General features: G+C 56.6%; 49 protein-coding genes and 4 tRNA genes (2 of these 53 cut by a window edge). 27 read left to right on the top strand and 26 right to left on the bottom strand.

Annotated features, from left to right (window positions below):
- A protein-coding gene (locus CA54_RS03845; RefSeq protein ID WP_197532185.1) for a S9 family peptidase crosses the window boundary here: on the bottom strand, positions 1 to 408 show its 5' end (the start). The gene continues 1,773 nt to the left of window position 1, outside the view; only the first 408 of its 2,181 coding nucleotides appear in the window; it begins with the start codon at positions 406 to 408; its stop codon lies beyond the left edge, outside the window.
- Positions 409 to 726: 318 nt separating this feature from the next.
- On the opposite strand from CA54_RS03845, the gene CA54_RS03840 reads away from it, so the two are divergent.
- Positions 727 to 1,755: a WD40 repeat domain-containing protein gene (locus tag CA54_RS03840; RefSeq protein ID WP_197532184.1), complete on the top strand. Its 1,029-nt coding sequence runs from the start codon at positions 727 to 729 to the stop codon at positions 1,753 to 1,755.
- A 286-nt stretch (positions 1,756 to 2,041) separates the two neighbouring features.
- Here the strand turns inward: CA54_RS03840 and CA54_RS03835 are convergent, their stop codons facing one another.
- The 8 genes from CA54_RS03835 to CA54_RS03800 form a co-directional block, all read right to left on the bottom strand.
- Entirely contained in the window at positions 2,042 to 2,515 is a 474-nt protein-coding gene (locus tag CA54_RS03835; RefSeq protein ID WP_146372264.1) for a peptidylprolyl isomerase, read from the bottom strand.
- Positions 2,516 to 2,816: 301 nt separating this feature from the next.
- Positions 2,817 to 3,443, bottom strand: coding sequence for a peptidylprolyl isomerase (locus CA54_RS03830; protein WP_315851692.1), 627 nt, complete (start codon positions 3,441 to 3,443; stop codon positions 2,817 to 2,819).
- A 235-nt stretch (positions 3,444 to 3,678) separates the two neighbouring features.
- On the bottom strand, positions 3,679 to 4,113 hold the full coding sequence (locus tag CA54_RS03825; protein WP_146369532.1) for a ComEA family DNA-binding protein: 435 nt from the start codon (positions 4,111 to 4,113) through the stop codon (positions 3,679 to 3,681).
- Between the two features lie 4 nt (positions 4,114 to 4,117).
- Positions 4,118 to 5,797, bottom strand: a complete 1,680-nt coding sequence (locus CA54_RS03820) for an ArnT family glycosyltransferase (RefSeq protein ID WP_146369531.1) — start codon at positions 5,795 to 5,797, stop codon at positions 4,118 to 4,120.
- 274 nt (positions 5,798 to 6,071) lie between these two features.
- Positions 6,072 to 6,869 carry a ferritin-like domain-containing protein gene (locus tag CA54_RS03815; protein WP_146369530.1) on the bottom strand — a complete coding sequence of 266 codons (798 nt, stop codon included), beginning with the start codon at positions 6,867 to 6,869 and terminating at the stop codon, positions 6,072 to 6,074.
- Positions 6,870 to 7,131: 262 nt separating this feature from the next.
- A complete protein-coding gene (rimI, locus tag CA54_RS03810) occupies positions 7,132 to 7,638 on the bottom strand; it encodes a ribosomal protein S18-alanine N-acetyltransferase (RefSeq protein WP_145429386.1) in 507 nt (168 codons plus the stop codon).
- Between the two features lie 576 nt (positions 7,639 to 8,214).
- Positions 8,215 to 10,041 carry a UbiD family decarboxylase gene (locus CA54_RS03805; protein WP_146369529.1) on the bottom strand — a complete coding sequence of 609 codons (1,827 nt, stop codon included), beginning with the start codon at positions 10,039 to 10,041 and terminating at the stop codon, positions 8,215 to 8,217.
- A 64-nt stretch (positions 10,042 to 10,105) separates the two neighbouring features.
- Positions 10,106 to 10,693 (bottom strand): 5-formyltetrahydrofolate cyclo-ligase, encoded by a 588-nt coding sequence (locus CA54_RS03800; protein WP_231962954.1) that lies wholly within the window; start codon positions 10,691 to 10,693, stop codon positions 10,106 to 10,108.
- An 89-nt stretch (positions 10,694 to 10,782) separates the two neighbouring features.
- Between CA54_RS03800 and CA54_RS03795 the strand changes: the two genes are divergently transcribed.
- Complete coding sequence (locus CA54_RS03795) at positions 10,783 to 12,072, top strand: Gfo/Idh/MocA family protein (RefSeq protein ID WP_146369527.1); 1,290 nt, start codon at positions 10,783 to 10,785, stop codon at positions 12,070 to 12,072.
- Between the two features lie 996 nt (positions 12,073 to 13,068).
- Here CA54_RS03795 and CA54_RS03790 read toward each other — a convergent pair.
- Complete coding sequence (locus tag CA54_RS03790) at positions 13,069 to 13,563, bottom strand: hypothetical protein (protein WP_146369526.1); 495 nt, start codon at positions 13,561 to 13,563, stop codon at positions 13,069 to 13,071.
- 163 nt (positions 13,564 to 13,726) lie between these two features.
- Here CA54_RS03790 and CA54_RS03785 point away from each other — a divergent pair, with 163 nt between their 5' ends.
- From CA54_RS03785 to CA54_RS03765, 5 genes are all read left to right on the top strand, one after another.
- The gene (locus CA54_RS03785) at positions 13,727 to 14,170 is read left to right on the top strand and encodes a HEAT repeat domain-containing protein (protein WP_146369525.1); all 444 of its coding nucleotides are present in this window, start codon (positions 13,727 to 13,729) and stop codon (positions 14,168 to 14,170) included.
- Positions 14,171 to 14,598: 428 nt separating this feature from the next.
- Entirely contained in the window at positions 14,599 to 16,461 is a 1,863-nt protein-coding gene (mutL, locus tag CA54_RS03780; RefSeq protein WP_146369524.1) for a DNA mismatch repair endonuclease MutL, read from the top strand.
- Positions 16,462 to 16,696: 235 nt separating this feature from the next.
- Positions 16,697 to 18,211 (top strand): shikimate dehydrogenase, encoded by a 1,515-nt coding sequence (aroE, locus tag CA54_RS03775; protein WP_146369523.1) that lies wholly within the window; start codon positions 16,697 to 16,699, stop codon positions 18,209 to 18,211.
- 192 nt (positions 18,212 to 18,403) lie between these two features.
- Positions 18,404 to 18,937: a shikimate kinase gene (locus CA54_RS03770; protein WP_146369522.1), complete on the top strand. Its 534-nt coding sequence runs from the start codon at positions 18,404 to 18,406 to the stop codon at positions 18,935 to 18,937.
- A 4-nt stretch (positions 18,938 to 18,941) separates the two neighbouring features.
- A complete protein-coding gene (locus tag CA54_RS03765; RefSeq protein WP_231963107.1) occupies positions 18,942 to 20,165 on the top strand; it encodes a prepilin peptidase in 1,224 nt (407 codons plus the stop codon).
- Positions 20,166 to 20,310: 145 nt separating this feature from the next.
- Here CA54_RS03765 and CA54_RS03760 read toward each other — a convergent pair whose 3' ends face one another.
- From CA54_RS03760 to CA54_RS03745, 4 genes are all read right to left on the bottom strand, one after another.
- Positions 20,311 to 21,549: an ABC transporter permease gene (locus CA54_RS03760; RefSeq protein ID WP_146369520.1), complete on the bottom strand. Its 1,239-nt coding sequence runs from the start codon at positions 21,547 to 21,549 to the stop codon at positions 20,311 to 20,313.
- Positions 21,546 to 22,499, bottom strand: coding sequence for an ABC transporter permease (locus CA54_RS03755; protein WP_146369519.1), 954 nt, complete (start codon positions 22,497 to 22,499; stop codon positions 21,546 to 21,548). The genes CA54_RS03760 and CA54_RS03755 overlap by 4 nt, the downstream gene beginning before the upstream one ends.
- 62 nt (positions 22,500 to 22,561) lie before the next feature.
- Complete coding sequence (locus CA54_RS03750; protein ID WP_146369518.1) at positions 22,562 to 24,400, bottom strand: ABC transporter substrate-binding protein; 1,839 nt, start codon at positions 24,398 to 24,400, stop codon at positions 22,562 to 22,564.
- A gap of 119 nt (positions 24,401 to 24,519) precedes the next feature.
- Positions 24,520 to 25,599, bottom strand: a complete 1,080-nt coding sequence (locus CA54_RS03745) for a TolB family protein (protein WP_146369517.1) — start codon at positions 25,597 to 25,599, stop codon at positions 24,520 to 24,522.
- Positions 25,600 to 25,738: 139 nt separating this feature from the next.
- On the opposite strand from CA54_RS03745, the gene CA54_RS03740 reads away from it, so the two are divergent.
- On the top strand, positions 25,739 to 26,272 hold the full coding sequence (locus tag CA54_RS03740; protein WP_146369516.1) for a GrpB family protein: 534 nt from the start codon (positions 25,739 to 25,741) through the stop codon (positions 26,270 to 26,272).
- A gap of 12 nt (positions 26,273 to 26,284) precedes the next feature.
- Here the strand turns inward: CA54_RS03740 and CA54_RS03735 are convergent, their stop codons facing one another.
- Positions 26,285 to 27,109 carry a MerR family transcriptional regulator gene (locus tag CA54_RS03735; protein ID WP_197532182.1) on the bottom strand — a complete coding sequence of 275 codons (825 nt, stop codon included), beginning with the start codon at positions 27,107 to 27,109 and terminating at the stop codon, positions 26,285 to 26,287.
- A gap of 524 nt (positions 27,110 to 27,633) precedes the next feature.
- On the opposite strand from CA54_RS03735, the gene CA54_RS03730 reads away from it, so the two are divergent.
- The 18 genes from CA54_RS03730 (at position 27,634) to CA54_RS03650 (ending at position 45,957) form a co-directional block, all read left to right on the top strand.
- A complete protein-coding gene (locus CA54_RS03730) occupies positions 27,634 to 28,701 on the top strand; it encodes an isocitrate/isopropylmalate dehydrogenase family protein (protein ID WP_146369514.1) in 1,068 nt (355 codons plus the stop codon).
- A gap of 220 nt (positions 28,702 to 28,921) precedes the next feature.
- The gene (locus CA54_RS03725) at positions 28,922 to 30,097 is read left to right on the top strand and encodes a hypothetical protein (RefSeq protein ID WP_146369513.1); all 1,176 of its coding nucleotides are present in this window, start codon (positions 28,922 to 28,924) and stop codon (positions 30,095 to 30,097) included.
- Between the two features lie 240 nt (positions 30,098 to 30,337).
- On the top strand, positions 30,338 to 30,820 hold the full coding sequence (locus tag CA54_RS03720; protein ID WP_146369512.1) for a hypothetical protein: 483 nt from the start codon (positions 30,338 to 30,340) through the stop codon (positions 30,818 to 30,820).
- A 328-nt stretch (positions 30,821 to 31,148) separates the two neighbouring features.
- Positions 31,149 to 32,345, top strand: coding sequence for a phage major capsid protein (locus CA54_RS03715; protein ID WP_146369511.1), 1,197 nt, complete (start codon positions 31,149 to 31,151; stop codon positions 32,343 to 32,345).
- 228 nt (positions 32,346 to 32,573) lie between these two features.
- Positions 32,574 to 33,095, top strand: coding sequence for a hypothetical protein (locus CA54_RS03710; RefSeq protein WP_146369510.1), 522 nt, complete (start codon positions 32,574 to 32,576; stop codon positions 33,093 to 33,095).
- Between the two features lie 484 nt (positions 33,096 to 33,579).
- A complete protein-coding gene (locus tag CA54_RS03705; RefSeq protein WP_146369509.1) occupies positions 33,580 to 33,831 on the top strand; it encodes a hypothetical protein in 252 nt (83 codons plus the stop codon).
- Positions 33,832 to 34,055: 224 nt separating this feature from the next.
- Positions 34,056 to 34,418 carry a hypothetical protein gene (locus CA54_RS03700; RefSeq protein ID WP_146369508.1) on the top strand — a complete coding sequence of 121 codons (363 nt, stop codon included), beginning with the start codon at positions 34,056 to 34,058 and terminating at the stop codon, positions 34,416 to 34,418.
- A 222-nt stretch (positions 34,419 to 34,640) separates the two neighbouring features.
- Positions 34,641 to 35,120, top strand: a complete 480-nt coding sequence (locus CA54_RS03695; protein WP_146369507.1) for a hypothetical protein — start codon at positions 34,641 to 34,643, stop codon at positions 35,118 to 35,120.
- Positions 35,117 to 35,569, top strand: coding sequence for a hypothetical protein (locus CA54_RS03690; protein WP_146369506.1), 453 nt, complete (start codon positions 35,117 to 35,119; stop codon positions 35,567 to 35,569). Before CA54_RS03695 ends, CA54_RS03690 begins: the two co-directional genes overlap by 4 nt.
- A 235-nt stretch (positions 35,570 to 35,804) precedes the next feature.
- Positions 35,805 to 36,314 (top strand): hypothetical protein, encoded by a 510-nt coding sequence (locus CA54_RS03685; protein ID WP_146369505.1) that lies wholly within the window; start codon positions 35,805 to 35,807, stop codon positions 36,312 to 36,314.
- Positions 36,315 to 36,532: 218 nt separating this feature from the next.
- Positions 36,533 to 37,231 (top strand): hypothetical protein, encoded by a 699-nt coding sequence (locus CA54_RS03680; RefSeq protein ID WP_146369504.1) that lies wholly within the window; start codon positions 36,533 to 36,535, stop codon positions 37,229 to 37,231.
- 197 nt (positions 37,232 to 37,428) lie between these two features.
- Complete coding sequence (locus tag CA54_RS03675; RefSeq protein WP_146369503.1) at positions 37,429 to 37,881, top strand: hypothetical protein; 453 nt, start codon at positions 37,429 to 37,431, stop codon at positions 37,879 to 37,881.
- Between the two features lie 198 nt (positions 37,882 to 38,079).
- Complete coding sequence (locus CA54_RS03670; protein WP_146369502.1) at positions 38,080 to 40,089, top strand: hypothetical protein; 2,010 nt, start codon at positions 38,080 to 38,082, stop codon at positions 40,087 to 40,089.
- Between the two features lie 77 nt (positions 40,090 to 40,166).
- A complete protein-coding gene (locus CA54_RS29130) occupies positions 40,167 to 41,303 on the top strand; it encodes a hypothetical protein (protein WP_197532181.1) in 1,137 nt (378 codons plus the stop codon).
- A 13-nt stretch (positions 41,304 to 41,316) separates the two neighbouring features.
- Positions 41,317 to 42,018, top strand: coding sequence for a glycosyltransferase (locus CA54_RS03665; protein ID WP_197532180.1), 702 nt, complete (start codon positions 41,317 to 41,319; stop codon positions 42,016 to 42,018).
- Between the two features lie 53 nt (positions 42,019 to 42,071).
- On the top strand, positions 42,072 to 43,034 hold the full coding sequence (locus tag CA54_RS03660) for a glycosyltransferase (protein WP_146369500.1): 963 nt from the start codon (positions 42,072 to 42,074) through the stop codon (positions 43,032 to 43,034).
- Between the two features lie 57 nt (positions 43,035 to 43,091).
- On the top strand, positions 43,092 to 43,796 hold the full coding sequence (locus tag CA54_RS03655) for a CPBP family intramembrane glutamic endopeptidase (protein WP_146369499.1): 705 nt from the start codon (positions 43,092 to 43,094) through the stop codon (positions 43,794 to 43,796).
- Positions 43,797 to 44,235: 439 nt separating this feature from the next.
- On the top strand, positions 44,236 to 45,957 hold the full coding sequence (locus tag CA54_RS03650) for an ArnT family glycosyltransferase (RefSeq protein ID WP_146369498.1): 1,722 nt from the start codon (positions 44,236 to 44,238) through the stop codon (positions 45,955 to 45,957).
- 12 nt (positions 45,958 to 45,969) lie between these two features.
- Here CA54_RS03650 and CA54_RS03645 read toward each other — a convergent pair whose 3' ends face one another.
- The 11 genes from CA54_RS03645 to CA54_RS03610 form a co-directional block, all read right to left on the bottom strand.
- Entirely contained in the window at positions 45,970 to 47,379 is a 1,410-nt protein-coding gene (locus CA54_RS03645) for a hypothetical protein (RefSeq protein ID WP_146369497.1), read from the bottom strand.
- Positions 47,380 to 47,417: 38 nt separating this feature from the next.
- On the bottom strand, positions 47,418 to 48,833 hold the full coding sequence (locus CA54_RS03640) for a sulfatase family protein (protein ID WP_146369496.1): 1,416 nt from the start codon (positions 48,831 to 48,833) through the stop codon (positions 47,418 to 47,420).
- 157 nt (positions 48,834 to 48,990) lie between these two features.
- Entirely contained in the window at positions 48,991 to 50,628 is a 1,638-nt protein-coding gene (locus CA54_RS03635) for a TROVE domain-containing protein (protein ID WP_146372262.1), read from the bottom strand.
- Between the two features lie 573 nt (positions 50,629 to 51,201).
- A tRNA-Cys gene (locus tag CA54_RS29125) sits at positions 51,202 to 51,274 on the bottom strand.
- Between the two features lie 331 nt (positions 51,275 to 51,605).
- Positions 51,606 to 51,678, bottom strand: a tRNA-Arg gene (locus CA54_RS29120).
- A 65-nt stretch (positions 51,679 to 51,743) separates the two neighbouring features.
- Positions 51,744 to 51,834: transfer RNA gene (locus tag CA54_RS29115), tRNA-Ser, on the bottom strand.
- A gap of 11 nt (positions 51,835 to 51,845) precedes the next feature.
- A tRNA-Leu gene (locus CA54_RS03630) sits at positions 51,846 to 51,921 on the bottom strand.
- A 147-nt stretch (positions 51,922 to 52,068) separates the two neighbouring features.
- A complete protein-coding gene (locus CA54_RS03625) occupies positions 52,069 to 53,274 on the bottom strand; it encodes a hypothetical protein (RefSeq protein ID WP_146369495.1) in 1,206 nt (401 codons plus the stop codon).
- Positions 53,275 to 53,390: 116 nt separating this feature from the next.
- Positions 53,391 to 53,756 carry a hypothetical protein gene (locus tag CA54_RS03620; RefSeq protein ID WP_146369494.1) on the bottom strand — a complete coding sequence of 122 codons (366 nt, stop codon included), beginning with the start codon at positions 53,754 to 53,756 and terminating at the stop codon, positions 53,391 to 53,393.
- Between the two features lie 184 nt (positions 53,757 to 53,940).
- Complete coding sequence (gene ettA / locus CA54_RS03615) at positions 53,941 to 55,611, bottom strand: energy-dependent translational throttle protein EttA (protein ID WP_146369493.1); 1,671 nt, start codon at positions 55,609 to 55,611, stop codon at positions 53,941 to 53,943.
- Positions 55,612 to 55,735: 124 nt separating this feature from the next.
- On the bottom strand, positions 55,736 to 56,263 hold the full coding sequence (locus CA54_RS03610; RefSeq protein ID WP_231962951.1) for a putative molybdenum carrier protein: 528 nt from the start codon (positions 56,261 to 56,263) through the stop codon (positions 55,736 to 55,738).
- Positions 56,264 to 56,627: 364 nt separating this feature from the next.
- Between CA54_RS03610 and CA54_RS03605 the strand changes: the two genes are divergently transcribed.
- Positions 56,628 to 57,671, top strand: the 5' portion of a protein-coding gene (locus CA54_RS03605) for a hypothetical protein (RefSeq protein WP_146369492.1). It continues 378 nt past the right edge of the window; the window shows 1,044 of its 1,422 coding nt (coding positions 1–1,044); its start codon is at positions 56,628 to 56,630; its stop codon lies off the right edge, out of view.

The raw sequence follows: 57,671 nt of genomic DNA, 5'->3' as shown, positions 1-57,671 counted from the left end.
GGTTCCGGCTGCGTCTGTCAATCGGCAGGCGAAGCTACCGTCCAGTTTGGCGAAGTAGAGACGGTCCGCATGCGGGATCAATACAGCATCGTAGGCGGGGTTGAATTGCAGGTGCGCTTTATTCGCCAATTTGCGGGCAGTTGGTTCATCAATATCGGAGAGTGATTGCAATCCTTGCGCCAGTTGTGTGGGGTCGAACAACGGGGAGGTGTCGCCGGTCTTTGCGTGGACTTTGGTGTATTGTCCTTTGTGCGTTTGTAGCAGGTGCGCGCCGTTGGGGAGCCATTGAAAGCGGGGGGCGGGATGGCGGAATGGATGCAGTGTCGCGTGCGGACCGTAAGCGGTGTCGAAGGTGATCGGTTTCTTGGCGGGGGTTTCGTCCGCAGCGGTCCCCTGGTGTATTGCCACGCAGGCTATAAAGATCCAGAGGAGACGAGATCGGCGCATGTTGTTGAACTTCAGTGAATTGTGTTTGTGAACAGGGACGTCGCCGGAAGTCTTTGATTTTCGTTTCCCGACAGTCGATGCGTCAAGTGGAGCGGAATTGCCGTTTGTGGTGCGGTTGAGTATTGTGAGCGGATCGAAGTGTATGTTTGACTTATATTTCAAAACCCGGTTGCGCTTGTTCTGGAAACGTTCAGAACAGTATCAGTGAGACGCGTCAGAGGGTTTTGAAACTACTTGTTAGAAAATTTTCCACAACGACATTACTCAGGACACATGACCATGAGTAAGGCGAATCTTTTTTTCTCGGTCTGCATGGCCGGTTTCATCATTTTTGGCAGCGAAGTGGCCTATGCGCAGCGTTCGCCGTTGCAGCAACCTGCGGCCACTGAAAATCCGCAGCAGAGTTGGGGCGGTTTTGAGGAATGGACGACGGCGGTGGCATTTGCGCCGGATGGCAAATCGCTGGCCGTTGGGACGTATGAAAAACTCGAAATTGTGGATCTGGCTGAGGAGGGCAAACGAAGGTCGATCGACTTGAACACCGGTTTCGTGCATGCGTTGGCTTATGCGCCCGATGGAAAACTGATTGCGGCGGGGAGTTATCAATCGGTCACGGTGATTGATTCGGCGACAGGCGAGTCGCGCGTTTTTAAAGGGCAGCGGGGCTATGTGCTGGGCGTGGCGTTTTCGCCCGACGGCCAGTGGTTGGCGACGGCAGCGGAAGACGAATCAGTGCGGATTTGGTCCGTGGCGGATGGCGCGGAGCGACTGACGTTTAGCGAACATCGTTTGCCGGCGACATCAATTGCCGTGTCGCCTGACGGCACATTGGTTGCTTCGACCGATGGCGATGCGGAGCAACCGCGAAAAAAAGGGACCGCCTCTATTTGGGATGCGACAACGGGCGAGGTCCGCTCCACGTTGAACGGCCATGCACGCGGGATCAACGGCATTGTTTTTTCGCCGGATGGAAAGCAGGTCGTAACGGGAGGGACTGATGAAACCGTCCGCGTTTGGGAAACGTCGACCGGCAAACCGCTCAAAATGCTGGAAGGGCATTCGCGGCCGGTGAATGCACTGGCCTTTTCTCCGGACGGTAAAATGCTAGCGACTGCCGGCGGGGGACGGTTCAAAGGTAAGAACAATATTCTGTTATGGGATACGGCGACCTGGAAAATCCTCAAGACGATCGAAGCGCACGACGCCCGCGTCACGGACGTGGCCTTTTCGCCCGACGGCACCCAGATTGTCACGACCAGCTACGACAAGTCGGTGCGGTTGTGGAAGGTGCCGGGTAGTAGGCAGTAGGCAGTAGGCAGTAGGCAGTAGGCAGTAGGCAGTAGGCAGTAGGCAGTAAAAAAGTGGCCGGTGGTTAGTGGCCGGTGGCCAGAATCGGGTTTGCTTGTGGCGTTGATCTGGCTATTCCGGTATACAATCTCAATCCGGATGATCACTCCGGGGATTGTTGGGAGCACTTCGCCCGGTTGATCGGGCGTCTCGCGCAGCGGTATTAGGCCCGTCTTTGCAGCGGGTGTCCGCTAGGCGGCCCCGCTATTCCCCCCCGTTTTAAGGGGGGCTCGATGTCTCAGATGGGCTATTGGGCGTTGCTGGGGTTTTCGGTGACTGTGATGCGTTTGATTTTGTCACCTTTTTTAATGGAATTGACGACGTCTTGGCCTTTGATGACGCTTCCGAAAACGGTGTGTTTGCCATTCAGGTGGGGGGTTGATGTGTGCGTGATGTAGAACTGTGATCCGTTTGTGTTGGGGCCGGAATTGGCCATGGCGAGGATGCCCGGTCCGTCATGAGTCAGGGCGGGATGGAATTCGTCGTCGAACTCGTAGCCCGGTCCGCCTGTGCCTTTGCCGTCGGGACAGCCCCCTTGAATCATGAAGTTGGGGATCACGCGGTGAAACACCAGTCCGTTATAAAAACCGTCCTGGGAAAGTCGTGTGAAGTTATCGACGGTGTTGGGAGTCTTGTCGGCGTGTAGCGCGAGTTTGATCGTTCCTCGGGTGGTTTCCATGACGGCCGTATGTGTCCCGATGGGAGCGGCTGCTTGTCGCATTTCACTGGCCGGTCCGAGATCGGCAGATTCGAGCGAAGCGTCTCGCGTTGCTGACGAACAGCCAGTGCAGTTGATGATCCCTGCGCAAACCAGCAGTGCGCCCACTAAGCGCGTGTGTACCTTGATCGTCCGCATCATAACCCGAGTCCTTTCAGGGTTTTTTGCCTGTGCCGACGGCCCACCATGCGCCGTCGGTCTCTCCTGGGAGGGCGGAGTTTAGCACAAGCGGCGAAATGGGTTAAGACGTCTTGAAACGGGCCGAAATCGCGTGTTTTTACGGGAAAACTGCAGGTGAGGCGGATTATTGCTCAGCCGGTTTCTCTGTCTCTGTTTCGGTTTCAGGGGCCGCGGTTTCCGGGGCCGCCGGTTCCTCAGAGGGGTTTCGATCGATCGTGATTGATTCGATGATATCCCCATTGCGGATGGAGTTGACGATGACCTGGCCTTCGATCACGTGTCCAAAAACGGAGTGTTTGCCGTCGAGATGCGGGGTGGCGTTGTGGGTGATGAAGAATTGGGAGCCGTTGGTGGTGGGGCCGGCGTTGGCCATGGAGATAATGCCGGCGCTGTCATGTTTTAAGTCGGGGTGGAATTCATCTTTGAAGCGGTATCCCGGCCCGCCGCTTCCGTCGCCTTTGGGATCTCCCCCTTGGATCATGAAATTGGGGATCACGCGGTGGAATTTCAGTCCGTCATAGAATTTGTCTTCGGCGAGCGTTACAAAATTTCCGACGGTCATCGGAACTTTGTCGCCATCAAGCCACAAGCGAATGGTACCGCGATTGGTCACGATTTCGGCGATGACCGGTTTGTCGACTTTAGTGGGTTCAATAATCGGTTCTCCCTCAGTCGCAGTCGCTCCACATCCGACGCTTGTGAGAAATAACGTGGAAAGCAGCATCGCGCGGCGAGTGAGGGTTGGATTCATGGGATGAACCTTCATGGAAGAGTTTCAGATGATAACTGACGCCCGTTGAGCGTCTGGGTGATAATGCTGATAATCCGGATCTTAGCAGAGTGCCTGGGCGGCGTTAAGGCATTGCGCGGGGCAGCTCAAATACTTGAATGAGTTCCTAGGCACTGGCGAAGCCAGTGGCACCCGAATTTGCCAGTTTGACTTTGCGCAACCGGCTTTTGAAACTGGTTCAAAGCGGCTTCGGTGCTTATTTGTCGTTGGCTGCGGGGGTGATGTATAGCCATTCTCGGATCGCGTCGAGTTTCTTAGCGCCGATCCCGTTGACGCGACGGATGTCGTCGACGGTGGCGAAGGGGCCGTGTTGGTTGCGGTCGGCGACGATTCGCCGCGCCAGCACTTCGCCGATGCCTTCCAGTTGTGCCCATTGCACCCAGGGGGCGTTGTTGATATCGAGGCGGAAGTCATATTCTCGTGCCTGCAAACGTTTGATTTCAACCGGTTTTTGCCCCCAGCCGCTGAGCTTGGTCCAATAGACAAAGGACAAGAGCGCTAGCGCGGCGAGCATGACGGCGACGAAGACTTGATCGCTACGGTGCAGGCCGAGGATTGAGCGGCTGCCACGGGAATCAACAGTCGATTTGTCGGTGTTGTCCATTTGTGAATCTGCGGAGGGATCTGGCATGATGCTAGCGCAAGACCTCCGGCCGACTGGTGATTGATGGATCGGGTGGGGTGCCGTTTTCGCCGCCGATCTGCGGCTGTGCTTTCGGTTCAGAACTCTGATCGATTCGTGAGGGGTGGACGAACGCGGTGAATTCAGACTGGCGTAAATCCTGCAGTGGGATCTCCGTTAATCCGCAGCGGTGCGCGCGTGCGCGGTGAGCTGGGCGGACGGGGCGTACCAAAATGAGCAGATCCGGGTGGGTGAATTTTTTCTGAATCGTATTGTAGAGAATGTTGGGCATTTTTCCGATTGTGTGAAATCCGACGCGTCCAGACTTGCGATCGGTTTCGACTTTTTCAAATGGGCCGAAGGTCGTGCATAGGTGTTTTCCCAAAGTCGCTTCTGCCACGCGCCCTTTGTGGCGGCTGGTGAGTGCTTCGAACCAAAATAACAGAGACACCGTGAGCACGAATCCCGCGGTGACGACGAGCTTTTGATTGTGACTGATCGTCGTCGGCAGGGCGATGGACTGGATGAACAGAATTAAAAAAATGGCTCCCGACGCCTGAATGGGCAATGTAATGATTAACACGGACAGGAAATACCGTCCATTGATGTTCTGGTGTTGAACGAGCATGACAAACACGGCGATCAGGATGGCCGCTGCGATCATGAGCAACGGCGCATAGGTGCGCGACAGCAACATGCGGTGGCATTGCGTCAGGCCCACAATGAACAAGACCAGATTGAAATATTCAAAACTTTCGCTGAACTGGTTGAGGAATTCAAACCAAATCGCCTTTTCATCGTCGCGGTTGTCGATTTTTCTCGGGGTACTAGACGAGTTGTCGTTTCCAGCGGTGGAGTGGGACGGTAGTGGGCGGGACTGCGTTGCGGCCGTCATTGTTTTGGCTTGGGGACTGTTCGCAGGCGACGCTTGTGATTGCATCCATGCGACAATTTTTGGGACCCGATCAAATCGTCCCCATTGCCAGTGGGGGTATCCGGCGAGCAGTGTGAGGTTCATGGCGAACATGCAAAGGGGGATCATGACCAAAACGATCACGATGCGTTGGGTTTGGCGCAGTCGGGAAACAGTTGCAGGAGCTAGGCTGAGCAACCAGAAGCAGGCCAACGGGATCAAGGTCCAACCTTCGGTACGCGTGAGGATGGCGCCAGCCGTGGCGAGGCCGGCGGCGATGGGAGTCGCAATGTTGTCGCGGGATGTCGCGCAGCGCAGCAGTAAATAACTCGCCAATATAAAGCAAAACCAGTAGGTCGATTCGCGAATCGGTTCGACGGAGAGTTTGACTAACTCCGGATGCATGGCGAACAGCAGGACGGCTATGGTGGCCCAACGGTCATTGAATAGTCGGCGGACCAACCCAAACAGTGGAAACACGGTGAGACCGGAGATCAAAATGCCCCAGATCTTGAAGTTCCAGGGAAATGCGAGCCCCGTACTTTCTAGTCCCCATAAGATAAACGGGAAGATATTGAGGTTCAGATAGTTCAGAGCTGCATCCGTCTGACCTTGTTTCCACATCTCGACGACCGACAGATAAAAGTATCCATCGTCACAGATTGACGAGATTTGCCAGGCCAGCAATAGACGGGGAATGACGGTCAGCAGCACCAAGAGGGCCAGGATCAGCCCCAGCTTTCTTTGCGTGAAGGGCTTCCCTATGAAGAATTCGGGCATACCTTCGAGATTTCGGAGGAAAGGCTCTTTGCCTGTTTGATTCCACGAGGCGATTTGCAAAGAATTCTCCAACGGCAATCGGGCGAACTCGGATCTCGATTCCGAAGAGTTGAACCGACGCGGTTCGGCAAATGGACGTCGCAGTTGGTTCGGCGAGTTTATAGCAAAGGCAGGGGGAAGGAGGAAGGCGAAGATTTTGGTGGAAGGAGAGGAACAGTTCCTGCACCTGCCATTTTTTACTGCCTACCGCCTACTGCCTACTATCGTAGAGCGACTAGCGCAAGTCATCACGACCGGCGTGTTGGATCTGGTCGATGAATTCGTCCGTCAGGCCGGCGTCGAGTCGGGGTTGGCGTTGGAAGGCTTTGCCTTTGGCTTTTTCGGGGCGGAGCGGCCAGTGAAGGTGGTCAATATAGGCGTCCCAGTCGGTTTGGTCGGCTGGTTTCATGGCGCGTAGCCAATGGATGCCAAAGGCGACATGGCCGATTTCGTCTTGGTGAATCGCGCGCATGATTCCGGCGCCTTTTTTATCGCCGGCGGAATCGTAGGCTTGCTCGAATTCGATGGTGTGATCGAGATTACCCGCCTCGAAGGTGAGGGGCAAACCGGCGAGGTAGTCGAGTGGGCTTTGGAAATCCTGAGCTTTGAGCCAGAAATATCCGTTCACCGGGAGGTCTCCGAACGTCATGCCGAATTCTTCGAGTCGCTGGGCATGCATGCGGGTGTGGCGTTGTTCATCTGCCATGATGGGCAGCATGCCGTGGCGAAATTCGGTCGGGGCATCGGGAAAGGCGCATAACGTAAATGCCATGACCTCCAGTGCCTGGAGTTCGTGGTTAGCCATGATATGGTGGGCGACGGCGCGTTTGGCGGGATCTCGAAACGCGGTCGGCGCGGGCATGGCGGGCGCTTCTTTACGGCCGGCGAATTTCAGGTTGGCCGGGCGGGCGGGCAACGGAAAACGCTGCGGAGGGCCGGGGATCCGATCCGTCGCAGGGCCGTCCAGCGGCCGGAGTTTTTCGGCCAGGCTGTCGGACTGCAGAATTCTTTCGGCAAAGTCGCGTATTTCCATGAGTTCGTGGGCAGCGGGTTGAGTTGGTTGCCGGCGGTGAAATAACCAGTGTAGCAACCAGAATCTCAAGAACCAGGGGATGGTCGAGAGAGTTCGGTGCCTTTGAATGGTGAGGCGCAAAAAAAACACGCCTGGTGAGAGGCGTGTTTTAACGTAACGTCATTGTGATGAATGCCGAGGGCACGATTGCGTATCGGCATGGGGGCGTGAAAACGCTTGTAAGTGCGTTTTTAAACCCCGTGATCACATCGTGAAACCTGCGTTAGGATTCTTCGTGGAGTCCGTCGGCGAGTTTTTCGTATTTGGCGATGCGATTGTGCGGTGCGAAGTTGTACATGGCGTCCTCGGGGTCGAGGCGGTACTTCATCACGTAGGCATCTTCGGCAGAGTCTTCGTAGTGGTCGCGGAGCACACCCACGGCGACGAAATCGCTGTTTTGGAAGAAGAGCTGCGCGGGCAAATTTGTCTCGCGGACTTCCAGAGTGATTTCCTTGCGTCGTTGTTGCGACAGCTTGCTGACGAGCTTTTCGATCATCTGTCCGCCGATGGCTTGGCGGCGAAAATCTTCAGCGACAGCGAAGTTGAGAATGTGCAATCGCGTTTTGTGCAATTCGTAGATCATGAAACCGACGACTTGCCCGTCGACTTCGGCGACCATACCAATGCAATTCCTCTGACGTAAGCAGCAGAGGAAATCTTCTTCGGTCCAATGATACTCGAAGCTTTCGCGTTCGATTCGCAGGACTTCGGCCATATCTCGCCGAATCATCCAACGGATTTGGACTTTGACGCTGACGCTTTTAATGCCTTGTCTGTGGTATTGTCCGGAATCGGAATTCACGGCGGCCTCCTTGCCTTTACTGAGGCTTCAAATCCGGCGTATCTGCGAACCGCTTCGTTGCGATCGTTTTCGAAACACAAACACGCGTTTGACCTCCAACCACGACGGAAACCAGCTGATCCGTTTTGCTGGCACGGAAACAATTACCCGCTTGGGGCAACTGAACCCGCAACACGATAGTATCGTGTTCAGTCCGAGAATGGAATTCCCAGCGGGCCGTTCCTGCCATGCGCAGGAAAATGGCCAGCGTATGCTGGTTCAACTAAACTCAGATTTTTGGGGGAGAACTGGTAACCGAAGTGTGAAAGCGCGATTTCTATCACAACTGCCGAAACAGGAAAAGACAAATCTGCGGAGATTATTTGTGGCCGTGATTGGTGACTTGCAAACGTCATCAATCCGTCTGACTGGTTGTGTTATCTCAGAAGCAAATAGGCCGGTATCGTAGTTACATGCAAGTCTGCAACCGCCGTTTTCCTATTGTCGCGTGGTTGCGCTGGGCAGTTAGAGAATTCCGCTTAAGGGACCCCCGGAAGCGGCAAACGCGTCAACGCGTGCGGTGATGTTTGGATCTTCAATCAGCGGCGGCGCGTGGTGTGGTTTGCGGCGGGCGTCGATGACCAAACTGCCGTGGCAGCCCCAATGTTTATCTTGGACATAACTGCCAATTCCATCGATGTCGACCGCTGGGTTGGAGCGTGTGAATGTGACCCATAGAAAATTGTTGAGTGTTCGAGCGGTGAATTCGCTGTCGTCGGCGATCACGATGAGCGGAAATTGATTGATGGGGGCGTCGGCGGAAAAATGATTACAGAAAGCGGCGACGGCCTCGCGGGATTGGAATGTGGGGCCGGTGATTGCCAGGACGCCAGGCAGGCAGAGGCGCGGATTGGTGAAGCCGTCGGGGAGGTTCAATTCGTGGGGGATTTCGGTGGGCAGTTTGTGGATCGGTTCACCGGCAGCGGCCATAACAACTTTGGAGCCGCGATTCAGGCCGCTGCCGGAATAATCGAGCGTGTCGATCGTGGTTTGAGTTTGGAAATGCAAATCGCGCCGCCAATCGATACGACTGAGTAGGTGCGTAAAGACAGCGGGGATGTCGTTGACGTCCAGTTGCGGGGCATCGTTTTCAGCAACGATCAAGAGGTATTTTGCCAACGACATTTGCCCTTGCCCGAGAATGGCGTTGGCTTGGGTAAGGATTTCCTGCGGAGCACTGTCGCCGCCCCAGGGGACGTACCGTTCGCTGCCGATGGCCAACAGCAAGGGGTGCACACCGGCGGCGTCGACGGCGTTTACGGCGCGGACTCCGGGTAGGACGGTGGGGATCATGGGGCCGGTGATTTCGTGGATCAGTGCGCCGAATAGCGTATCTTCTTGCGGGGGGCGTCCCACCACGGTGAATGGCCAGATGGCGCCGTCGCGGTGATAGACTTTTTCGACACAGAAGACGGGGAACTCGTGCGCTAAACTGTAGTATCCCAGGTGGTCCCCAAAGGGGCCTTCGGGGAGGGTACGCTCGGGGATGATGTAGCCGCTGATGCAAAAATCGATTTCGGCGGGGATCGGCAACGGTTGTGCGCCGTGCACCATGCGCACGCGTCGGCCGCCTAACGCGCCGGCGAAGTACAGTTCGGGGAGGCCTTCGGGAAGGGGCATTACAGCGGCGACGCTCATCGCGGGAGGGCCACCGACGAGGATATTCGCCCGCAGTTTTTCGCCCCGACGAATCGCAGCGGCGTGATGGACGCCAATGCCGCGATGGATTTGATAGTGCAGTCCGATTTCGGCGTTGGGTTGGTATTGGCCGCCAGAGAGTTGCACGCGGTACATGCCCAGGTTGGATTTAGCGATGCCGGGCGTGTCGGGGTGTTCGGTGTAGACTTGCGGCAAGGTAATAAACGCGCCGCCATCATCGGGCCAGGATTTGAGTTGCGGAAGTTGATCGATACTGGTGGTGTGCTCGAGTATGGGACCGCGACGGACTTTGCGGGGGAGCATGCTGAGTGCGGTCGGGCTGGCGCGGAAGGACTTCCACGGGTGCCGGGCAGCGGTAGAGGGGTCGGCTTTAATGCGGACAAGTTGTGAAACCGCATCGAGCGTGTCGCGAAAGATATACCGTACGCGGTCCATGCTGCCGAACAGGTTGCTGACCATGGGAAACGGGCTGCCGGTGACGTTGGCATAGTAAATAGCGGGACCGTCGGCGGCGAAGACGCGGCGCTGGATTTCAGCTGCTTCTAAGTTGGGGTCAACCGGTTCCTCGATACGGATCATCCGCCCGGTGGCGAGCAGATCATCGGTGCAGGCTTTGAGTGTGCGGTAACCCATGTTCGAAGGCTTGGTGTCTTTGCGTGATAATTTGTTGGTGTTGATGGCGAGGCAGAGATTTTGGTTAGGCTTCTGGATAAATCCTAGACTCGGTGATGATCTTGTCCATGAAGACGTCGTGCGATTCGGTGGGGATTTTTCGGAAAATTTGGCAGTCGAACGCTAGTGCAATCAGTGGCGTTTTGCTTTTTGCGGTTTGCAGCAGTTTATCATAATACCCCTTGCCGTGGCCGCAGCGGGCGCCGTGAATATCGAATGCGACTCCGGGCACGAGAATGATGTCGAGTTGATCGGTCGCGGCGCTGCGGTCGGGCTGTGTGCGGAGTTCGCTGTGCGGTTCGGGGATGCCGTAGGCTCCGGGGGTGAGCTCGTCACGGTTTTTTAGGTGAAACAATTGCAGTTCACCGTCGTGGCAATAGGGGATGACGACTTGTTTGTCGGTCTCTAATGCAGCGTTGATGAGGTCGGCGGTAGCGACTTCTTCGCGGACACTGACATACAGCATCACGGTGTGGGCGGATTGGTATTCGGGGAGGGTATGGAGGTGATCGGTGATCTGTTGGCTGCGTGCGTGGCGGTTGTCGAGTGCTTGGCGCGCATCGCGGGCTTGCTGGCGAATCTGTGGTTTGGTGATTGGTGTTGGTGCGGACAAGATTTGTATCCGTTGTAGTGGTCGGGTAGGATGCAGAGACGAGCGTTGTTGGTATCCGGTGTATTTCCGTCCGTCAATGGAGGTCCGTCATGTCTGCGATGAATCGACGCGGTTTTTTGGGAACGACATTGGTGGCGGCGGGGACGTTCGCGTCTGCCGCACCGGTCAAGGCAGCGGCGAATGATACGGTGGGCGTGGCGGTGTTGGGAGCGGGCCGGGGAGCGAACTTGGCGGCGCATTTTGCCGCGTTGCCCGACAGCCAGGTGGTGGCGATTTGCGAAGTGGATGCAGCGCGGGGGCAGAAATTGGCGGAGCGGGTGCAGGCGATTTCCGGGAAGCGTCCGCCGGTGGTGGCTGATTTTCGCACTTTGCTCGACCAGAAGGATGTGGATGCGTTGGCCGTGGCGACACCCGATCATTGGCATGCGCCGGCAACGATCCTGGGGTGTGCGGCGGGAAAAGATGTGTATGTCGAGAAACCGGCATCTCATAACGTCGCTGAAGGACGGATGGCTGTGAACGCGGCTCGCAAGTTTGATCGGATCGTGCAGCACGGTACAAATTTACGCGCGGCTCCGCACTATGAAGAAGCTTGGGAGCTATTAAGACAAGGGGTGATCGGCAAGGTCTTGATGGTCAAGGCGATCAATAATCAACGGCGGGGACGATTGGCGCAGCGGCAGGACGAAGCAACGCCGGCGGGGGTGGATTACAACATGTGGTTGGGGCCGGCTGAGAAGCGGGCGTTCAATCGCAATCGCTTTCACAGCAGTTGGCATTGGAATTGGGAGTACGGCACGGGAGATATTGGTAACGATGGCGTGCACCAAATCGACTTAGGACGCTGGGCTTTGGGTTTGAAGGCTCCGAAGTCCGTTTCGGCGATGGGGGCCAAGCTGGGTTCGAAAGGGGATGCGCAGGAGACGCCCGACACGATGGTGGTGACGTGGGAATATGATGACCTGTTGTTTGTGTATGAACAGCGGGACTTCACACCGTATCGCATGCAAGGACATCGATTGGACAACGACAACATCTTTTTCGGCGACCAAGGGTACTTGATGATCGACCGCGACGGTTATCGCGTGTTTCATAAGAGAGGGGAGCGGGGACCGGTCGGGGGAGAGAAGTGGGTTGATTCGCCGCGGCATTTTCAGAACTTCATCGATTGCGTGAAAAGCCGAGACCGGAACGAATTGATTGCGGATATTGAAGAAGGGCACTATTCGGCGTTGCTCTGCCATTTGGGGAATGCTTCGTTTCGCACAGGACGTCGATTGCAATTTGACGGCGAAGCTGAGCGATTTGTCGACGATGAGGAGGCGAATCGGTATTTGACGCGCGATTACCGGCAGGGCTTTGAATTGCCGGTTTTCTGACCGGGCCTTTAAGCGGTCGTTTTCGTGAGCTGATCCCCGTCTTGGCGCTTTGGGGCGGGCGGATTTAGTTTTTGTGCCCCCATTTCCGACGTGACAGGTGCGCCCCGTTGGTTGTCGGCGTGAAGCTGCGCCGGTTGGTCCGGTTATATCGCCGAATGGGGCGACACGGGTTTGTTGGTTCCGGCTATTGCGGTAGGAATTGCGAAAAAAACTCGGTAAATATCGCAACGAAATTGTGCCGTAGAACCGGGAGTGCATACCTAGCCGGACAATGTGGCAAGTCCGGCAGCGGTGAAGGCAATTTCCCCAAGTTATCGCAAACGGGGGTCCGAGACTGATCTTCTCGGCGCTCAGGTCGGGGTGGGTTTCGTGTTCGGAATAACCGGAACAATCGGCGGGTCTCGAGTCGGTCTGCTGTGCCGGAGAGTCACGCAAATCGCGTTACAGCGATTATCCGCCGCGCACCGATACAATGGGTGAAGCCGTAAAGGAATCTGGCATGCCGTCCGCCGAATTGGGGCGACAGCAATTGCGTTGATGGTCATGGGAGATCCATGAAACCAGGACGCGGTGAAAGGATTCTGAGCGGATAGAACAGTCTGTACCAACTGTTCTCCGAAGGGGGAACTTGCGCGTCGAGATTTGACTGCGGGTGGAATACCTCCATTTTGCATCTGATATCTCGCATTACTCCTTCCCGGACGTGCATCGACCCACGAAATCCAAACGATCCGCAGACCACGCGGATATCGACAACGAGCTACGATTTTTTTGAGAGATCGAAAGGAAGCTAAACCTCATGAAATGGCTGAATCTTATAGGCGCATTGGTGTTAGCGCTGGGCATGAACGGAACGGCTCAGGCTGGTTTGTTCGGCGGACACCATGGTAGCAGCGATTGTTGCGGCGCCGCGAAGAGCTGTGATTGTGCGTTGGCCTGTCCGCGCATTTGTTGTAAACCCGTTATCTGTCGTCCGACCTGTCACAAGGTCTACAATTACCAACGTTCGTGCTGCAAGCCGACTTGCTGCGACACTTGTGCTCCCACTGATTGTTGCGCCCCCAAGGCGTGCTGTGCTCCTGCCGGTAACGGCTGTGCCCCCGCTGCCGACGCGTGCTGCGCTCCGGCTGGCAATGGTTGTGCCCCCGCCGGCAACGCGTGCTGCGCTCCGGCTGGCAACGCTTGCTGTGCCCCGGCCGGCAATAGCTGCTGTGCTCCGGCTGCGAACAGCTGCTGTGGCCCGGCGTCCTGCTGTGCCCCGATGCCGTGCTGCCAACCTCGCGTTGTTTGCGTTCCCAAGTGCTGCCCCAAGCCGTGCTGGAATCCTTGCAAATGCTGCGAGCAACTGTGCGACAACAAATGCTGTGACAACGCTTGCTGCGACAATGCTGGTTGTGCCCCCGCTGGCAACGCCTGCTGTGCTCCGGCTGGCAACGCATGCTGTGCTCCGGCCGGAAATAGCTGCTGTGCTCCTTCCTCCTGCTGCGACACCGGTTGCGGTGGTGGATGCTGCTGCGAGCAAATCTGCTGCGACGATGATCCGTGCGAAATCGCACACTACATCTACGAGTCGCAAACGGAATGCTACGCCAGAAAGCGTGCCCGTGCGATCAAGAAGCTGAGGAAGTTTAAGTGCGTCTGCAATCCGGAAATCATGTGTGCTTTGGTTGTCGGTCTGAATGACTGTGACGAACGCGTCCGGAGAGCTTCCGCCGATGGCATCCGCCATCAAGTGAAGAAGTTCCCTTGCTGCTGCTGCAAGAACGTGGTTTGTGCCTTGGCCAGTGCCCTGGGCGACTGCGACCGGCGTGTTCGCCGCGCTGCGGAAAAAGCCTTGGAAGAATGTGGCTACGAAGTTGACGATTGCTGCAACTGCGGAACCAGCTGTGGCCAAACGTGCTGCAACAGCTGTGCTCCGGCTGCCTGTGGTGCCGCTGGTGCTGCCCCCGCCGCTCCGGCTCCGGCCGACGCGAATGAAGAAGCCGCTCCGGCTCCGGCTCCTCCGGCCGAACCGGAAGCGTACTTCCCCTCGCGGATTCCTCAGCGTCAGTCGCAAAAATCGCATCGCGGTTTGGGCAACTTGTTTGGCCTGAAGTAAGCGATGGGTTTGGTTACGACGAAGTGATTAAGCGACTCATCTCCGTTCATTAGGAAACGGGTCGAACGCAGGCGGCTCTGGGCATTTTGCCGAGGGCCGCCTGTTCGTATTTACAGGTCGCCATTTTTTTAGGAGAACTCCTACACCATAACGGTGGGGAAGTTGATGCTTACCGCGTCCCGGCTGCAGATTGTTGTCCGATCACACGGGGCGATTCAGGAGTCACTGTTCGGCTAGCGATTGGTGACGTTGATCCTGGTGATGTGGTGGTGAGCGTGGGAGGTTTCGATGGTAACGGGGGGGCGAAGTCGGTAAGATCGCGTCGCGTGCGTTGGTGCTTAACGAAGCTTGAGGCGACAGTCTTGGGGATTCGTTGCGGCACTGCTTTTTTCTTACCGATTGAATTTTGCTTACCGAATTCTGATTTCATGTCTCGCATTCAACAATTGACTCCGGCGGTGGTGAACAAAATTGCCGCTGGTGAGGTAATCGAGCGGCCGGCGAGCGTGGTCAAGGAAATGCTGGAGAATTCCGTCGATGCGTTGGCGACGCGGATCGAAGTGGAAGTGGCTGCCGGCGGCAGTGAGCTGATTCGGATTACCGATGATGGCGAAGGGATTCATCCCGACGATGCGTTGCTGACGATTAGCAGCCATGCGACGAGCAAGATTCGCTCCGCTGAAGATCTCTTCAGCGTGCATACGATGGGCTTTCGAGGGGAGGCACTGGCGTCGATTGCCGAAGTGAGCCAATTTTCATTGCGAAGCCGACAGGCGGAAAATCCGCGGGGCTTTGAATTGGAGGTGAACGGGGGGCAATTGAGCGAACCGAAACCGTGCGGCTGCCCGGTGGGAACGACGATTGAAGTTCGCAATCTGTTTTGTAATACACCGGTTCGTCGCAAATTCTTAAAAACGCCGGCGACGGAAATGGGGCATATCACTGAACAATTCACGCGGATCGCGCTGGCGAATTCGCGGTTGCATTTGTCGCTACGACACAATCGCAAAGTAATTTATGACTTGCCGGCGACGGAAAAGATGATCGACCGGTTGGAATTGTTCTATGGGGCGGAGTTGGCCGAGAAGTTGATTTGGGTTGAATCGGAGCAGGAGGGAGTGCGACTGTGGGGTTATGTGGCGCATCCCAGCCAAAACAAATCGACCGCTAAGGGGCAGTATTTGTTTCTCAACGGCCGTTGGATTCAGGACCGTTCGCTCAATCATGCGTTGCGGGAAGCGTATCGCGGGTTGTTGATGGTGGGGCGATATCCAATTACGTTTTTATTCATGGAAGTTCCGGCGGAGTCGGTGGATGTAAACGTGCATCCGACGAAATCGGAAGTTCGTTTTCGTGACAGTCAAATTCTGTATCGGCAGTTGTTGTCGACGCTGCGGAAGAAGTTTTTGAGCGTTGATCTCGACGGTCGCTTGAATGTGGAGGGTGAGGGGCCGCGCGAGGAGGCACCGGCGCCGACACCGGAAATTCGGGCGGAGGCGCAGCGGGACCTTGTAGCTTGGGCGGGGGAACAGGTTGCTGCGTGGAAGCCGACAAAGTCAGAAGGGACTTGGGAGCTGGCGCCGCGTTCGATTCCGCTGTCGGCGGCTGAGATTGAGGGACGGGAGACGGGTGCATCCGAAACGCCAACTGCGGATTTTCCGGCGGGGGAGATGCAGACGCGGCGGGATGCGGCGCATAACGATTTCCATGCGGGTGAGCGCCCGCGGGCGATGCAGGTGCACGATTGTTATCTGGTGGTCGAAACCGAGGAGGGGATTGCGGTGATCGATCAGCATGCGCTGCATGAGCGGATCATGTATGAGCATTTGCGGGGGCGGGTGTTGGCCGATGATGTGGAATCACAGCGATTGTTGCTCCCGGAAACCATCGAATTGAGTGCGGGAGAGGCGGGGTTGTTGTTGGAAAATGCAGAGTTGTTGGGGCAATTCGGGCTGGGGATTGAGGGATTCGGCGGCGGGACGGTGTTGTTAACGCGGTATCCGGTCATGCTATCGCGGGCGAATTTGCGACAATTGATTTTGGATGTGGTCGATCAACTGTCGGGATCGGGTGAAAAACCGACGCGGCGGGATTTGATTGACGAGTTGTTGCATATGATGTCCTGCAAGGCAGCGATCAAAGCGGGGCATCGGTTGAGTCCCGAGGAAATCGACAGTCTGTTGGAGCAGCGGCATCTGGTGGATGATGCGCATCATTGTCCGCACGGTCGGCCGACGGCCTTGGTTTTGTCGCGTGCACAGCTGGATCGGCAATTTGGCCGTTTGGGCTAGTCGCGTGCGGGGTAAACCGTATCAAATGTTGATGATCAGCCCGCGGTCATAGTGCGGCGGCTGCGAAAATGGGTTACACTCGAATGTTGGAGACGATGATTTGGCGGCCTACCGGTTTTGGTGAATTGCTGCCGATTCGGAATCTGAATTGGGCGTAACGTTGGTTCGGTGCCATGGTGTGCACGGCATGGGGATCTACGCTCGCGACGATAAACACCCTGTAAATTAACGACTTATGATTTGCGTTAGTATTGGCAGAACCCGTCACAAGATGATGCAGGCCGAGTACCGCACCCTGGCGGAGCGTGGGGCGGAGTTGGTGGAGTTGCGGCTGGATTGGCTAGGGCGACTGCCAGATTTGAATCGGCTGTTGCAGGATCGTCCTTGCCCGGTGGTAATCACTTGCCGCCGCAGCGAAGACCAGGGGCGCTGGCGGGGAACGGAAGAGCAGCGGCGGACGATACTGCGAAACGCCATCGCCGACGGAGTGGATTACGTCGATCTGGAAGAGGATATTGCGGGGAGCATCCCGCGATATGGTTCGACCAAGCGGATCGTCAGCCACCACGATTTTGAGGAAACGCCACAGGATCTGTGGGATATCCATCGTCGGCTCTGCAGCCACGATCCGGATGTCGTGAAGTTAGTCACGATGGCGAATTCGCAGCAGGATAATATCCGAATGTTGCAGGTCGTGCAGGCCGCCAAGGTTCCTACGATTGGTTTTTGCATGGGGGAATTGGGGCTGACCAGCCGGATTTTGACTGGGAAATATGGCGCCCCGTTTACGTATGCGACATTCAATAGCGGCCGTGCTATGGCGCCGGGTCAATTGTCGTTTTCAGATATGAAGAAGGTTTATCATTACGACGAGATCGACGAGGCGACGGAGATTTACGGTGTCTTGGGGGATCCGATTGCGCATAGTTTGAGTCCGTTGATTCACAATCGGGCATTTCGCACAGCGGGTCTGAACAAGGCGTATTTGCCGTTTCATGTGCTGCCCTCGGTGTTTAAGCAAACCTTGGAAGATTTCCAATGGTTGGACATCAAAGGTTATAGCGTGACCTTGCCGCACAAGGTGGCGGCGATTGACGTGTCGGACGCTTGTGAACAATCGGTCGAGGAGATCGGGGCGGCCAATACGTTGTATCAGGATCCGGAATCGGGATGGGTGGCGGCGAATACGGATTACGATGCAGCGTTGACGACGATTTGTTTGGGATTGGATCCCAAATTCGATCCAGCGACCGACAGTTACGAAAAACTGATGTCGGGCCGACGGATTTTGATCCTGGGGGCCGGTGGCGTGGCGCGGGCGATTGCCGCGGGATTGAGCGAGGCGAAGGCAGACGTGACGATTACCAATCGTACGCAACAACGGGCGGTTGAATTGGCAGCGGAATTCGGTTGCCGCGAAGTCCAATGGGAAAACCGTGGCAGTGGCTTTATTGACATCTTGGTGAACTGTACGGCGGTCGGTATGCATCCCGATGTGGATAAGTCGCCGTTTCAACAAAGTTGGCTGCGGGACGGCATGCTGGTTTTTGATACGATTTATACGCCTGAGCGGACGATGTTAATAAAAGAGGCGCGCGAGCATTTGTGCAAAACAGTGACGGGGGTGGAAATGTTTGTGCGGCAAGCAGCGGCGCAGTATGAACGCTTCACCAATACGGCGGCTCCATTGGAGTTGATGCGGGAAACATTGCGGCACAAAATCTCTCCCGCCCAATACGACGGCGAGTGATTGTGTGTCGTTCGCGGCACGGATTTTGATTCGCGATGCTGATTCGCGAACTGACAAGTCGTTTCAATCCCCACCGGCGCGTCCCGCTACTTCTGATACGCAAGTTCCAGAATCGTCGCAGCCGGGTTTTTAAACTGGTTCTAGCTCCGCGGAGTTCTCCGCGACGGTGTAGTCGGGTAAGACGCTGTTTCTATGGTGATCACCTTTATTGGATATCGCGGTTGCGGGAAATCGACTGTGGCGGCGTTGTTGTCGGCGCGGCTGGGTTGGGCGTGCGTTGATGCGGATGATGCGATTGAAAGCCGCGCGGGATGCTCGATCAGCGAAATTTTTGCGGAGCAGGGTGAGCCGGTGTTTCGTGAGTTGGAACGGACGGTCATTGCGGAATTGCTTGGCAGGGAGCAATTGATACTAGCGGCGGGGGGCGGGGCGATTTTGGCGGAAGCAACGCGTGTCGGGATGCGCGACGCAGGTCCCGTGGTTTGGTTGCAGGCGCCGGTTGCGGATTTGAGTCGACGGATTTCCGATGATGGCAGCACGGCACTGCGCCGTCCGCAGTTGACCGATGCGGGGGTGACGGCTGAGGTTGAAAGCGTATTGACTGCTCGTGAACCGTTGTATCGCGATGCGGCGACGATTGTGATCGATACGGCAGGGCGGACAGTTGCGGAAGTGGCTGCGGCTGTTTACTTCGCTTTGCCCGATGAAGTAACGAGGGATCAATAGCGTGATGGACCACCTTTTCGATCTTGCACTGCGCCTAGTCCTCGTGTTTGCCGTGGGGGTGTTGATTGGGCGGTTTCTCAATCTGTGTATCGTCCGCTTTCCGTGCGATGACAGTTTTGTTGGGCAATTGAAACTGTTGTTCCGGCGTCCGCGTGCCTGCGATGGCTGCGGGCTACCGCGCCGTTGGTGGCAATGCTTGCCTTTGACGAGTCTCTTCTCGAAAACGGCGCGCTGTGGAGGTTGCCGGCGACGGATTCCGCGGCGATTTGCGGTTGTCGAGTTATTGACGGGTGGGTTGTTGGCGGTGCTGTACGCTTTCGAGGTCCAACCTCAGGTGGGATTGTCCGAGACGCAGTTGCATCTGCGGTTTCTGTATCATGCGGTGATGATCTGTGCCTTGATTGTGGCGACGTTTATTGATTTTGATTTGAAGATCATCCCCGATGGATCGACGTTGCCGGCGATGGCGGTGGGGGTACTGGGCGGGTGGTTGTTGCCTTATGTGTTTCTAACGGAAGTGTGGTATCAGCAACCGCATTTGGCGTTCTTTGAACAGTTGGCGCAGGGGGAATGGTCGTGGTTGGCCGCTTTTCAGGGGCGACCGGAGTGGATTGAACGTTGGCCGCATTTACATGGCTTGGTTGTCAGTTTGTTTGGGTTGGTGGTGGGCGGCGGGATTGTGTGGTCGGTGCGTATCTTGGGTGAGCGGGTGTTGGGCCGGGAGGCGATCGGGTTTGGCGATGTGATTTTATTGGCGATGATCGGCAGCTTTTTGGGGTGGCAGGCGGCTGCGATCGTGTTTTTTCTGGCGCCTTTGTTTGCATTGATCACAGTGGTGCCGTCGTGGATTTTTTTGCGGAATCGCGAAATTCCATTTGGACCGTATTTGAGTCTGGCCGCTGTGGTGGTCGTGCTGTTTTGGCAGCAGATCTGGGCGAACACGGACCAGATCTTTTCCTTGGGCGTCTTTTTACCGGTTGTTGGTTTGGTGATGCTGTGCGCGTTGGCATCGCTGTTAGGGATGTGGCTGGGGATCAAACGTCTGTTCGGCTTTGAAGCGGAGGAAGAGTTCTTTGAGGAATGGACCTCGGGGGACCAGTTGTCTTTTCTGGCGAGCGAAGTGATTGATCCGGATCAGGGGCAATGGCGGCGCAATGCGTGGCCGGGTGGAGATGCGGGGCGGGGGCGGTTGCAGTCTCGGCGGTGGGGTGGTGGCGGGGGGTGGTAGTGGTTTGGTTGGTGGCTGGGGGTGGGGAGACCTTCGGTCGGGGGGAGTGCGGGGTCGGGAGACCCGCGCACAACTAACTTTTCTCGGGCCTGTGGCCTCACGCCTCGCTTCCTACCGCCTACGGTCTATAACCGACAGTCTGGCCTCACTGGTGTCGGGGGTCGAAGGCGTCTTGTAGGGCGTCGGAGACTATGTTGAAGGCGAGGACTAGGCCGAACATGAAGGCGGTGGCTGCGCCGATTTGCCAGAAGAAGCTGTTGATGACTTCCGATCCGGACTGACTGATCATGATGCCCCAGCTTGGTCCGCGTTTGACGCCCAGTCCTAGAAAACTGAGGATGACTTCGGACTTGATCGCGCCGATGAAGAGCAGTGAAAAGTTGATCAGAAGTAAGTGAGCTGTGTTGGGGATGATGTGCCGCAGCATGATGTAGACTCGCCCGCAACCCATGGCTGTGGCCGCCTGGACGTATTCCAGCTCTTTGATCTTTAGCGTCTCGCCTCGTAATACGCGGCAGGGACCGATCCAAAAGGTGAGTCCGAAGGCGACATAGACGGGAATCAGCGTGCCGTCCCAGGTGGTGCCGGTGAACATATAGGCCAACAGCACCAAGAGGACGAGGTTGGGGATCGAGGAAAAGGTGGTGTAAAGCCAGATCACCAGATGGTCGACCCAGCCGCCGAAAAATCCGGCAGCGACTCCCAGGAAACCGCCAAATAAGACGGCGAACAGAGCGGTGACGATGCCGATTTGCATGGCGACTTTGATGGAGTAGATCGCCCGCAACATGATGGAGCGTCCTTGGCGGTCGGTTCCCAAAAGCATTTCAAAGCTGCGCCAAGCCCCCTGCCAGCCAGTGGGTGGCGGGTAGAGTTGATTGACGATTTGCTCTAATTCGGCCAGTTTAGATAACTGCTCGGGCGCTTCGTTGAGGTTAGCACTGGTGGCCAAAGTGTCGAAGGTCTTCCAACCTTGATCGACCAGGGTTTTCAATTCCGGCTGGGGCAGGTCGGCGACTTTGAGGGTGCCGAAATCGATTTCAGCAAGGGCAGTTTGTGGATCGGGGTTCTTGAGCGCGCGGTCGACGATTTCTAACAGTTGCTCGCAGTGTTGCAAGCGTTTTTCCGGTTCCGGCTGGAGAAAGAATCCGGGCATGTTTTTGGTGCCGACCCGGCCTTCGGTTTGCTCCAAATTGATGAACCCGTAATTTTTCGGAGGTGTGTAGTCTTTATCCTGCCAGCTGCGGAAATCGAAATACATTTCCGGTACCAGGATCACGACCGCGATTGCCAGATAAGCGGAAATGACGAGCAGCGCCAGGATCGATGACCGGCTGCGGAAGAATTTTCGGGCGGCCCGGGATTCTTTCCAATTCAAAATCATGAGAGGCGAATCCTCGGATCAACCAGGGCGTAGAGCACATCGGTGAGAATGATGGTGAAGATGAATAGAGCGGCGAAGACAGCGGTGAAGGCTTGGATCACCGGGAAGTCTTTGGCATTGACGGCCATGATCAGCGCCCGCCCCATGCCGGGAATCCCGAAGTACATTTCGAGTACGATTGAGCCGGTGATTAAAAAGGGGAGGGTGATCATCACCTGGGTGACGATGGGGATCATGGCGTTTTTGAGCATGTGCACGAACATGACTTTGCGTTTGGTGACCCCTTTGGCGCGGGCGGTTTTGATGTAATCGCGGCCGGTTTCCTCGACCATCACTGCGCGGTAGAAGCGTGTGTCGTAGCCCATGGCGACGATGACCGAGATCAACACGGGAAGCAGGCAGTAATGCGCCCAGTACTGGAGTCCCGGCTCGTAGCCTTGAATGGCGAAGAGTTCATGTCCGGTCTTTTTGTAGATCAAATAGGCTCCGAAGTATTGTCCTAAAATGATGTAGACTAACACGCTGATGCACATGCCCAAGACAGCGAAAAAGACCAATGTTTTGTCGACGGTCCGCCCGCGGTAATAGGCGGAGATCATGCCGACGCAAATGGAGAGGATCGTGGTCAGGATGAGCGCCGGAACGGTGATGGAGAGGCTGGGAACGATCGAGCGGCGGATCATGCTGCCGACAGTGACGCCGGGGAAATCCCAGCTTTGTTCGGTGAAGTCGAATGTGACGAGTTTTTTCAGAAACGTGGCATATTGCGTCATGAACGGCTTGTCTAAACCGAAGGCTTTTTGCGTGACTGCGATTTTTTCCGGCGTGGCGTTTTTGCCCAGATGGATCGCCACCGGATCCTGGATACGGAGGATGGCCATGACCATCAGGATGACACCCAGATAGACGGGGATGTAATAGATCAAACGGCGAATGATGTAGGACCACATAGCTCGGTCACTTTAGTCAGGTTGCAGGGATAGCGAATCAGTGGCTTCGAAGGGAAACCGCATTAGTTCTCTGAGGGATACACACCGCGCTGGCTGACGTCTAGGTATTTGGGCCAGTTGTAGAAGTCTTCGGTGACTTTGAAGTTTTTCAGCCAGGGGTTGATCAGATAAAACCGCGTGCGACCCATGGAGCCAGTGTAAGGGGTGTCTTCGATGACCATGTCCCGCATTTTGATGTAGAGTTCCGTCCGTTCGGGAGAGGGGGGCATGCTGCGGATCTGTTCGTACAGGCGGTCGTATTCCGGGCGGCTGTAATTAAAGCTGTTGGAACCGGGGGCGGCGTTGGGGCTGTAAAACAGGGCGAGGTTGTTTTCTGCATCGGGGTAGTCGGAACCCCAGGCGAATCCGAAGAAGGGGGCCTTCTTGTTGTGTACTTTTTCGATCAGGGTGGAGAATTCGACGATCTGAGCGTTGATTTCCACATTGATTTTGGAGAGTTGACGTTTCAGTAATTCGGTCTGCTCAACGTTGTTTCTTCCGCTACTTGTATAGAATTCGATTCTGGGTAAGCCTTTGCCTTCTGGATATCCCGCTTCGGCGAGCAGTTGCCGGGCGCGTTCCAAGTTGGGGCCGCGATAGCTGATGTCGGCTTTGCCGTTGGGGGGAAAGCCTTCTAGTCCGGGGGGGATGGGGCCGTCGTAGACGGAGTTGATGCCGCTGTAAAAGGCTTCGTTGAATTCGTCCAGATCGATGGCCAGCGAAATGGCCTGGCGGAGTTTTTTTTGTTTCTCGCCATAGCCACCCAACAATTCGTCTTCCATGTTGAATCCGCGGAAGATGAAGTCGAGCAATTCCACGTTCTGTGTGGTGATGCCTTCGCGGACTAATTTGGGCCGCAATGTTTTGGTGCGTTTGAGAAAGGCTTCGTCAAAGTATTCATCGGGGACTTGTGTGTAGTCGATTTTTCCGGTGCGAAACGATAGCCACATCGGTTGGTCTTGGACAAAGAATTGGAACTCCAGGCGGTCGACGAGCGGCAAGCGTTTGCCTGCGTCTTTGGTCCAGCCGGCGGCGACATCGCTCGGCATGTGTTCAGTGGGGTAATAGCAGGGGTGGTAGCTGGGGTTTTTGTAAAAGACCATCCGCTGTCCGGGCCGCCAGTCTTCTTCGGCGAGGGTAAACGCACCGGTTCCCACGGGATGCCGGCCAAAGCGATCCCCGTACTCCTCGACCGCCTCGCGGGGGACGATCGCGGTTTGGAACATGGCGAGCACCCACATGAACCGCTGGACGGGCTGCTTGAGAATCACGCGAAATTCGTGATCGTTGATTTTTTGCATGCCGGCGACTGGTGCGTCGTAATCGAAGGAGGCCTGTTTGGCTTCGACGGCTGCGTTTTGTTTTTCGCGGTATTCGTCGAAACCTTTGATGGTGTCTTTGAGCAGCCACCAACTCTTGGGGTTGTTGCCATTGTCGGCCATCCGTTTCCAAGAGTAGAAGACGTCGTCGGTCACTAGTTCGCGACCTTTGCCTTCGGGGAAACAGGGGTCATCGTGGAAGAGGACGCCCGGTTTGAGTTTGAAATGGTAGGTGAGTCGGTCCTCGGAAATTGTGGGCATCTCGCTGAGCAACAGCGGTTCTAATTCCGGGGGACGGATGAGGTACTTGTATTGGACTAAGGTTTCGTAGACTTGGCAGGTGGCTTTATTGTCGTAGACCGTTGAACCTTGGACCGGGTCGAGCGATTTGGGGTCGTCGGCGCGCAATGGCAAACGTAAGACCTTGCCTTCTTCATCGATGCGCGAACAGGAGGAGCAAGCGAGGAGTGCCAACACTGCGGCGATGTGCAGCGTGCGAGTGAACCATGCGGCGCGTTGGGTGTGTTGTTGAGCGATGTTCATTCGTTGACGGGTATCGAGAGTGGAACGTTTTGGGGTTTGGCAGCACTGGCGGACAAGCCAACAGTGGCACCCGATATGTGAATTATTGTTTGGGCATCATAGAGGATGTTGCGGAATTGTCACGGTGATTTGGGGGGATCGTCGTTGCGTTTCCAGTCGGCGATCCAGAGTTGGCTAGTACCTTTGGGGCCGCGGGTGGAGGTCCACATCAGTTTGCTTCCGTCGGGACTGAAGACGGGCAGCACATCGGCGGCGGGGCTGTCGGTGATCTGGGTGACAGTACCGGCGGTCGGTTGGCCGTCTTTGAAATCGATGTCCATGACGTGGAGTTGAAATTTGGCGAACGTTGGTCCGCGGGAATAGTCGGCGCCGGACCAGACGAAGTATTTGCCGCTGGGGTGGAAATAGGGGCACCAATTGACCTCTTTGAGGTTGTGGGTCAGTTGGACTTCGTGTTTGCCGTCGACGGAGATCATGAAGATTTGCAGCATGTGTTCTTCGTCACGGTCGCTACGGAAGATGATCCATTGATCGTCGGGCGAGAAGAAGGGGCCGCCATCGTAGCCGTCGACGTTGGTGATTTGGCGAACGTTGCTGCCGTCAGCATCCATGATGAAAATGTCAGGATCGCCATCGCGGTTGGAGGTGAAGACGATTTGTTTGCCGTCGGAGGAGTAGCTGCCTTCGGCATCGTAACCAGGGGCATCGGTCAGTTGTTTGAGGTTGGTGCCGTCGAGGTCGCAGGTGTAGATGTCCATGAAATCATCGAAATCCCACTGGTAACGGCGGCGGCCGGTGATGGCACGGGCGTCGCGTTCGATGGTGGGGAGATTGGGGTTGGTGTGGGCCGAGGCAAACAGAAGTGATTTGCCGTCGGGATTGAAGTAGCTACACGTGGTTCGTCCGCGACCGGTACTGATGCGGCGGGGGTCATTTTTATCGAGGTCTTGGAGATAAATTTGGTAGAAGGGATAGCCGACAGGGTAGGCTTGGTAGATGATCTGTTTGCCGTCTGTCGAGAAGTAACCTTCGCCGGCGCGGGGGAGGCCGGAGGTGACTTGGCGGAGATTGGTCAGATGTTTGGATTCGAGCGGGGAGAGCTCGGGTGACGGGTCCTCGGAATTGGAAGAATCCTCGGCCAGTGCAGGCGAACTGAAGGCGAATGACAGGAGTATTGTGAATTGCGTGAGGCGTTGCATGGTGTCTCTCCTTGAAACGAGCAGCACGTTTTTGTTGTGGGTGTTTGACCTTGTGCGGAGTAGGTGAGTATACAAGGTGAGGAAGCGAATTGTCTCCCCATACGGGAGGCTGAGGTCGATTGTTAGGAGGAACGGAAGCGTGGCGAGCCGATATCTGTTTGCTGAATATTCGTCGGATTGGCCACGTATGTTTGAAGAGGAGGCGGCGCGGTGGCGGGAGATGTTGGGTGAGCTACTGGTGAAGGTGCATCATGTGGGAAGCACGTCGGTGCCGGGGTTGTCGGCGAAACCGGTGATTGATTTGCTGCCGGAGGTGCGTGATATTGCAGAAGTTGAAGAGCGCGCTGGAAAAATTGTGGAGTTCGGGTATCGCGCTTGGGGGGAATATGGATTGCCGGGGCGGCAATTTTTTACGAAGGATGCGGGGGAGTTTCGCTCGCATAATATTCACGTCTACGAGACGGGGAATGTTGAGATCGTGCGGCATGTGGCGTTTTGCGCGTATCTGCGGAGCCATGCCGATGAGCTGCGAGATTACGAATCGCTGAAGCGTGCTGCGTATGCCGCGCATCCGGCGGACATCAAGGGTTATTGCGCCTTCAAAGATGCGTGGATCAAACGGGTGGAGCCGTTGGCGGTGGCGTGGTATGAGCGGGAATCGCGGGCTGTTTGACGGGTGGTTTTGTTACGGGGCAGGGTTGGGTTCCTGGATCAGGAACTGGATTTCTGTGAGGTAGTTTTTGGGGTTGCCGCGGAAAATCATGCCGGGTCCTTTGAGGTAGACTTCACGGGTCGGGGTTTGTATTTCGTAGCCATGGTCGGCGCAATGTTTGAGCACCCGTTCATAGGAGCGGCCGAGTTGTTGATAGGGGCCGCGATGGACGAGCGTGACGCAGCGGCCGCCGGGGAGTTCGCGAACAGAGATGCCATCGACGGGAACGTGTTTGCGAAGCGGCATACAAGGTTCGAGGTCAGCGTCCTCTTCGCGATACTCGTTGTCATAGTAGAGGCAGAGTGGTTTGCCGGAAATATGACGTCCTAGTTTGCGGCCGATTTGGGAGAATCCGGTGCCGATTTCGTCGTAGCGGCACTGCATGCGGATCCCGGCGACGAGTTGGGGCGGGAGCGTTTTCTCTTCGATTTCGAATTGCGCTTGAGACATTGTGCGTCGGGCCTCCTGTTCATTGTGGACAATGCGTTCGATAGTGGCAACGATATCTCGGTCGCGTTCGATACGATCTTGTAGCGACTGTTTGCGGTGCTTGAGAAAATGCAGAATGTCGGAGTCATCGTCGTGCTGGGCGAGGATTTCAGCGATTTCTTCGAGTGAAAATTCGAGTGCGCGGAGTGCTGTGATGACGCGAGCGGTTTGGGTGTTGCGGTCGTCGTAATAACGATATCCCGTGCCGGCTTCGACGCGGGCGGGAATGAGCAGATTCTTTTCGTGATAGAACCGTAAAGTTTTGACTGGTAGAGCAGTGATTTTGGAAAATTGGCCGATGGTGAACATGCTGGGAATCCGTGGAAATGTGACTTGTGAGGTCCACAGTTTACAGCCTCCAGTAACTGGAGGGTCAAGCGGGAAACTGAAGAATACTTATGATTGTTTGTTGCGTGTCGGCGATTTTTTCTGGGGATGAATTTTTTGGAATCAATTATCCGCAGAGCACACCGAGGCCACAGAGGGGTTTGTTGTGCGGGATTAAATTTTGCTGAATTGCCATCGCATGACCGGTGGGAAGAGTTTTGGTAGGATCGGTATGACTTAGTGGCCGGTGGTCAGTGGCCAGTGTCCAGCATAAGTAAGCGGTAGGCAGGACGGGTGGGGGGAGACCTTCGGTCGGGGATGTGCGGGGTCGGGAGACCCGCGCACAACGTCGCGCGACCCTCTCCCCCGGCCTTTCTCCCAGAGGGAGAGGGGGGATTTTTAGCGGTGCCGTCGTCGAGTGTATTGCCTCAAGCCTGTTGCCTCGTGCCTCAAGCCTATCTTTCTACGGTCTATAGCCTACAGCCTATTATCAAACGGGAGTTGTTGTGCGAACATTTGAGATTGCGGTGATTGAAGGGGATGGGATCGGTGTCGATGTGACGCGGGAAGCGATCAAGGTGTTGGAAGCGGCTGGGGGGGTGGATGAAGCGGCGTTTTCTTGGAACTATTTTCCCTGGGGCACGGATTATTACTTTGAGCATGGGCGGATGGCGGCGGAGGATTATTTGGATCAATTGGCTCCGCACGATGCGTTGTTGTTAGGGGCAGTGGGGCATCCTGAGGTACAGGATCACATCACGCTCAACGGGTTGTTATTGCCGATCCGACGACGGTTTGATCAGGCGATTTGTTTGCGGCCGGCATTTTTGTACGAAGGCGTGCCCAGTCCGCTGCGGGATAAACCGGCGGAGTCGATCGACATGTTGGTCTTTCGGGAGAACACCGAAGGGGAGTATGCGAATATTGGTGGTCGGCTGTATCAGCATTCGGATCACGATGTGGCGGTGCAGACGTCGGTGTTTACGCGGCGGGGGTGCGAGCGGATTATTCGCGCGGCGTTTGAGAAGGCCATGACGCGTCCCCGCAAGCGGGTGGCTTCGATTACGAAGAGTAATGCGCAAGGGTACGGGATGGTGCTGTGGGACGAGACGTTTGCTGAGGTGGCTGCGGAGTATCCGTCGATTGAAACCGAATCGTTATTGATCGATCGTGCAGCCATGGAATTTGTGCGTCGGCCAGAGTCGTTTGATGTGGTGGTCGCCAGTAATTTGTTTGGGGATATTTTGACCGACTTGGCGGCGATTGTGGTGGGCAGTATGGGCTTGGCGGCGAGTGCGAATATTGCGATCGAGCGGCAAAACTTGAGCATGTTTGAACCGGTGCACGGGTCAGCGCCGGATATTGCGGGGCAGGGGATTGCCAATCCGTTGGCGGCGATTTTGTCGGCAGCGATGATGTTGGAGCATCTGGAATTGCCGCGTGCAGCTGCGTCGGTGCATGCGGCGGTGAAAATGTTGCTGGCTGAAGGGGAATTGTTACCGCCCGATTTGGGAGGGACGGCGCGGACGGAGGTGGTGGGGGATCGGGTGGCTGCGCTTGTTGTTGGGAGGTAGGGGGGAGTGGCCGGTGGCTAGTGGTCAGTGGCCAGAGAAAGAGGGGGGCATGCGGTCTTTTGGCCTGTGGCCTCGTGCCTCACTTTCTTTGGCCTTGGGGTCTATCGCCTATGGGCTGTTTCATCCGAATCGCTTTTTGTGGAATTGCTGCGCAACCTTGGCCGGGTAGGTTGAGAGGTGTTGGTTGCTTGTGGTTCTTAGCAGGGGGCTTGTTGAGGTGATGACGACGGAAACCGCGACGAACTTGCCGGTACGGGTGGTGGAACGGATCGGGGATTGGCGTGCTGCTGAGGTTGTGATCGATTTAGAGACGGGGATCGTTCGCAATGTGGCGTTGGCTGGGCCGGAATCGAAGAATGGTTATCGCTATACGGAGGAGTCGCTGCGACGGGCGGCGGTGTTGTATGCGGACAAGCCGGTGTTTTTGGATCATGGGCGGGACTTGTCCAAACCGCAGGAACGCAGCACGCGGGACTTGGCGGGACAGATTGTGAATCCTCGCTTTGTTGATGGGCGGATTCGAGGTGACATTCAGACGCTTGGCACGGAGGCCGGGCGTACCTTTTTGGCGTTGGCGGGCAGCGGCAGCGGATCGGTGGGGATGAGTCATGTGGTGCTGGTCACGCAAAACCGCGAACGGACATTGGTTGAGGAAATCCACGAAGTGGTGAGCGTGGATGCGGTGATGTTTCCGGCAACGACGTCATCACTGTCCGAGCAAACCAATGAATTGCCTGGCGCTCCGCCACTGTTTGGATCGCTGGAATCGGTCTTGCGGCAGGTTGATGGGCAATTACCGGGGCACGCCCGCGATTGGACCGGTGATGCGGACGTGGTCTGCGAGCGGGTGGCGTTGTTTCCGCGGAGCGTGGTCGTGAGATTGGGGGCGGCGGACGATTGCGAGCAATACCGCATGGGCTGGCGGGTACGCGACGGGCGGGTTTGGCTGTCGGGCGAGTGGGAACCGGTGGGGGATCTCGACCTGAGTGCTGAGTCGTGGCAGGATTTGAGTCGTGCCCAGGCTGCGTCGGAGGCCGACGACGCGGATTCCTTGGAGACATACGCCGAGCGGTTGCGCGTGTTGGAAGCAGAAAAACAGTTGTTGTTGGTTGAGGTCTCGGATCTGACGGCTGAGCGGGACATGGCTCAGCGGGTGGAGGCGGTGGGGCGGTTGTTGGCGGAAGCGGAATTGCCGGAGGAGGCGATTACGGAGACGTTTCGCGAGCAATTGTTGGATGCGAGCGACGATGAGCAGCGCGCGGTGTTGTTGGAGGATCGCGTGGAGTTGTTTGAGCGTTTGCGGTCTTGCAGGCCGACGAGTTGTTTGCGTGCTGATGACGATAGTGGCGCAGGTACAGATGCGGCGTTGGTGCGGCTGCTTGCTTGTCGGCGGTGATGGGAGTGGCCGGTGGCCTGAGAAGAGTAGGCAGTGGGCAGTGGGCAGTGGGCAGTAGGCTGGGTGGAGGTGCGTTTGGTTTTACCGCGCCGGCCTCACGCCTGTTACCTCGAGCCTTATGCCTATGTTGGGAGACCTGCGGTCGGGGCTGGTGCGGGGTCGGGAGACCCGCGCATAACGATTTGTTTTTTCTATGGCCTATGGTCTACAGCCTAAGGCCTTTTTCCCGGAGGGAATGATATGGGAAATCAGTTGCGGTTTCGTAGCGGTGAAGTGCAGTTGCATAAATTGCGTGTGGATAGTGGGACGGTGTTGGAGGCGGGGGACTTGGTGTATTTGGACACCGATGACGTGAAGCCGGCCAGCAGTTTTTCTTGGACGAGTGATCTGGCAACAACGCAATCGGCGTTTGCCGCTTCGTTTCTTGGGGTGGTGCATCATCAATCCGCTGATGGCGACACGGACGATGTGTCGGTCGATATGAGTCCGTCGGCGATCTATGAGTTCGACGTCGCTGCGGCGACCTATGAAGTGGGCGATGAGTTGGGGCCGGACGAGTTGTCGTCGTCGCTGATGGATCAACAGTTGGAAGCTGTGGGGACCGGGACGTTGGCGATTGCGCGGGCCGCGGAATATAAGGCGGCCGCGGCGACGAAGCTGCGGGTGACATTTGCTTCGGCGTTTCATACCGGGTCGGCGAATGTGAATGCGGCTGTGGGGTAGGGGGGAGTGGCCGGTGGTTGGTGGCCAGTGGGCAGTAGGCAGTAGGCAGTGGGCAGTAGCCAGTAGGCAGTAGGCAGTAGGCAGTAGGCAGTAGGCAGTAGGCTGGGGTGGAGGTGCGTTTGGTTTTCCTGCGCCGGCCTCATGCGTGTTACCTCGAGCTTTATGCCTAGGTTGGGAGACCTGCGGTCGGGGGGGTGCGGGGTCGGGAGACCCGCGCACAACTTTGGTGGGGAGTGCGGGGTCGGGAGACCCGCGCACGACATTTGGTTTGTTTTTCTATGGCCTACGGTCTAGCACCTACGGCCTTTTTAATAAGGGACGGTGAGATATGCAGGGGCAGAGTTTGAGGGGGTTGGTGGAATCCTTGGGGGCGGAGGGGTTTTATCAGAAGGTGTGTGGGCTGCTCAATGAGCGAAAGATTTCGGTTGATGATTTTAGCTATTACGAGCTGGCGGACGCTTGCGGGGTGCTGCCTGATTTGCGGCGGTTGAATGAGATGGCTTCGCCGGTTTCGAGTCCGCTACATGTGTTGCGGGAATCGTCGCCGGGGGTGAGTACGAATCTGTTTCAGGTTGTGACGGGGGAGCTGATCGGGCGGAAGGTGATTGAGGGTTACGAAGACGACTCGGGATTCATCGGCGACAAATTGGTCTCGGTGATGCCGAGCCGATTGCGGAATCAGAAGATCGCCGGCTTTAAGGCGTTGGCGGGGCCGACGGAGGTTTCTGAAGGGCATCCGTATGAGGAGTCGACGTTTGAGGAGAAGTACGTCACCTCGGAGGAATCGAAGCAGGGGCGGATTCTGACGATCAACGAAGAGTTGATTGCCTTTGACCAGACGGGTGAAATCAATCGCCGTGCGATGGCGCTGGGGTTTTATCTGCGGCAGGAGCGCGAGCGGACGATCGTGCGGGGCGTGACCGACGCCGATGCGGCGAGCTCGAAGTTTGTCTATCGGCCGAACGGGGCCGGTCAGGCGTTGTATAAGACCGATGGTTCGAATCGGAACTGGGTGGGCAGCGGGAATACGACGTCGACGGCGTTTAACAGTGCGGTGCCGCTGGCGGATTGGACCGATGTCGACACGGTGTTGCAGTACCGGGCGACGGAAGTTACGGACGATCGGATCGACGGGACGGCTCGACCGATAGTGATGCCGGTCAAGCACATGTTGGTGCCCGAAGCCTTGCGGGGGACGGCGATGAGCGTCGCGAACTCAACGCAGGTCACCGTCACGAGCGGCGATAATGAGACAACGTTTGCGAATCCGATTCACGGTTTGGCCGAGGTGCTCAGTTCGCCGTTTATTGACGAGCAAGGGGGCCAGGCGGTCAACGACTGGTACCTGGGTGATTTTGCGCGGCAGTTTGTCTGGACGGAGATTTGGCCGGTGCAGACGTTCCTGCAGCGAGCGGACAGCGAATCGGCGTTTGATCGCGACGTGGTGTTGCGGGTCAAGGTGCGGTACTACGGCGGCGTTTCGGCGGTGGATACGTCGTTTGTGACGAAGGTGGATGGTGCTTGATGCGCGCGGGGGGGGAGTGGCCACTGGCCACCGGCCAGAAATAGTAGGCAGTAGGCAGAGGGCAGTAGGCAGAGAAGAGTGGCTGGTGGTCGGTGAAGGGTAGGCGGGAGACCTTCGGTCGGGTGGGTGCGGGGTCTGGAGACCCGCGCACAACTTGTCAAATCCTCACGCCTTCTTGCCTACGGTCTACAGTCTCAAGCCTACAGCCTCTTTTTCTTGGGAGCGGTTATGAAATATGGCGGTGTGGATTGTAGTGGGGGGTATTGCCGGCGGGTGGAGTTGCCGCGGGGGGATGGGGCGGTGTGGGGGTTGACGGTTAGTCCGTTGCCTTTGGCGTTTCATCGGCGATTGCGGGAGCGGGGGATTGTGGCTCCGCGGCGGCCGACGCGTGTGGCGCGGGATTCATCGGGCAAACCGCTGCGGGATCATCAGGGGTTAGCTGTGTTGGTGCCTGATGCGGAGAGTGGCGAGTATTTGACGGCGCTGGATCTTTATAACCAGCGCGTGGCGGCTTTGGTGCTGGTAGAAGGATTGCGAGCGGATGAGTCCTTGCAGTTTGAAACAGCGTTGCCGCACGTGGATGGTGATTGGCTCGGCTATGCGGATGGAATTTGCGAGGAGTTGGAACGGGCGGGTTGGTCGGCGGGAGATGTGGGGTTGGTGTGCGAATATGTGTTTCGCGTGAGCAACTTGTTGGATGATCATGTGCGGGAATCGGCGGGAAATTTTTCGCCGGCGGCGGCGACTTAAACGATGCCGTCGCCGGTCCGCGGTCCGTCGATTATTGGATCCTGCGTTGTTGTGAGCAGTTGGGGCTGCGGGAAGCGGAGTTTGTCGCAGCGGAGTATGTGGATCAGGTGCGGTGGTTGGCGTATGTGATGCTGCGGGATGGGGATGGGGATGGGTAGTGGGTGGTCGGTGGACAAGAGTGGCCGGTGGTTAGTGGCTGGTGGCCGGAAATATTAGACAGTAGGCAGTAGGCAGTGAAGAGGGTGTGGGGGCGTTTGGTTTTGCTTGTAGGCGTCTTGTTTAAGTTGGGAGACCTGCGGTCGGGGCTGGTGCGGGGTCTGGAGACCCGCGCACAACCATATCGAGAGACCGGCGCACAACGATGTCGGGAGACCTGTGCACAGCGTATCGTATCCTCGCGCCTGTTCCCTCACGCCTCAAGCCTCCCTTCCTACAGCCTCCGGTCTAAAGCCTACAGCCTAGTTAGAAAAGAGGTGTGAAACGCATGGCGGATTTATCGGGGCTTTCTTCGGTGAGCGGGGCTTCGCTGACTGAGACGCAGATACGGGGTATTTTGGCGCAGATTGATTTGGACATTACGAATCTGTTGCGGGATGGGAAGTTGTCGGCATTGAAGTATGCGATCCCGGGAGCAGCGGATCGGGCGGGGAACTTGCGGGCGTTGTTGGAAGCGCGGTCGTATTACCAGACGCTGTTGACGTCGCGGCCGAGTTGGGAAGTTTCTGTGGGGGAGTAATAGTCGGCAGTGAAGGAGTGGCCGGTGGCCAGAATTGTGTTGGTGGGAGACCTTCGGTCGAGGGGGGTGCGGGGTCAGGAGACCCGCGCACAACCTAACTGGGGGCGGGGTCGAGAGACCCGCGCACGACGGGACTGCCTCAAGCCTGTTCACTCACGCCTCACGCCTGCTACCTACGGTCTACAGTCTAAAGCCTATAGTCTATTCACACAAAGGAGCGCGAAATGGTTTCTGTGGCAGCGGGGGTGTTGGGGGCGGATTTGGATGTTGTGTTTTCGGATTGGGGGGTGGGGGTGACTTATCGTGAGGTGAGTCAGTCGTATGTGCCGGCGACTCAGCAGGTGAGTGAAGAATACACCGACACCGAAATCACGGCACTCGTCAGCGGCGATGCGGGGGAACCGACGCTGGGGACGGCGGGGCAGCATACGACCGACATGATTGAGTTCTTCGTCAAACAAGCGGACCTGCCGGCCGGGACTCCGAAACTAACCAGCCGCATCGTGCATCAAGAACGCGAATACGAAATCGTAGGCTACGCCAACAGCGAAGACGGCACCACCTACCAACTCCTTTGCCGGCCCTAGCCGGGCGGGCGGTTCGTGCTGCCGCACGAGGGGGTTGGGGCGCTCCCGTTGGTCGCTTGGGGGTGGTTGATTTGTGGGGGCTTGATTTTAGGTCAATTGTGGGCGGGATGGTTGGTGGGCGGAGGACGCGGGAATTGCGGTTTCTTGTGCCTGCGGAACACCGATTGCGTTGTAATCGCTGCCACCCTTTGCGTTGTGTGAAGAGCTAAGAGGTGAGTGCTGATGGGTGTGTCAATTTCGCTTGAATTGAACAACGAGCCAGCGGTGCGGCAATGGTTGGGGGGGATTCAACGGCGTGAGGTGCCGGCTGCTCGTAGGCGGTTGGTGCGACGGGTTTCTCGGTCGGCGCTGGTGCGGACGATTGAGAATAATCCGGTGGATACGGCGCGTTCGCGCGCGTCTTGGGTGGCGGCTTTGGAACAATTGGGTGGTTCTGCTCCGGCCGGTTGGGCAGGATCGCATCCGAAGGGTGCGGCGATTTCTGAGGGGCGGAGTCGGAGCGGTTTTGTTGAGTCGAGTGAGTCAGAGGTGACGAAAGTCGTGGCGACGAGTGGGGTGGATTACATCAACTATTTGGAGTTCGGTACGCAGCGGATGTCGCCGTTTCAAATGGTGGCCCGCAGTTTGCAGAGTCTGCGCCCGGCGGTTCCGCTGCAACCGTTTTTTGCTGCTGCTGAGGATGAAATGGGGAGCATGGTGTGAGCGGATTTGGACAAGAAGCATTGGCGGGGAGTCTGTTTGCGCATTGGAGTGACAACTTCCCGTTGGGGGTGACGACGGTGTATCCGGGGACACAGATCGATGCGACCGAGCAAAGCGAGTGGTTGGAGATATGGGTCAATGCCTGGCAGCGGAATCCGCGGCGAGCGGCGGGGCAGGAGCAAGTGGATGTGTCGGTGACCGTGCATTGTTTTGTGGAGCGAACTTTGGACAAAGGTCGGATTTTGGAATTGGCCGATGCGGCGAAGTCGACGTTGGAGCATCAGCAAGTTCCGGTGACGGATCAATCGTTGAGCGATCCGCCGGTGGTGGGGCATTTGCAATTGTTCGAGACGCAAACACGGACGATGACGCGAGTGGATCGCGATGCGAGGCGGCATGGATTGCAGCATGTGGTGCTGGTGACGTCGGGGGTGGCTACGGAGGTTTGATGGGAGTGGCCGGTGGTCAGTGGTCAGGAAGAGTAGGCAGAGGGCAGTAGGCGGTAGGCAGATGAGGAGTGGTTGAAGGTTCGTTGTTGGGGTGGGGAGACCTGCGGTCGAGGTTGGTGCGGGGTCTGGAGACCCGCGCACAACGAGTGGGGACCTGCGCACAACTGTTTGCCTTGGGCCTGTGGCCTCAAGCCTTCTTCCTACGGCCTCTTATAAATACGAAGGAGTGGCAGCGATGGCGGTTACGAATGTGACGCGTAATTTGCGCGATGGGGAATTGGTGATTAAGGATGGGACGTCGGAGACTCCGCAGTCGTTGACGGTGCTGTTGGACGAGGGGGATTTGTCCTGGACGCAGCGGTCGAACACGATTGAAGTAAAGGATCGGGGATCGGTCGCAGCGGGGCATACGCGGCCGGGGGATGAGGAATCGATTGCACTGTCGTTTACGGCGAAGTGGACGCAGTTGATTGGGAAGTACAACGACAGCGGCGATCCCTTGCAGTTGTATGAGTTTCTGAACTTCATGTCGGGGCTGAATATTGTCAGCACGTCCCAGAGTGGGGAGCAGGAGACGTTGCAGTTGGAGTTCACGGTAACCGATCCGGCGGGGGTTGCCGGTGAGAAGATCGTGTTTGCCAAGGTGTATCGTGAGTCGCTGACGATGAACGAAGGGGATGAGGCGAACTTGATTTCGTTTTCCGGTCGCGACTTTGAGGTGGCGCCGGTGATTAGTAGGCAGTGAAAACAGTGGCCGGTGGCCAGAAAGAGTAGGCAGTAGGCAGTAGGCAGAAAAGAGTGGCCAGTTGTCGGTGGCCAGTGGCCAGAGATGGGGGGAAACCAAACGGCAATTGAATGCCAACCCTACAGTCTACGGACTAAGGCCTACCGCCTTTTCCCCTCAAGCCTGTCCCCTCACGCCTCAAGCCTACTTTCCTACAGTCTAACAACGGAGGCATAGCGATGGTGGCGTTTCGGGAGTCATTGACGATTGCGATTCGGGGGGATAGTTCGCATTTGTCGCGGGAATTGGATCGGGTGGGTGAGCGGATTTCTTCGCTCAGTGATCGGTTGGGGCGGTTCAATCGGGCGGCATCGGAGATGGGGCGGTCGTTTGAGCGGATTGGTTTGGCGATTGGGCCGCTGCAAACGATCAGTACGTTGTTGGAGCGGATTACGAGTCAGATTCGTTTGTTATCACGGACGCCGATTGTGTTGGACATTCGTCCGGCAGTGCAATCACTGTTGATTTTGGGGCGGTTGATTGATGCGACCGCTGCGCGGCTGGCGCGGTTGTCCGCCGTAGGTACTGTCGGGGGCGCAGGAGGTGCGACGGGACCGATTCGTGCGTATGCCAGTGGCGGAATGGTGACGGGGCCGGGCGGGGTGGATCGTGTACCGGCGATGTTGACGGCCGGCGAGTTTGTGATTCGTCGTCCAGCGGTCCAGCAATTGGGGGCAGCGTTTTTATCGGCGCTGAATCAGTCTTCGCCGACGAATCCACGGACCATGCAATTGCCGGGATCCCCGGCGGGGCAGTCGACTTCGATCACCAACAATCTGGGCGGCGTGACGGTGAATGTTTCGCAGGTGGGTGAAGTCGCCGGGGTGGTGCGTGACTTGCAGTTTCGTGATTCGTCGCTGCGGGCGCGGCGGGGGTGATGCTGTTGGCAGGGGCGAAGTGGCCGGTGGCTAGTGGCCGGTGGCCAGAAAGGTAGGCAGTAGGCAGTAGGCAGTGGTGGGGGATTTGCGTTTGGTTTTTGCTTGCGAGTCTCACGCCTGTTCCCTCACGCCTCACCCCTTCCTTCCTACAGCCTAAGGTCTCAAGCCTACAGTCTAATGACGCTTGGAGAATTGCGATGTCGTTTGTGTTTAAGCCGGCGGTTTATAAGAGTTCTGTGTTGTATGAATTGCCGCGGCCGGTTCCGGTGTTGCGGGTGCGGGATGCTTGGGATGCGAGTCGGTTTAAAGTGCCGTTAGCCGATGGGGATGCATTGGTGGGGCATTCGCGGCAGGGGGTGGATATTTCCCTGGAAGGACAGATCGGTTCGCAGAGCGGTTCGCTGAAGACTTCCGAAGGGGCCATGCTTGAGGAATTGGAGGCGTTGCGAAGCACGTTGGATGTTTCGTCGGCGTCAGAGAAGTTTGAGTTCTTTCTCTATCACGACGCAACGAGCGGGACGTATCGCAAATTCGAATTGTGTTCGACGGTGCAGTTTGAAATGGATTTGTCGAATCAGAATTTGTTCACCTATTCGTTGGTGGTACATGCGGAGAATCCGGTGTTGTTTACGACGGCGCCTGGGGGGTGAGTTGTTGTAGGCGGGGGAGAAGTGGTCGGTGGCGAGTAAGAGTAGGTAGTGAGTAGTGGTTGGGAGGGGCGGGGGGAGACCTTCGGTCGGGGGATGTGCGGGGTCGGGAGACCCGCGCACGAGGGCGCGTTTGGTTTTTTGCTTGCAATTCTCAGGCCTGTCCCCTCACGCCTCACGCCTCTTACAAAGGAATGGTTCATGGGTTATCAACGACGGATTGTGCATTATCGTCCGGGGCCGGGTGATTTTCAGGCGGTGATTTCTGATCGTGCGATTGCTGGGTGTTGGTTTGAACTGCATCGGCAAGGTGGCTGCGGGGCGGGGGAATTGCGGCTGAAGGATCGATTCGTGGATCGTGCGGAGATCGAGATCGGGGATTGGATCTCGATGGCGTATCAGACGGGTGATCGCTGGTACTTGGGGCGCGTTGAGGAACGCGTGGCGACGAGTCCGGCGGAGATCTCGTTTCGCTTGCAGGGAATGAGTGTGGAATTGGGAGAGGTGTTTCCCGGTGGGTTTTCTCCGGACCGCGCTGATGGCGCGCCTCCGCATCGCTATGCCCGGACTGATCTGTTTCCCCACGACCCGGACCATTCGCTAGAGACGGTCGATGCGGTGAGTCAGCCGGATGAATTTGTGACGTTGTTACTGCAACAATATGTGGTTTCGCGGACGCATATTACACTCGATGCTGCGATGATCGATGCTGTGAATTTGGCCGAGGGAGTGACGACAGCCAAATTTCGGGGCGAGGAGACTGTGCGTTCGATTCTCAAAGAAGAGGCCGTTCGGGCGTTCAATGCGTCGTGGGGCGTGGATGCCTGGGGGCGTTTTTTCTTTTTTCAAAAACGGACGTCGGTGATTGCCACGTTTCAAGAGGGCCTGGATGTTGTTTCGCTGGAGGAGTCCCGCGATCGGGATTTGCTGTACAACCGCGTGATGCTGACCGGCGGGTATATCTATGACGAGCAGTTGGGGTCGGACATTTTCATGCGGGGTTATTATCGTTGGCGGGGCAATTACATTCAGCCGGCGAGCCGGGATCAACATGGAGAGCGGCGGATTCGGATTTGGATTCCTTGGATACGGACGGAATCGGATTCGCGTCAGTTTGTGAAAGAGTTTTTTCGCGTTTACGCCCAACCGACGAGTCGGTATTTCGTTGAGGTTGCCGATCAGGCTGCGCTGCCGGTGCCGTGGGGCGGACGAATACAGATCAAGGATCAAAGCGGGGCGGAGTTGATCTCGGCGATGGTGGAGACCATCCGGGTGCAATTTGATCATGCGCCCCGTTTTCGGTTGGAGATCGGGCCGGAAGATCCACACACGCATTGGCCGGAACCGCCGCACGATGAGCGGTGGGAGATTCCGGGAAACCAAAATCAAAATGGCGGGCATGGGGGGAGCGAACTTTCGTTTGACAACAGCGACGTCGGTCCTGATTCGACCGATGCGAGTTCGTCGTCTGTATCGGATAGTTCCAGTTCCGGGTTGTCGAGCAGTTTGAATTCCAGCGAACTGTCTGGTGGCGAATCAGGTGTTGAATCGGAAGGAGGCGGCAGTAGTGGTGAGAGCGAATCGAGCGGCGGGGAAAGCGGTTCGTCGGATTCGGGTGTGTCCAGTGGAGAGGAATCGAGCGGAGCGTCGGAGAGTGGGGAGAGCAGTGGCGGGGGGGAAAGTGGTACTGGCGGCGAGAGCAGTACCAGCAGTGCGAATGACACGTGTGTCGAAAAAACGGCGACGGACTCAGACAAAGTTAATGACGGCGGCGATGTCGCATGGGAAAGACTTGGTGGTGGTCAGGGAGAGGTGACCTTGGGCCAGTCCCAATCTGCCCAAATCCTGCGATGCTTTGATTTCAATTTCTCGTTGCCGTCGGGCAAAACAGTCGTTGGAATCACGGTGACGTACAACCTTGAGTGCTCGAACAACGGAGCCGACGATGTCGTAGGTGGCGAGGTCACGGTGACCAGTGGCAGCAAGTCGGGGACGAAGAGCTTGTTCGTGGGTAGCGGCGTGTGGCCGGACAGCGAAACGGATGAGATCGTGGGCGGCGAAGGGGATACGTGGGGCGAATCCTGGACGACGGATGATTTCAATGCGTTTGGATTGCAGGTCGATTTATCCTCAGTCGAACATTTGAGCAATGCGACTAATCGTACGGCGGAGGTCAATTCGGTCAAGCTCAAGGTGTGTTACGAAGAGTGACCGTGATTGCAAGTTGTCGGCGCGGAGTTTTATTCACTAACTCGCAGTGGATTATTCAATCAGGGGATGGATAACCAATGACGACGTTGTTCTATCGACTGACGACCGACGGCCAGCAAATCCCAGCGGCGTTGGATGATGCGTTCGCTGGACCGGTGGCGTCGGCGTGTTGGTTAATTGGGGGCGGGCCGTCGTTGGCGGAGTTGCCGCACCGTTTGATCGATGAGTCTCCCGTGCCCAAGATGTCGGTGAATCTGTCGGGGACACGGATACTACGGCCAAATTTTTGGACTTCGTACGATCCGTCGGCCCGATTTCATCGGTCGGTGTATCTTGATCCGGGAATTCTGAAGTTCGTGCATCGGCGGCGGGCCATGGATCTGGTGCCGGAGACGACCTATAAAGTTTGCGAATGTCCGGGGACCTATTTTTTCGAGCGGGATGCCCAACGGGGGTTTCATCAATTTTTGTCGCCGAGGTTCACCGGCATCGTTGATTGGGCTGATTCGATGGTGCAGGCGATCGACATTTTGTATCGCTTGGGATTTCGGACGATCTATCTGGCCGGTTGCGAGATGCGCGTGCGCTTGTCGGATGCACAGATGCAATGTGCGGCAGCGGCGGGGATCGAAGCGGTTCCGGGGAAATTGCTGCGAGATTTTCTGAGGCGAGCAGAACAAGCGGGTGTTGATTGCCACACGTTCGATGCCTTGCCGCCGGGGCCGCACTATCACTTTGACGAGCAGAAGCATGTGCGGGCGGCGGCGAATACCGATGCTCATTATTTTCGTATTGCGCAGTATCTGCGATTATCGCGACGGTCGTTGGGATTGGCGGGACTGCAGTTGATATCCGTGACGCCCGGTAGTCGCTTGAACGACTATTTTCCGTACCGCACAGTCGAGGATGCCTGCGGGCAGATCGCACAGGTGGTGGGGGATCCACGAATCGAACCGGTGCGCGGGTTGTATCGACAGATGGAGGCACGACAACCGGCCGAGGTGGGACCGATGCGGGACTTCAAGCCCCACAATTGGAAGGCTCCGCGCGTGGCGCAGGTTGAGAAGCCGGTTCCCGCAGACGGGGAATTGGTGGTGGAGGCGGAAGGTTATCAACAAGTGGAAGGTAACGGTCGTCAAGCTGTCCGGCAACGATTGCGCGGCGCGCTGGAGGACGTGGGGGATGCAGAACCGGCTCTGCAGGAAATGGGATAACACAGGATTCACGATGCTCGATACGACCATCATCATCCCGCAGCGGGGACATGCGGATTTGACACGGCACTGTTTGACCAGTTTTCGCGAACAGGACCCTGCGGCTTGGCCGGTTGTCATTGTGGATGACGGGAGTCCGCAGACAGCGGCAGGGTTAAGCGTGGGGGATCTTTCTCCCGGGCGATTGATTTTACAACCGCACCGCGGGGTCTCGGCGGCTTGGAACCGTGGTGCGGCCGCGGCCAGGACACCGTTTTTGGTGTTTTTGAATAACGACACGATTTCCACGGGGCCGTGGGTCGACGAATTGGTGCGACCGTTGCGGCAGAAGGAGTGCGTCCTGACCGGTGTTGCCATGCGCATTGAGCGGGCGTTGCCCGCATCGCTGTTGGACCGGTTGGCGATGCGGAACTATCTGGCAGGGTGGTGTTTTGCGATCGCAGCTTCTGTATTTCACGAGCTGGGGGGATTCGATGAGTCGCTGCGCGTGTATTGGTCGGACACCGATTTGCAGTTGCGCGCGGCATCGGCGGCGGATGATTCCCGAGAAGTGCTGCGGGATGTTGCCGGGTTACCGTTGGTGCATTTGGGGCATCGCACGGCGCATGACGGCTGCCTTTTGCCGCGGCAGCGCGAGCAATGGTGCGCGGACCGTCAGGTGTTTATTGCGAAGTGGCAGCAGCTTCTTGCGGGTGGTCTGTCCGGGCTTGACTGATTTTTCGTTTGGTTTGAGATCCTCTCTGTTGGGCCGGGAGCAAAGCTGTGCGCATGTTGCAGGTGTGTAATGTGGGGCGGATCATGGGGGGGACGGCGGCGTGCGCGTGGACGGTGGTTCGCAGTTTGCCGGAGTTTCAACACACGGTTGTATTTCTCAGCCGCGTAGCTGCGGACACGCGGGTGGTGTTTGATGATTGTGAAATCGAACAATGGGACAAAGTAACGGCAGCGCGCGTGCGTAGTAGCGGCGCGGATGTGGTCTTGTTGCACAATACCTCCGCCCGTCGCGCGGAAGGTCCTTTGCCCGTGGCGACGTTGCTGTATCAGCATTCGCGCATCACGCCGGCGGCGAGTGACTTGCGTGTTTATTGTTCGCGGTTGCTGGCGGAGTGCTGTGGCGCTGAGGCGGACACCGTGTTGCACCAAGCGGTGCCGACACCCATTGGGCGGGAGCGGCGATTCGACACACGCGCGTTGCGGGGCAGACCGGTGGTGGGGCGATTGTGTACGCCGGCGCCGCGGAAATGGCCGGAGATGCTGGTGGAGTTTTATGCGGAACTGGCGCAGCGACATCCGGAGGTCGCCTGGGAGTTCGTGGGGTGTCCAGCCAAGCTAAAAGATCCGCTGCGCACCGCTTGCGCGGGGCAGGCCCAGTTTTTTGAAGCGGCGTGGTCGGCTCGTGAACGTTTGTTGCATTGGGATGCGTTGTTGTACCACCATCCGACTCTCACGGAGTCGTTTGGACGGACGGCAGCCGAAGCGCTGCGGGCCGGTTGCATTCCGATTGTTGATCGTCGGGGGGGATTTCAGGAACAGCTTGTCGATGGCTGCGGACATCTGTGTACGAGTGTTGGAGAATTCAGCAACGCGATCGCGACGTTATTCGATCCGGGCGAAAAGTTACGTCAATCACGCAGTTGCCGCGCGCATGGTGATCGGGAGTTTTCGTTGCAGCGATTTCGGGAAGAGTTATTGGGGCGACTGAGAGCGTTAGCTGTCGGGGAAACGGCGTGACACATTTGCGGAGCTTGAATTTCGGTGCGAGGTTGATAGTTGTTATTCCGCGGAGAAATGCATTACCGTAGAGCCTCGATCACTGATTTTACGACACTGCTATTTGACGACACAGAGCTCACTGACCATTTTGCGGAATTATTAACGACCATGGAGCAGGATTCGGATCGCAACTCGTTTCTCGCGATGGCGGCCCTCTTCGAAGGAGGGTTAGTTGTCGTTGCGCTGGCATTGGGATGGGTGTTTGGTGTGCCGCCACTGGAGAGTTTGGACTGGGATCCCTGGGCGGTCTTGTGGGGTTTGGCGGGTGTGGTGCCGCTGTACGCGGGATTTGTGATTTTTGACCGCTATCCCGTCGGGCCGCTGCGCACGATTAAGGAGACGCTGAACGACTTGCTGGGACCGATCTTTGCCCGCTGCAGCAAAGCCGATTTGGCTGTGGTTGCGATATTGGCCGGAGTGGGAGAAGAGGTGTTGTTTCGCGGCCTGCTGCTGCCATTGACCGGGGGCGGGTCGTTTGTGGTCGGTTTGCTGATTAGCAGCTTGTTGTTTGGATTGGCGCACGCGGTCACCACGACCTATGTGATTTTAGCGGCGCTGGCCGGACTGTTTTTCGGTTTGCAATGGCATTATACGGGGAATTTGATGGCGCCGATCATTTCGCACGCGGTCTATGATTATTTGGCATTTGTGAAAATTGCCCGCGATTTCCGCGCGTCGACGCCGGAATATCCGCCGCAAATTCTGGATGGGGACCCCTAAAACCCGTTTCAAAAGTCGATTGCGCAAGTACCGAAAACTGGCACAGTACCGTCAACAGGAAGCCTCAGAGGTTTGGAAACGACTTGCGAGAAGCCTGACGCTTAACCGATTTGGCAGCTCAGTTGGGTGCGGGCCAGTATTGAGATAGAGGTTTTTTCTGCAGGAATTGGCTATCTCAATACAGCCAGCGCTAATTGCGATCGTCTGGAGTTTGCAGGCCGGAGGGTGTTGCCGGTGATTGCCCTTGCCAGTCTGTGGAATGCCTCTTAGAATCCGCCGCGCTTTGAGATCGGTGGGAAGCAGGCCCGATGCTGCAGGGGCGCGAACTCCGATTTCAACTGTCGAGTGAATTTCCGAACACGATGCAATTTTCGCCGATCGAATTCGGGTGAAACGTATAACACGGCCGCCCGCTCAAGGACGACTCTGCAACCTCCGCATGAAGCAACCACGCGACACTACCACTGATCACCCCTCAGTAACCCAAAATGAAGGTTGGCGATTACCTTGGTTGGGTGATTCGCGTTGGTTATTGCCGTTGTTGATGATCGTCGCCTTGGGGCTTCGATTGGTGTTGGTCAATGCAAACGATGTGATCAGCCGCGATGGCCTGAATTACGTCGGCTGGGCGCATATGATTGAATCGGGCAACGTCGAAAAAATTCCCGATAAATATCTGCTCAACCCCTATCCACTGTTGATCTTGCTCGTTGCGCGCACGGGAATCAATCATGTCTTGGCGGGCCAACTGATTAGCGCCGTTGCGGCGACATTGGCCTTACTGCCGTTGTATTGGTTCTGCCGGTCAGCGTTTGGGCGGCGCGTCGCGGAAATGGCGGCGCTGATCTATACGGTGCATCCCACAATGGCGCACGTGAGTAGTGAAGTTCTGCGCGAAGGTTTGTATTGGCTGTTTGGATTTTCAGCGATCGCTGTCTTTTGGTCAGCGGTGCAGCACAATAGTTGGTGGCGCTTTCTGCTGGGCGGCGTGCTGTGCATGATCGCGACGATGACCCGCGTGGAAGGCATTATTCTATTCGTGTTGGCAGGGATGTGGTGGACGGCCCATGTCTGGCCGGAGCGGCGGCGGTTGTTTATGAAACTATGGAAACCAGCGCTGACTGTGTCGTTGTTGTTCGCTGCTGTTGTCACCACAGCGGTTACGGTGATTCCGGCCGAAGATTGGGGGAAATGGCAACTGGTTGCTATGGCCCGAGATTATTCTGAAAAGCACCAATCGGCGTATGCGGGTTTGACGCCGGCCGACGGTCCGGAAGCCTGGAATTTGATGAGCCCGCGGCGGAGCTTAAAACATCTGGCGGAAAGTTTGCCCGCCTATCAGAATAAACAGACGCGGCTTGTGGACTTGGCGAAGGATCATCTCTGGTGGGTCTACATCGCCGACCTGTCCTACCATGTGACCAAGGCTTTTGAATTTCCGACGTTGATCTGTCTGTTCATTGGGTTGTATTGGGGACGGTCCCGGTTTTGGCGCAACGAACGAGATTGGCCGTTGGTGCTGCAATCGCTGCTGGTGTTGGGGATTTTGTTGCACCATTTGGCTACCGAACACGTGATCTCGTCACGTTACGCCTTTGCCTTGATTCCCTTTGTGTTACCGTGGACCTGTTTGGGATTCTTTCAATTCACCGATTGGCTGGGCGTGCAGTTGGAGCAGATCAACCGCGGGGCCTTGGTCCGCACTGCGACCTGCACGATTGTGTGCTGCTTGGCGGTAGCATCGATCGGCCGTTCGTTCCATTACCTGCGGGACGGAAAGGCATTGGAACGAGAATTGGGTGAGTTGGTTCGCAAGACGAGCGGCAAAAAAACGAACATCGCTTGCACACAGAAATGGCGCCGCGTTCCTTTTTACGCGAAGTCGGAATACACAAAGCTGGTTGTCCCTCCTCGTGCGGATCTGAATATTTGGCTCAAAGACAACATCGGTTGGCTGCGTAGGAACAACGTAGAATTCTTGTTGCTGGAGCGCGACTACACCTTTTTTGCCGGTGTCCGCAACCGGAAATTAGCGCCATCCAGCGAACTGCAACTGCTGTTTGAGAATGATCCGCGGTTTCACAAAATGTGGATCTATCGCGTGGCCAAACCAGCGGATCAAGTCGCCAACGAAGCCCAGCCCGGTCGCCGAAAGCAATAGCAGCCCAGAGGGCTACTTAGCGATCCTCAACGGCATCGTTCCCAGCGCCCCTGTCTCTCCGTCACGGTGATAGAAAAACGGTTTGCCGGTCAGCGGGTCATCCGGAATCGGGACTGCTTTGATATCCGAAAGTTTGTCCGGCAATTCTCCGTCATGCTCGGCGGCATACATGCGGATCGCCTCGAACCCGCGCAGTTGTGCAATAACGCCTTCCTGACGTTGGACGGCGCGGACGACCCCATCCAAAGCCGGTAACAACAGTGCCGCAACTGGCACGAGTTCGATCGTATCGCTATTTTCTTTAATCGATTTGCGGGCGTTTCTAAATTCCTCACCTGCCTCTGCCAAAGGAACGTAGGCCCACTTAAATAGGTCATCCCGGAAATGATCGAAGACCAATGCGGTATACAGCAAAATTGCTTGACCGGCTGCCATGTCCTTTGCGGCTTGTGAAGGCTGCCCCATTTTGATTAGGCCGGTCTTCGCTTCCACCGCACGAGCCATGATGGTTTTAAAGTCCGTTTTCTTTTTGATTTCGGCCAGTTCGTCAGCGTCCATGCCCCCTGTAGCGGCGGCGACCTTTTCGAATTTCTTCAAAAACGCCTCCAACTCCGCCTGCCATTGCTCGGGCGTCAGCGTTTTGGTTTTGGCTGCCAATAATTGCGGGAATACAAAGTACAGGCCGTTCCCTTCCAGTCCCATCGACGGACGAACATCAATAATCGGTCGCGGCAGCGCTGTCAGCGGCCAGTACAGATTCGGAGTATCGGGAGCACGGACGAACGCGGCGACCTGATCGTTGATCATCGAGACGATGGCCACGCCGATGAGATCACAAATGATGATAGGCGGTTCGGAAACATGCCGAGCCATGGCATAAGTCGTTTGAAATGTCCGCACCGCTTGATCGTAGTCTCCTTCGGTGATCTCCAGTCGCGCTTTGAGGACCAATAGTCGAGCGATTTCACGCATCTCCTGACTCTCATTCAGCGTGATGTAATACAGATCTTCCTTGTTTTCTGCTTGCGGCAGATCCCAGCGACAATAGGTTCGACGAGCGGCGATTTCCGTGTTTTCTAGAACTGCCCGAAACGGTTTGAGCGTGTCTCGCACTTTATCCACGTTAAAGACATCGTCCGGCGCCGCAGTCCAGGCAAGTACTTCATCGAAAAGGTTTGCGCCCTTTTTAAGTCGTTCAAGTTCACTGAGCTCCAACAGTGCCCGGTAATACATCGTCGCCGCGTTTCCTTCGGTTTTATCCAAGTAAGGCGGCATCAAAACATATTGCAGGGCCGGCGTTTCCGCCCGCTGTGGCGTAAAACTCAGCGGATCACGTTTTGAAATCGCCTGCGGCGGCTCATCGTCAGCCCAGCATGTTTGACAATTGATGAGCAACAGCCCGGCAAGAACAAAACGCATCATATTGAAACTCCCACAACATAAATGTAGGGCGCGCCATATCAATTGGGCTGGTCGCCGATCTTTTGCATCGCTTTTTGCAGGCGGTGGTTGAGTTTGGCTTTGACCGCCACTACTTGGGGATCCACCGAGTCGGTCAAATTGTTTAATTCTTTGGGATCATTCGCCAAATAGTAGAGTTCGTCCTGCCCGGTGTTGTGAAAATCACGGATCAATTTCCAGCGTGGCGTGCGATAAGCGCGCAGATCGGCGGCGGTTTGGTTCCAGTCCCACATGCGGTATTGCACGAAGACGTTGTCGTCCCAATTGATCTTCTCGCCTTGCAGTAGCGGCAAAAAACTACGGCCCCGAAGCGTAATATCTTTTGGGCGGGCCATGCCGGCCATGTCGAGGATTGTGGGGAACCAATCCAGAAAGGTGACGCAACGGTCGATCACGGTGCCGGGTGGAATCTGGCCGGGCCAGCGGATGATGGTTGGCGTGCGTAATGAGTGGTCCCACAAGTTGGGACGGGCGCCGCGATTATTCTTTAAGATCCAGCGGCCGTTTCCCTTGTGCCAGATACCGTGGTGCCCCAGGTTGTAGCCGTGGTCCGAGGTATAAATGACCACAGTATTCTCGGCCAATTTTAAATCCTCTAAAGCTTGGAGGACGCGGCCTACATTACGGTCGACGCTGGCGATCGAGCCTAAATACTCGCGGGTCATGCGTTTGACGCGGGGGATGTCGAGGTCCGGGAAATCGGGCTGGGGAACCTGGGGATCGAGATCGCGAAACGGTCCAAAGTCGGCTGCGGACAAGGGGAGCCATGTGCGGTCTTTGTCGATCTTGTGCGCGTTGGCGTGCGGCGCCCAGAAGTGCAGTGAAAGACAAAACGGCTTGCCGTCGCCATTTTCTTTGAGGAATTGGAGTGCATGGTCGGTCAGAATATCGGGTGTCCAACCTGTGACGCGTCGCTCGGTTCCGTCGATCTCCACCAGCGGATTTTGCGACGTCATTCCGCCGTGCCGAAAACCGGTGAAGAGATCATAGCCGAATTTTGTAGGATGACAGCGGTCGGTCTCCCCCAAATGCCACTTGCCAATCAGAGCCGTCCGATACCCCGCCGCCGACAACAGCCGCGGCCAAACGGGCAGCGCCGGATCGAGTCCCAGGTCGGGCATTCTCTCGGGGCTGAGATAATCGGTGATGCCGGTCTCGGTCGGATAACGACTCGTCATGAGTGCTGCCCGCGAGGCACTGCAGACCGGCGTGGCGACAAAGCAATTCGTCAACCGGGCGCCTTCACGACTGAGCCGGTCCATATTCGGCGTCCGCGCATCAGGATGTCCCGCTGCTCCAAACGCCCATGGCGCGTGGTCGTCGGCAACGATCATAATGATATTCGGCCGCTGGGCTGCAGATAACGGCGATCCCACAACGAGAATGGCCCCGACAGCTATCAACAAACGTAACATACGAGACGTCCCCACTCCCCTGAACAGCACTAGCGACCATCGATGAGTTGAAGGGCCATTGTACGCCAGTCAGGGGGACCGAGCAATTTACATGGGACGACGAACGCATGCGGAAAAAAACACCCCCGGTCCTATTGCTAGAACCGGGGGTGCGGAATCACAACACGATCGACTCCACTTCGGCAACGAACCGTTGGGTATCGTCGCTGATAAACGCGGCAACAACGTTGAACACGGCGTCCGAAAAACCACCGATGTTCAAAATGTCGCCCCGTTCCGGAGCCTGCGTCGTTCCATAAGGTTGAATGTCGACACACACCAATTTTGGTGTGGCGATGTCGTGACCCCCCAGTCGCATTTGGTTCTTGATGAACGCCTGCCACTCGGTGATCACACCCGTCGAACCATATCGGCCCGTGCCCACCCAACTCTCATTGTCGCTTACCAGAATCGCTCCAGCAAAACGCCGGTCGCGATACATGGTGTTTGCAAAATAGAGCGGAATCGAACAATCCGTTCCGCCCCCACCAAACTTCGCCAGCCGCTTCGACAGACTCAAAATCGAGTCGGCCGGATCGAACTGTGCGCTATACGCCTGCGTGTCAAATGGAATCAACACACTGTCCGGGTTGCGACGCAGCATCGCTGCGGCGAACAAGGCCGCCACATCGACACAGCGCATCGTACTTATCGCACCCCGTCCGCGGCGTCCCGTAACGGCCATCGACATCGAACCGGACGTATCCAATCCGATCACAACCGGTCCCGGCAATTCCGGCACGTTTCCGCAAGAGATCTCTGCTGCTTGGTGTAGTGCTGCTTTGATCTTGTGCGGAACCTCTTCCGAGGCGTTCAAGTAGGCCGCCAAGTATTGGTACGGAAACTGACGCGAGCGGCGAATTTCGTCCACGTCGCTCAAGCGATTGGCTACGTAATCCACCATCTCGTTGTTCCGCCAACCTTTGCCGAAAACGTGATGACGCAACAACGTGTTGAGGTTCATTCGCAGCGCCTGCGGTCCCATCTGACGGGCAATTGCCTTCCAGACGGCTGGACCGAGAGCCGCATCAGCCAACAGATCCCACCGCACCGACAGACCGTCTCCGTCGAGCAGTTCAATCTGCGCCTCAACCGAATCTGCTGCGCGATAGGCGATTAACTTCCGCACCGTCTCCGGCAGGTCGTCTGCGGAGGCCGGAGCCCACTTGTCGAGCTCCTTGTCCGTCAACCACCCGAACAACGCGCGCCGCTGATTGTCCAGCGGCTTCGGTCGCGCCAACCGCAATACGTCGCGCAAGCTGGGATCGTGACCGATCGAAGCCGACAACAACTTACCTACGGAAGCCTCGTTCAACCATCGCGCAAATGCGCGTTGCAATGAAGACGACAAGCTGTTGCGGCCGAACTGTCCCGAACGAATCATCTGAAACATCGTCCGCAGTACGCGTCCGTTATCGACAACGCGATTGAAAACGCGGTGCATCAACTCCGTATCACGATTCGACAACGCGAGCAGCAGCGCCGCCGGCATGTCTTTCATATAGGCTCGCTCGCGCGCATAAACAGCCAACCTCGCCAGATACTGGTTGTCGTCGATTTTGTCGATCAACGTACGCACCGTATCCAGTTGATTTTGCGCGCTCGCGTAGTACGCGCCGCCGAACGTACCGGTCGCTGCCATTTGCGCCAACGCCTGTTTCGGCGTCAGCTGATAGGCGCGACCACCAGCTTCGTTCTTTGCGAACGCGCGTGGGAATTTGCTTTTCAAGCTTGAGAAGAGTGTGTTGTTGGCCATCATGACCTCCGTGACAAAAAATAACATCCCCTGCGAAATGACGAGCGCCATTGGGCGGGATGCGGACAAAAAAGCATTCGACGAAGTATTGGGCAGAGCTCCGGCCCCGTGCCAAAAATCAAAAGGGGGCCGGGCAGGAATCGAACCAGCTAAGCCATGGACTCCACTCACGCAGTCGAATGGAAAACGTTCCGACGAAGTTGTTGATCAGAAGGCATCCCCTTGCGGGGACTCATGTGCGTTATCTAATTACGCCACGGCACACGGTTGTGCCGGTGGGATTCGAACCCACAATTTCATGATCCGATGTATTCCAATCGGTCAGTCGAAACGTCTATGTATAAAAAACTTGACCGACGAAGTGTTGAGCCAGAGACGTACGCTGCTCTGCCATTGAGCTACACCTCCGTAGAAAACAAAGTAGAGGTGGTAGGACTCGAACCTACAACTCGCGGGTTATGTGCCATGTACTCCGATTCGGCAGTCGGTCAAATTGTAGGTACCGCTCGACGAAGGATTTGTTCAGATGGTCTTTCACAAAGATGTATTCCGAACGTGCAGTCGAGCGGTGAGAGACACCGGTGAGAATCGAACTCACTAGAAAACTGTGTTGCAGACAGTCGCCCGGCCATCGAGCCTCGGTGTCTTTTTGTATTAATTGTCTTTCAGCGTCGCGGGAGGGCGAAGCTCCTGCTGAGCCGCTTTTTCCACTCAGCGTGGAGCGACCCAATGGGTTTGGTAAGCGTTATAGTTCAGCGCGGCTCGGCGGGAGCCTCGCCCTCCCTTTTTAAAAAACACGGCAGGAGTTTATCCTAATGCTGTCAATGTCGTGGAAGCGCCTCCAGCGGCTACGCCGCCCCGAATGAATCTTTCGGGGCCACCCCTTCGACGTTTCCGAACCCGGTTGTGCTTGTCAAACACGCGTTTAAACTACCTTGATCGCCAAGCATCAGAGGGTTTGGAAACAAAGTAATCAGTGCCCCCGCCAGGAATCGAACCTGGTCTTCGACCTTCGCAGAGTCGCGTGCGAATCCAACACACTCCGAGGACTGTAGGTGTTGAGGATGCCAGCCCGGGGGCGGACTTCGTCCGTCCGCCAGCCACCCAGTGATGAGCGGAAGGTGCGAGATTCGAACTCGCATTCCTTTGATATTCAGGAAACCGGTTTAGCAAACCGGCCCGGCCAACCGTATCCGGCTACCTTCCATTCTTTAAGGTGACCAAGGTGGGAGTCGAACCCACAACTTCACCAGGCTCTCGACCTGGCCGCTTTTCCCATTTGCGTACTCGGCCCTCTACCACATAGAGATGCGGTCGACGCAAAATGGTTCGCGTGGGAAATCGATTGTAGCTCGCCCCCCCGGCGGAGCCGGGGGCTGATGGAATCATTGCGGCGTTTTAATCCCAGCCTCCGGCTTTGCCGGGGGGGAATTGGTGGCGCTACGGTTGGCCCCAACGCACCACCGGCGGGTTTTGCATCGATTGCGGACTGGTCGCTGCGCCCAACTGGTGGGGGAAGGTGACGAAGTGAAACCAACTCCGCATCGTTTTTTCTTGACCCCCCTCAGCGGTAAATGTTCGCCAAGCGGAGAGCGTGCCGTCCGCATCGACGGTGAGTTGTTCGTCACCCTGTTTCGAAAACTCGCTAATGGCCAATGCCAAACAACGACGGCGGTCCATCACGTGGGCCCATCCTTCAGCGAGCGCAGCTGATTTCAACGGGGCGGCTTCCATCAATCGCAACTCGCCCGCCTTGCCGCGCCACACCTGCCACGGAATCTCCAGCGACGGCCGTGCCCGCAGTTCCATTTGCCATTCCGGCCGCAGTGATCCATACACAGTGCGCGACGCTCCGAAATCAACCAATGTCGGCTCCTTAGCGGTTGGCGGATCGAGATTCAGATGCAACTGCCATCCCAACGCAGCGACTTGCTGTTGAGGATCGTCGACTCGCACGTCGACCTCCATCCAACTGACGCGTGCGGGGAAGATCAGATCGACGGTCCAACTCACCCCCGCCAATTCCGGCGCGGTTTCTGTTTTTTCAAACCGCAATCCCACGGCCATCGGCCCCTGCCGCAGAACACGCGACTTGGTTCCCGCGCCTCCCAAACGATGTTGATTCCCTTGCGCATCGCGCAGCAACAACCCCTCGGCCGGTTGCAGGTGTTCCAGCGGCGGATAACTAACCGATGCCAGCAACCCGCTCAGGTCGCGAGGAACTTTCCATTCAATGTAGGGTGCATTGGCAATTGAATACACATTCTCATTTTCGCTCAGCACATGCCCCCGTTCACGCTCCGGCCCCGGTTGAGTCTCGGGACCGTACTGAATCGTAAACGCTGCCGTTTCGAAAGGATCCAACACCCCAGCAAAATCCAACCACCATTTGTCGGACTCCTGCCCCGGCGTCGCATTACGAAACTGCGCCCGCACCGGCTTGCCATCACGCACGAGTCGAAACGGAGTTCCCTCCGGCACCGCTACGGGAAAAGTCACCAGCTCCCCCACCGGAATCCCATGCCGCATAATGCCGTACGGTTCGCGGAGGGTGAATTGGATTTCGTCCGCGGAGGTTGTAAAGGGTATTACGAGGAGGGTGAGGACAATGAGGGTGAGGACAATGAGGGGGAGGATTTTTTGCATGTGGAATGTTGTTTTTTTTATGTCCAAGGGTCCGCTGTGCGGACCGGTTAATCCAAAATGCTATCCACGAAGTGCGATACGTATGTGACTGCGGTCCGCACAGTGGACCCGACTTGCTAAGAATCTGGTCGGTGCACAATTCCCGTTTGCCAATCGAACATGGTGACGCCATGTTTGAGGCCGACATCGATGACATAAGGCACAGAGGCTTCCACCTTAGAAAACATAATTTCCAGCACTGCGGCTTGCTGGCCAAAATTATTGATTAACGGACCATCGGACCAAATTCCGTCATCGATTTGATCCTCGGGCAGGTCACAAAGACAAGGATATTTATTCGTAAGCTCAGAATGAACTTTTATAAAAATAGGATGCGGCTCTTCCTCTATCGTGACCGATTCCGCCAGTGCATCGAATTGTTCAAATGCCTGCTGATTATCAGTGGGGGCGGAGGGAATTTGAAATCCGATCATGTAGGCCATTTTAGTCGTCCTAAGATTCTTGGATGAATGGCATTCATTAGCGTTTCGTCATGCACAGCATGACCTACCACATTCAGGACGATGCACAAAACCCACGCCGCACACGACCGCAAGCGGTCGGCTTGGGACCTGACAATCAACCCGTCCCTATCTCTCCGTGTCCTCCGTGCCTCCGTGGTGAACCCTAACCCACCACCTTATAACGGATCCGTTTCGGCCGCAAATCTTCTTCCCCTAACCGCTCCTTGCGACTCGCTTCGTAGCTGCGGTAGTTGCCTTCGTGCCAATAGACTTGGCTGTCGCCTTCGAACGCCATGATGTGTGTGGCGATGCGGTCAAGGAACCAGCGATCATGGCTGATCACAACGGCGCAGCCGCCGAAGTTGAGTAGGCCCTCTTCCAGTGAACGGAGTGTGTCGACGTCGAGGTCGTTGGTTGGTTCGTCGAGCAGGATCAAGTTGCCGCCACTACGGAGCAGTTTAGCTAGGTGCACGCGGTTGCGTTCACCGCCGGAGAGTTTGCCGACCATTTTTTGTTGGTCCGAGCCTTTGAAGTTGAAGCGGCCGACGTAACTGCGGGCGTGGATTTTTGTGTGACCGACGATCAATTGGTCGACCCCGCCGGAGATTTCTTCGTAGACCGTCTTCTCACCGTCGAGCGAGTCGCGGCTTTGATCGACGTAGGCCGGCACGACGGTTTTGCCGACGCGCAATTCTCCGTCGTCGGGTTGTTCGAGGCCCATGATCATTTTGAACAGTGTGGTCTTGCCCGCACCGTTGGGACCGATGATGCCCACGATACCGCCGCGGGGGAGATCGAAGTTCATGTTTTCAAACAGCAGCCGGTCGCCAAAGCCTTTGGAGACCCCTTTGGCACGCACGACAAGGTCGCCCAGTGCGGGTCCAGAGGGGATTTGGATATCAGCGGCATCTTCGCGAGCGTCGTATTCTTGCGCTTGCAATTGTTCGTACCGTTCCAAACGGGCGCGGTTTTTGGTCTCCCGCGCCTTAGGCGAGAGGCGGACCCATTCCAATTCCTGTTTGAGGGTTTTTTGCCGTTTCGATTCTTGTTTCTCTTCGACGGCCAGCCGCGCTCCTTTTTGTTCCAGCCAACCGGAGTAGTTTCCCTCGTACGGATAACCATGTCCTCGGTCGAGTTCTAAAATCCAACCGGCAACGTTGTCCAGGAAGTAGCGATCGTGCGTCACAGCCACCACCGTGCCGGAAAACTGCTGCAGGAATCCTTCCAGCCAAGCCACTGATTCCGCATCGAGGTGGTTCGTCGGTTCGTCGAGCAGCAGAATATCGGGATTCTGCAGCGCCAACTGGCACAGGGCGACGCGGCGTTTTTCACCGCCGGAGAGCGTCTTGACGACGGCATCGCCCGGGGGGAGCCGCAGCGCGTCCATGGCCATTTCGACAAACCGTTCCAGTTCCCACAAATTAGCGGCGTCGATTTGATCTTGGAGTTTCCCCTGTTCCTCGAGGACCTCTTCCATCTCCTCAGGTGAGAGGTCTTCCCCGAGCTTCATGTTGACCTCGTTGTAGCGATCCAAAATCGCCTGCGAATGGGCGACCGCTGTTTGCACGCATTCGTCGACGGTTGCCTCCGCATCTAGCCGAGGCTCCTGCGGGAAATATCCAACGGTCACCCCTTTGGCCGGTTTGGCTGAACCCATGAAGTCGGTATCTTCACCGGCCATGATTTTCAGCAGCGTGGATTTCCCCGCTCCGTTGTTGCCGAGCACGCCGATTTTTGCGCCGGGGAAATAGGAAAGCCAAACATCGTGCAGCACCTCCTTCTGCCCGAACAATTTGGTGACGCCTTCCATCGTGAAAATGTAATTCTGTGCCATTGTGTTGCATGTTCCGTTAATTATGTTGTGAATCCCCCGGCAGTCCCAGGGGTTGAGGAGTGTGTATTGAATTCGCAACGCCTGAGAACCGTGTGGAACGACATTCCAGACAGCGGTGCCTGTGTTATGTGTCGCTGAATAGTTGTCCCAGAAATGCCACCGCGGCGGCGTAGATGCCTGGTTGTTGGCTTTCGCGGGGGCCGGCGATGTTCACTGTGCGAATTCTATTCGTCGCCAGCCATTCCGCAACCGAGGCGACATCTCTGTCGCTATACGGAAAAGCGACTCGGCAGGGGCGTTGCTGTCGCTTTGCCAATCGTTCGGTGAGTGCTGTGCCGCCGGTCAGCGGCCGTCCGGCGAGGATCAGCGTGCCGTCGCTATCGCGGACATTCCATTCGGTGCGGACAACGTAGTCCCCCGACTCGGTTTCGGTGAGCGGATAATGTAGCGGCAGCGGCCCATCTTCGGCTTTCCGCCCCAACGGACACCAACCGCCGCAAGCGATACCCGCCACAATGGCCATATCCAAAGCGGCTCGGTCAACGCCCGTCTGGCCGCCGGAGACAATTTTTTCCACAGTGGTCGGCAAAATGAGTTCCTGCGCCGCTTTGTGGCGCGCTGAGGACGGGAGGATTTCGAAAACGAGCATCATAACGGCCGCGTAGCTTGCAGGCCACTGGCAGTAGGCGGTAGGCAGAGAGGAGGTGGCCGGTGGCGAGAAGGGGGTTGCGCGGGAGCAAGTCGCGATGGGTGGCTGGGGCGTTGGGATGTTAAACGTCTGAGGAGAGCGAGCTTGTGCTTGTTCCCAGCTGGCTTCCCTCCGGCTATCGATTTGAAACGGATGCCACTCAAACTGGTCCTCTCGTGCCTTGAGTCTGCTGAATAACCCTCACTCTGTCGAAATCACTGGAAAAAATCCTTGATTATTCCCTGGAGCGGGGTGGTAAACTGCAATCCTCCACGCGGGGAATCACGACCTAGCTTTCCGGCGGTGTTTACGTTCTCGGAGTCAAATAATGACCAACAGCCAGCATGCGCAACCTGTTCATGAAACCTCATACAGTCCCATCCCGCGGCGGCGCCGACGTTGGGGGTGGGCCTTGGTGATGGGGCTGGTTTGTGCCACCGCCGCAATCGCTGCGGTCTACATTTTGGCTCCTCCCAATTACATGGCCTCCTCGGTGATCTACATCGATGCGTCCCCAGATGTCCTAATGAATGCCGGAGTACACGAGAACGCAGATTATGAGACCTTCAAACGCACGCAAATGTTTCGGGCGTTGTCTCGGGTGGTGTTGGACACCGCTTTGAATGAACCGGTCCGTAACAGCGAGCTCAAGAGCGAGGGATTCAAGAGAATCGGCGACCTGTCACTGATCAAGACTCAAGCCTTCCCGATTGATTGGTTAGAAACGAAGCTCTCTGCCGTGGAGAAGCACGAGGAATTCTTTGAGATCCAGATGGAGTATCGCGAAAAACCGGAGGAGTTGGCGGAGATCGTCAACGCCATCACGCAAGTCTATTATCGCGACATCGCTAACGAATCGAAGCTCAATGACAAAAGGCGGATTACCAAGTTGGTGGAGTTGTCCGACCAGTACGAGCAAGAAACCAAGTTAAAACGTGACCAGATCAAAAAACTGAAACGGCGGCTGGGGGTAAACGAGGACGAACCGCAAACTTTGTTGGCCGTGGCCGAGCAGGAATTGACTCACGAACTCCAATCCAGATGGTTTGAGCAATATCTGGAACGCAATACGCTTAATCTTCAAGCACAGCAGTTCCAAAAATCCTCCTTGAATGACGACGCGATCAAGACGAATCCAGAGACCAAAGAACTGATTCGCACAATGATCAAAGAGGAATTGAAGATTGCCGCCCAGGAGGTTGCTGCCGACCGTATGCGTGCGGATATCAAACTTTTGGAGGAAACGCTCGACGACAACGAGCACCCCAAACTCGTGCAGCTCCGCGCAGACTTGGCAAAACAAGAAACCAAAATTGCGGAATTGAATGCGCAGTTAAAACCGACACTGGAAGCAACTATCCGCGACTATCAG

The sequence above is a fragment of the Symmachiella macrocystis genome (assembly GCF_007860075.1).
In the GTDB taxonomy this organism is placed as follows: Bacteria; Planctomycetota; Planctomycetia; order Planctomycetales; family Planctomycetaceae; genus Symmachiella; species Symmachiella macrocystis.
This window is presented reverse-complemented; position numbering and strand designations above follow the sequence as displayed.

Excerpts from the sequence above, each read along its gene's own strand:
- CA54_RS03665 (WP_197532180.1), top strand. The coding sequence starts at position 41,317 with ATGCTCGATACGACCATCATCATCCCGCAGCGGGGACATGCGGATTTG.
- CA54_RS03750 (WP_146369518.1), bottom strand. The coding sequence starts at position 24,400 with ATGAACATCGCTCAACAACACACCCAACGCGCCGCATGGTTCACTCGC.
- CA54_RS03760 (WP_146369520.1), bottom strand. The coding sequence starts at position 21,549 with ATGATTTTGAATTGGAAAGAATCCCGGGCCGCCCGAAAATTCTTCCGC.
- mutL (WP_146369524.1), top strand. The coding sequence starts at position 14,599 with ATGTCTCGCATTCAACAATTGACTCCGGCGGTGGTGAACAAAATTGCC.
- CA54_RS03755 (WP_146369519.1), bottom strand. The coding sequence starts at position 22,499 with ATGTGGTCCTACATCATTCGCCGTTTGATCTATTACATCCCCGTCTAT.
- CA54_RS03660 (WP_146369500.1), top strand. The coding sequence starts at position 42,072 with ATGTTGCAGGTGTGTAATGTGGGGCGGATCATGGGGGGGACGGCGGCG.
- CA54_RS03815 (WP_146369530.1), bottom strand. The coding sequence starts at position 6,869 with ATGGAAATACGCGACTTTGCCGAAAGAATTCTGCAGTCCGACAGCCTG.
- CA54_RS03640 (WP_146369496.1), bottom strand. The coding sequence starts at position 48,833 with ATGTTACGTTTGTTGATAGCTGTCGGGGCCATTCTCGTTGTGGGATCG.
- CA54_RS03805 (WP_146369529.1), bottom strand. The coding sequence starts at position 10,041 with ATGGGTTACCGCACACTCAAAGCCTGCACCGATGATCTGCTCGCCACC.
- CA54_RS03840 (WP_197532184.1), top strand. The coding sequence starts at position 727 with ATGAGTAAGGCGAATCTTTTTTTCTCGGTCTGCATGGCCGGTTTCATC.
- CA54_RS03785 (WP_146369525.1), top strand. The coding sequence starts at position 13,727 with ATGTGTGCTTTGGTTGTCGGTCTGAATGACTGTGACGAACGCGTCCGG.
- CA54_RS03735 (WP_197532182.1), bottom strand. The coding sequence starts at position 27,109 with ATGTTCACCATCGGCCAATTTTCCAAAATCACTGCTCTACCAGTCAAA.
- CA54_RS03645 (WP_146369497.1), bottom strand. The coding sequence starts at position 47,379 with ATGATGCGTTTTGTTCTTGCCGGGCTGTTGCTCATCAATTGTCAAACA.
- CA54_RS03620 (WP_146369494.1), bottom strand. The coding sequence starts at position 53,756 with ATGGCCTACATGATCGGATTTCAAATTCCCTCCGCCCCCACTGATAAT.
- CA54_RS29130 (WP_197532181.1), top strand. The coding sequence starts at position 40,167 with ATGACGACGTTGTTCTATCGACTGACGACCGACGGCCAGCAAATCCCA.
- CA54_RS03745 (WP_146369517.1), bottom strand. The coding sequence starts at position 25,599 with ATGCAACGCCTCACGCAATTCACAATACTCCTGTCATTCGCCTTCAGT.
- CA54_RS03715 (WP_146369511.1), top strand. The coding sequence starts at position 31,149 with ATGCAGGGGCAGAGTTTGAGGGGGTTGGTGGAATCCTTGGGGGCGGAG.
- CA54_RS03820 (WP_146369531.1), bottom strand. The coding sequence starts at position 5,797 with ATGCCCGAATTCTTCATAGGGAAGCCCTTCACGCAAAGAAAGCTGGGG.
- ettA (WP_146369493.1), bottom strand. The coding sequence starts at position 55,611 with ATGGCACAGAATTACATTTTCACGATGGAAGGCGTCACCAAATTGTTC.
- CA54_RS03770 (WP_146369522.1), top strand. The coding sequence starts at position 18,404 with ATGGTGATCACCTTTATTGGATATCGCGGTTGCGGGAAATCGACTGTG.
- CA54_RS03795 (WP_146369527.1), top strand. The coding sequence starts at position 10,783 with ATGTCTGCGATGAATCGACGCGGTTTTTTGGGAACGACATTGGTGGCG.
- CA54_RS03830 (WP_315851692.1), bottom strand. The coding sequence starts at position 3,443 with ATGAATCCAACCCTCACTCGCCGCGCGATGCTGCTTTCCACGTTATTT.
- CA54_RS03670 (WP_146369502.1), top strand. The coding sequence starts at position 38,080 with ATGGGTTATCAACGACGGATTGTGCATTATCGTCCGGGGCCGGGTGAT.
- CA54_RS03700 (WP_146369508.1), top strand. The coding sequence starts at position 34,056 with ATGGTTTCTGTGGCAGCGGGGGTGTTGGGGGCGGATTTGGATGTTGTG.
- CA54_RS03825 (WP_146369532.1), bottom strand. The coding sequence starts at position 4,113 with ATGCCAGATCCCTCCGCAGATTCACAAATGGACAACACCGACAAATCG.
- CA54_RS03625 (WP_146369495.1), bottom strand. The coding sequence starts at position 53,274 with ATGCAAAAAATCCTCCCCCTCATTGTCCTCACCCTCATTGTCCTCACC.
- CA54_RS03650 (WP_146369498.1), top strand. The coding sequence starts at position 44,236 with ATGAAGCAACCACGCGACACTACCACTGATCACCCCTCAGTAACCCAA.
- rimI (WP_145429386.1), bottom strand. The coding sequence starts at position 7,638 with ATGATTCGGCGAGATATGGCCGAAGTCCTGCGAATCGAACGCGAAAGC.
- CA54_RS03835 (WP_146372264.1), bottom strand. The coding sequence starts at position 2,515 with ATGCGACAAGCAGCCGCTCCCATCGGGACACATACGGCCGTCATGGAA.
- CA54_RS03610 (WP_231962951.1), bottom strand. The coding sequence starts at position 56,263 with ATGATGCTCGTTTTCGAAATCCTCCCGTCCTCAGCGCGCCACAAAGCG.
- CA54_RS03680 (WP_146369504.1), top strand. The coding sequence starts at position 36,533 with ATGGTGGCGTTTCGGGAGTCATTGACGATTGCGATTCGGGGGGATAGT.
- CA54_RS03675 (WP_146369503.1), top strand. The coding sequence starts at position 37,429 with ATGTCGTTTGTGTTTAAGCCGGCGGTTTATAAGAGTTCTGTGTTGTAT.
- CA54_RS03635 (WP_146372262.1), bottom strand. The coding sequence starts at position 50,628 with ATGGCCAACAACACACTCTTCTCAAGCTTGAAAAGCAAATTCCCACGC.
- CA54_RS03655 (WP_146369499.1), top strand. The coding sequence starts at position 43,092 with ATGCATTACCGTAGAGCCTCGATCACTGATTTTACGACACTGCTATTT.
- CA54_RS03720 (WP_146369512.1), top strand. The coding sequence starts at position 30,338 with ATGGGAAATCAGTTGCGGTTTCGTAGCGGTGAAGTGCAGTTGCATAAA.
- CA54_RS03765 (WP_231963107.1), top strand. The coding sequence starts at position 18,942 with ATGGACCACCTTTTCGATCTTGCACTGCGCCTAGTCCTCGTGTTTGCC.
- CA54_RS03725 (WP_146369513.1), top strand. The coding sequence starts at position 28,922 with ATGACGACGGAAACCGCGACGAACTTGCCGGTACGGGTGGTGGAACGG.
- aroE (WP_146369523.1), top strand. The coding sequence starts at position 16,697 with ATGATTTGCGTTAGTATTGGCAGAACCCGTCACAAGATGATGCAGGCC.
- CA54_RS03705 (WP_146369509.1), top strand. The coding sequence starts at position 33,580 with ATGGCGGATTTATCGGGGCTTTCTTCGGTGAGCGGGGCTTCGCTGACT.
- CA54_RS03710 (WP_146369510.1), top strand. The coding sequence starts at position 32,574 with ATGAAATATGGCGGTGTGGATTGTAGTGGGGGGTATTGCCGGCGGGTG.
- CA54_RS03695 (WP_146369507.1), top strand. The coding sequence starts at position 34,641 with ATGGGTGTGTCAATTTCGCTTGAATTGAACAACGAGCCAGCGGTGCGG.
- CA54_RS03685 (WP_146369505.1), top strand. The coding sequence starts at position 35,805 with ATGGCGGTTACGAATGTGACGCGTAATTTGCGCGATGGGGAATTGGTG.